This is a genomic window from Segeticoccus rhizosphaerae (assembly GCF_005222685.1).
Classification (GTDB): Bacteria; Actinomycetota; Actinomycetes; order Actinomycetales; family Dermatophilaceae; genus Segeticoccus; species Segeticoccus rhizosphaerae.
Window position 1 is genome coordinate 169,669 of sequence record NZ_SWMA01000005.1, and the last position, 56,005, is coordinate 225,673.

Below are 56,005 nucleotides of genomic sequence, written 5' to 3' on the forward strand. Positions count from 1 at the left end.
CGGTGGCTCCGGCGTGGTCGTCCTGCCCTGCGGGGCGGGCAAGACGCTGGTCGGCGCGGGTGCGATGGCCCGTGCCCGCACCACCACCCTCGTGCTCGTGACCAACACGGTCGCCGCCCGGCAGTGGCGCGACGAGCTGTTGCGGCGCACCTCCCTGACCGAGGACGAGATCGGCGAGTACTCCGGCGCCCGCAAGGAGATCCGGCCGGTGACCATCGCGACCTACCAGGTGCTCACGACGCGCCGCAAGGGCACCTACACCCATCTCGACCTGCTCGACGCCCGCGACTGGGGACTGGTCATCTACGACGAGGTGCACCTGCTGCCTGCTCCGATCTTCCGGATGACCGCCGACCTGCAGGCCCGCCGACGCCTCGGCCTGACCGCGACGCTCGTGCGCGAGGACGGCCGCGAGTCCGATGTGTTCAGCCTGATCGGACCGAAACGGTTCGATGCGCCCTGGAAGGACATCGAGTCCCAGGGCTACATCGCCCCCGCCGACTGCGTCGAGATCCGGGTGACGCCTCCCAACGCCGAGCGGATGGCCTACGCGACCGCGGAGCCGGAGGACCGCTACCGGCTGGCCTCGTGCAGCCCGACCAAGGACCACGTCGTGGAGGCGCTCGTGGCCCGGCACCGCGGTGAGCCGACCCTGGTCATCGGCCAGTACCTCGACCAGCTCGAGACGCTCGCCGGCCGGTTGGACGTCCCGCTCATCACGGGCGCGACGACGGTCACCGAGCGGCAGAAGCTCTTCGCCGCCTTCCGCTCCGGCGAGGTCGGCCTGCTCGTCGTGAGCAAGGTCGCCAACTTCTCCATCGACCTGCCGGAGGCCAGTGTCGCCATCCAGGTGTCGGGCACCTTCGGGTCCAGGCAGGAGGAGGCGCAGCGACTCGGCCGGGTGCTGCGGCCCAAGGGCGACGGCCGCACCGCGCACTTCTACACGGTGGTCGCCCGCGACACCGTCGACGCCGAGTTCGCGGCTCACCGGCAGCGGTTCCTCGCCGAGCAGGGCTACGCCTACCGCATCGTGGACGCCGACGACCTCCAGGCCGGCCTGCCCGACTGACACGGAGTTGCTCTCGCTGCCCCGCTGGCTCACCCCGCGTTCCCGCTGCCTCCCGCTGCCCGGCAGGTGGCGGCGTGAGCAGCCTCGCGGCGCCCAGACGGCATACAGGAAACTCCCAGACTCCGGCGGGACACTGGACGGCGTGACTACGCAGACACCAGAAGCACGGCTGCTCGTCGTCGAGGACGAACCCAACATCCGCGAGCTGCTCGCCACGAGCCTGCGGTTCGCCGGTTTCGAGGTCGAGGTGGCGGCCGACGGCAACAGCGCGCTGACGCGCGCCGCCGAGCTGCAGCCAGACCTGGTCGTGCTGGACGTGATGCTGCCCGACATGGACGGTTTCACCGTGACCCGCCGGCTGCGCGAGCGTGGACGCGCGCTCCCCATCGTGTTCGTCACCGCCCGGGACAGCATCGACGACAAGATCAAGGGACTCACGGTCGGCGGCGACGACTACGTCACCAAGCCGTTCAGTCTCGAAGAGGTCGTCGCCCGGATCCGGGCGGTGCTGCGCCGCACCCGCCAGGAGGAGCCGGAAGGCGGCGACGCGACCCTCCGATTCGCCGACCTCGAGCTCGACGAGGACTCCCACGAGGTGCGGCGCGGCGGCCGGGTCGTCGAGATGTCGCCGACCGAGTTCAAGTTGTTGCGCTACCTGATGCTCAACCCCAACCGGGTCCTGTCCAAGACCCAGATCCTGGACCACGTCTGGGACTACGACTTCCGCGGCGAGTCGGGCATCGTCGAGTCCTACATCTCCTACCTGCGGCGCAAGCTCGACGTCGACGGACCGTCGCTGATCCAGACCCGGCGCGGGGTCGGCTACGTGCTGCGGCTGCCGCCGGAAGCGCCCTGAGCGGCCGATGAACCTTCCCCCGGCGCCCCAGGCGCACGAGCGCCTGCGGGCGATGCCCCTGCGCTGGCGGCTCATCGCGGTGGTCGTCGTGCTCATGCTCGCCGCCATCGTCCTCACCAGCGGCGCCACGACCGCCCTGCTGCGTGGCTACCTGATGGACCGCACCGACAAGGAGCTGCGGCAGGCCGCGGTCCCCGTCGCCTCGGCCGCCTTCGCGCAGGTCCTCAACCAGCGCTCCGACCTGGACCCGTTCGCCCCTCCCAATACCTACGCCGTGCGGATCATGCCGACCGGGTCGGGCAAGCCGATCGACCTGACCACGCCCACCAGCGACCAGGATCACCCCAAGATCCCGGACCTGTCCCTCGCGGACTCGCGGGTGCGCAGCGGTCAGCCGTTCACCGTCGGCTCCGTCGACGGCGACGGACGCTGGCGGGTGGTCGCCGGCGCCACCCGTGACGGGACCGCAACGTTCGCGGTGGCGGTCTCCCTCGCCACGGTGGACAGCACGGTGCACCGACTGCGCGTCCTCACCACCATCATCGGGTTGGTCGTCACGGCGGCCTGCGCCGTGATCGGCTGGTTCGCGGTGCGCCGCGCCTTCCGGCCGCTGCGCGAGATCGAGGACACGGCAGCGGCCATCGCCGGTGGTGACCTCACCCGCCGCATCCCCCAGCGCACCGCGCCCGACGAGGTCACCAGCCTGGCCGACTCGCTCAACGCGATGCTCGCGCAGATCGAGCAGTCCTTCGCCGTGCGGGAGGCATCCGAGGACCGGATGCGCCGGTTCGTCGGTGATGCGTCACACGAGCTGCGCACTCCACTCGCCACGGTGAGGGGGTATGCCGAGCTGTTCCGTCAGGGGGCAGTGCGCGAGCCGGAGGAGGTCGCCGGGGCGATGCGCCGGATCGAGGACGAGGCGAGCCGGATGGGTGGGCTCGTCGAGGACCTGCTGCTCCTCACCCGGCTGGACACGCCCAGGTCGGTCGAGCTCGGCACGGTGGACCTCACCGTGCTCGCGGCGGATGCCGCGCAGGACGCCAAGGCGCTCGACCCCGGTCGCTCGATCCGGTTGCTCCCGATCGGCGCCCTGGTCGAGCCGACGCTGGTCGCCGGCGACGAGGAACGGCTGCGGCAGGTGGTGGCCAACCTCGTGGCCAACGCCATCAACCACACCCCGGCCGGCTCTCCCATCGAGCTGGCTGTGGGGCGCCGCGACTCGCGGGCGGTGCTCGAGGTCCGCGACCACGGCAGCGGGGTCGCCCCCGAGGACGCGGCACGGGTCTTCGAGCGCTTCTACCGTGCCGACCCGGCACGCACCCGCGGGCACGGCGGCGGCAACGGCCTCGGCCTGGCCATCGTCGCGGCGATCGTGGGCAGCCACCACGGCCGCGTCGGTCTGGCCCCCACGCCAGGCGCCGGAGCGACCTTCGTGGTCGAGCTGCCCACAGCCAGTTCACAGGATGCGCCCAGCCCGTCTGGAGATTGACCGGGTTCACTGGGTACAGAACGCATCGAGCGGACAGAGCGGATCCGGGCACCAGGGCGGATCCCGGAGAAGGAGAGCACCATGGGCACCACCAACCAGCCCCAGCAGCCGGGTGAGGGCACCGGCGGCGGTCACCGGCCGACCGAGCCGATCCCCGGGCCGCAGTGGTATGGCGCTCCCCGGCCCGGAGAGCCGCAAGACCCGCGTCGTGGCGCCTTCGGCGCACCGAACGCCGGAGCTGGGAGGCCTCGCCCCTATGACGGGGGGCCGCAAGGACCCTACGGCTTCCCGGGCCAGGGCCAGCCCGGCCCGCAGATCGGGCAGGGCGGGCAGGGCGGGCACGGAGCAGCTCCGGGCGGCACGGCCGGCACGACCACCGGGAAGAAGCCCCGCAGGCGCTACGAGCTCCCGGCAGTGGCGCTGCTCGCGGCCCTGCTGGCGAGCGGAGCGACCTACGGCGTCGGGCAGCTCGGCGACGACGGCGCCACGGCCGCGGGCGCCGGCACGACCAGCAGCGCGGTGAGCGCGCCGGTGATCCAGGCGACCGGGTCGTCCCCCGACTGGACCGCCACGGCCAAGGCGGTCTCGCCCAGTGTCGTGGCCATCAAGGTCACCAACGGTCAGTCCGGGGGTCAAGGCTCCGGTGTCATCATCGACACGAACGGCCACGTGGTGACGAACAACCACGTGGCCACCGCCGGCGGCTCGGACGCCAGGATCACGGTGACCCTCAACGACAACCGCACCTACCGGGCGACCGTGGTCGGCACCGATCCCTCGACCGACCTCGCGGTCCTGCGGATCACGGACCCCCCCAGTGGTCTCTCGCCCATCAGCCTGGGCAACTCGAGCAAGCTGTCGGTCGGTGAGCCCGTCATGGCGGTGGGCAACCCGCTGGGCCTGGCCGGCACCGTCACGACGGGTATCGTCAGCGCTCTCGACCGTCCCGTGACCACCCAGGGTGACTCCTCGCCCCTCGGCCAGAGCAGCCAGCCCGTGGTCACCAACGCCATCCAGACCAGCGCCGCCATCAACCCGGGCAACAGCGGTGGCGCGCTCGTCGACGAGTCAGGTCAGCTGATCGGGATCAACTCCTCGATCGCCACGCTCGGCTCCGGCATCGGCGGCGGCCAGAGCGGCAACATCGGCATCGGCTTCGCCATCCCGGTCAACGAGGTCCGTTCGATCGCCGACCAGCTGATCACCAACGGCAAGGCCGAGCACGCCTACCTCGGCGTGGCTGGTCAGGACACGACGGTGCAACTCGGCTCGGCCAGGCGGAGCGCTTCGGAGATCAGGGTCCTGGCCGACACCCCTGCCGCAAAGGCCGGACTGAAGACCGGCGACGCAGTGATCTCCATCGACGGTGACTCCGTCGACTCCTGGCTCTCCCTCGTCGCCCAGGTCCACGAGCGTGCCCCCGGCGACAAGGCAACGGTCACGGTCGTGCGGGACGGCGAACGCAAGGACGTCTCGGTCACCTTCGGCACCAGCAACAAGTAGGCCCACGAACTCCCCGGGCAACCGCGATCAGGACGCGGTCGCCCGGGGACACGCCTGTCCCCGCCCGTGTAGCATGACGCTCCCCCCACCCGACTCGTCGCCCGCCCGGTTCCCCGGGTGGGCTCGGCCTGCGTGGCGTGGGGCGACCCGCCACGACTCGAGGAAGGCTGGTGCCCGTGTCCGACGAGCCCACCGAGCTTGCCGACGAACGCGTCTACCTGGCAGGCGCCCGTGCCGCGCTGGCAAGGATGCGCCAGCAGACCCTGGCGACCGAGGCGCGGGGCGGTGACGCCATCGCCGCGGAGTACCTGGCCGCGACCCTCCATCGACGCGCCGAGTCGCTGCGCGACGACCCGACCGGGACGCTCTTCTTCGGCCGGATCGACCAGAGCGACCCGCAGGCCGGGGCCGAGCGTTGGTACATCGGCCGTCGCCACGTCGCCGACCAGCACGGTGACCCCCTGGTCGTCGACTGGCGGGCTGACGTGTCGACCGCCTTCTACCGGGCCTCGCGTGCCGAGCCGATGGGGGTCACGCTGCGCCGCCGGTTCGGCGTCGACCGGGGCGAGCTCACGGCATACGAGGACGAGCACCTGAGTGACCCCGCAGAGGTGACCGGCGACAGCCGGATCGTGGCCAGCGAGATCGAGCGTCCCCGGGTCGGGCCGATGCGAGACATCGTCGCGACGATCCAACCGGAGCAGGACGAGATCGTCCGGGCCGACGTCGCGACCACCGTCTGCGTCCAGGGCGCACCCGGCACCGGCAAGACCGCCGTGGGCCTGCACCGCGCCGCGTGGCTGCTCTACGCCTTCCGTGACCGGCTCTCGCGCACCGGCGTGCTGGTCATCGGTCCCAACCGGGCCTTCCTCGACCACATCGGCGCGGTGCTCCCCGCTCTGGGCGAGGTCCGCGTCACCCACACCACGATCGAGGAGCTGCTCGAGTCGGTGCGGGTGCGAGCCGTCGACGACTCCGATGTCGCTGTGCTCAAAGGAGACCCGCGCCTCGCCGAAGTGCTGCGCCGAGCCGTCTGGTCCCGCGTGCGCGAGCCCACCGAGGCACTGGTCGTCCCCCGGGGGTCGCGCAAGTGGCGGGTGCCCGCCCACGAGGTCCGCGACATCGTCGCCGAGCTGCGGACGCGCGGCATCCGGTATGACGCGGCGCGCCAGATGCTCGCCCGCAGGCTCGCGCACGCCGTGCTGCTGCAGATGGAGCGGTCCGGCGACTCACCGGACGACCGGGTGCAGGACGCCGTGGCACGGTCCACTCCCGTCACGAGGTATGCCAAATCCCTGTGGCCCCAGCTCGATCCACGCCACGTGCTCTTCGACCTGCTGAGCGACCCGGTCGAGCTCGCCCGTCACGCCGACGGGCTGCTGGACCCGCGGGAGCGGGAGCTGCTGCTGTGGACCCAGCCGCCGCGGACGCGCGGCGCCGCCCGCTGGACGAGCGCCGACACGGTGCTGCTCGACGAGATCGCCGCGCTGCTCAACCGTCCGACCAGCCTCGGCCACGTGGTCCTGGACGAAGCCCAGGACCTCTCCCCCATGCAGCTGCGGGCCGTCGGCCGCCGGTGCGCGACGGGCTCCGCCACCGTCCTCGGAGACATCGGGCAGGGGACCACTCCGTGGGCCACCGACTCGTGGGCCGAGTCCATGACCCACCTGGGCAAGCCGGAAGGTCACCTGGAGGTGCTCGACCGCGGGTTCCGAGTGCCCGCAGCGGTGATCGAGTACGCCGCGCGCCTGCTGCCGCGGATGGCGCCCGGTCTCGGCGCCCCCGTCTCGGTGCGGGAGAACCCCGGCAGGCTCGAGGTGCGCGCCGTGGGCGAGGAGCGCCTCCTCGAGAGCCTCGTCGAGGTCGTCCGGAAGGCGTGTGGGGAACCCGGATCGGTCGGTGTCATCCTGGCCGACGACCAGGTGCCGAAGGCCTCGACCGCCTTGACCGCGGCCGGCCTGGCTCACCTGGTGCTCGGGCTCGACCACGGCGACACGTCAGAGCATCCCCACCAGGTGCTGGTCGTCCCCGCGCGCGTGGCCAAGGGTCTCGAGTTCGACCGGGTGGTGGTCCTGGAGCCGGCCGCGATCGCCGAGGCGGAGCCGGACGAGCGCACCGGCCTGCGCCGCCTCTACGTCATCCTCACCCGCGCCGTGACCGAGCTGACCGTCCTGCACACCCGCGAGCTGCCCGCCGAGCTCGCGGACTCTCCCGACGCCAGCACCGCCCCGACCCACGCGACTGCGTGAATCGGGGCGGTGGGCTGGTGCAACTGGTCAGCTCAGCTGCTCACCGGTCATGGCGCGTCGGGAGCGACGAACTCGGGAAGCATCTTCTCGAACTTCGCCGCCAGCGTGAGGGACGGCATGATCTGTCCCTGCTTCTGCTGTGACGCCGCCACGTCGGCGCCCCAGGTCGACGCCTTGAGGCGCTGGTTGGGCGTGCCGTGGTGCCCGGGGCTGGTGAAGGAGCAGTCGCCGACGGTGTAGAAGCTCCGCTCGGCATCGAGCAGTCGCTTGGCGTTGATCGCCTCCCCGCGCTTGTGGACCAGCGAGAAGGTGCCGAACGCGTCGGCCATGAGCTCGGTGCGGCGCGTCGCCTCGGGACCGGACAGCGGGCTGTCGAAGAGGTCGTCCTCGAACTGGACGTGGTGGCCGAACTCGTGGGCGAGGATCGCCTTGGGCGCCGTGCCGCCGATGCCCGCGTAGGCCATCGCCTCCAGGATGCCGTCGCCCATGACGATCTTGTCCGGCACCGCCGCGACCACCGGGTCCGGGTCTCCCTCTGCGGTGAACGCGAACGCGTTGGCGGTGAGCAGGGGGTTGCCGTCGAACCCGGCGTTGTAGACGAGAGCGGTGATCAACTGCGCCAGCTCAGCCGCTTGCTCGTCCGTGACGCCGTACAGCAGCTTGGTGATGCGGGTGACCTTGTCGGGGTGGGAGAAGAAGTCGTCGTGCATCGCGACGAGCTGGATGTCGTCGGTCTTGACGTCCCAGAAACCCTTGAGGACGCGCATCTCGTGCGTGAGCGGGATGGTCTGGCTGCCGTCCGCCCCGAAATACTGTGGCGTGGCGTCGGTCTCGAAGAACAGCGCATCAAGGGTCGGCATATCCAGGGCGCCCACCCGGCTCAGGACGGCAAGGGCGAGCGGGTCAACGCCCTCCAGCTGCTGATCCACCCAGGTGTCGAGGACCGTGGGGCCGCACTGGTAGTCGCCGGGGTTGATCGCCCGATCGCGCAACGCCCACTGGTCGGCGGGCAGCTGAGCGCGAGCCGCGGCGACCCCATCCTCCCAGCCCGCAGGCAGCGCGGCCAGGACCGCATCGATGTCGGTCTGGACCCGCGGATCCGACGACCGTTGTGCGACAGGGCTGCTCGCGGCGGTCTGGGTCTGCGATCCGAACGTCGTCGGCGCAGCAGCAAGCGCCGGAGCGCTCATCGCCACCGAGCACGCGAGTGCCGTGGCCATCCCGGCCGTCCAGACAAGTGACCTCTTCATCCGATCCAAACCTCTCAGCGAACAGGGTCGACCCAGGAATTCCGGCGCAGGAATGCCCGGAGAAGATCGACGATGTGTGCCTGAGTATGTCGCGCGACGCCGCGGCGCGGCCAGTGCACCGATGTCTCGTTATCATCACGAGTCGAGCGCATCCGCCAGCGCCTCGCGCTGCTCGACACCCGTCTTGGTGAAGGCGTTGTAGAGGTGGGAGCGGGCCGAGGCGGTCCGCTTCCCCGCTTCTGCGCGCAGCCGTGCCGCCCCTGCCGCGGACTCCGCTGCGTTGAGCCACAGCCCGAGCTCGTCGAACCGCCCGGTGACGTCCTCGAGACGAGCGCTGTCGGTCTCGGCCAGGGCGCGGACGTGGTCGGCCATGAGGCCCAGCAGGCCACTCTCCGCGCCACCGGCCATTGCCGTGAGGTCGTCAAGCACGCACCTGGGGGATGCCCCGAGGCGCACGGCCAGATGAAGCAACCGGGCGCGTGCGGTCACGATGCCGTCGAGACGCGTCGCGCCCTCGAGCGCCGTGCGGGTCGCACCGGTCACCTTGCCCGCGGCCATCTGCAGCATGTTGCCGACCGGGTCGCGATGGCCATGACGGTCGGCACCCCGAGCTGCTCCGCCGACCGGCGGACCTCCCGCAACAGACGGGTCTTGCCGACGCCGGCCGGGGCGACGACCACTGCTCCTGCGGGTGCTTCGGGGGCGGCCATGCCTGCCTCGACGATCCGGACCAGCTCCGCCAGCTCCTCGGCGCGTCCCACCAGCGGCCAGTCCCCTTGCAGGTTGAACGACCCCATGCGCGTGGCACCCGAGTCAGCGGCGATACCCCTGAACTGCAGTATGTCAGCCGCGCAGCGAACCACTCGGTTGCTCGCGTCGCCCTGAGACACTGGCGGCATGCCCGCCCTCATCACCTGGTGGACGCTCGACGTGCGAGCGCTGCACCGGGAGGCCCACGACGACACGGTCGCTGCCGTGGGCGCGGGTCTGCTGCGACGGTGGTCTGAGTCGCACCGCCACTACCACACCACCACCCACCTGGTGGAGATGTTCTGGGCGCTCGATGAACTGCTGGAGGCCGGCGAGCTCACCGAGCGCGAGGGTGCGGTGGCCCGAGTTGCCGCATGGTTCCACGACGCTCGCTACGAGCCTCGCGCCAGGAGCGGGAGCAACGAGGCCGAGAGCGCCGACCTGGCCGTGCGAGGGCTCACCTCGCTCGGCGTCCCGGCCGAGGTCCGGGATGACGTGGAGCGGTTGGTTCGCCTCACCGACGGGCACGACCGGCCGTCGGACGACGGGCTCGCCGCGTGCTTCCACGACGCCGACCTGTGGATCCTGTCGGCGCCGTCGGACCGGTTCGACAGGTACTGCGAGCAGGTCCGGCAGGAGTACGACTTCGTCGACGACACGGCATACGCGAAGGGGCGCAGTGAGGTCCTGCTGCCCTTCGAGCGGCGCGATCGGCTCTACCGCACCGCCCACGCCCGGCAGCAATGGGAGGACGCCGCCCGCCTGAACCTCGGGCGCGAGCTGACCCGGCTGCGCGGCGACGGCAACCACACGGGGGGATGAGCCCGCTTCTCCTTCGACCAGACCGATATCAACTCGTCACCTGCAAAACTCCTACCAATGGGTAACACTGGTGGGTAGGCGAGTGGAAGGTGATCGGCATGGCGATCGACACGACCGGAACCCAGACCCCGACCGGCGCTCCGGCACCGGGCGGCGCGCACGTCGACGAGCGCGAGGCGCGGCAGGTCGCCGAGGCGGCGCGTGAGTCACGGTGGACGCGACCCAGCTTTGCCAAGGAGCTCTACCTCGGGCGGTTCGACTTCGACCAGATCCACCCCTACCCGCGACCGGCGCCCGACGTCGCCGCCACGGGCGAGGAGTTCCTGGCGCGCCTCGGGGAGGCGTGCGAGCAGATGGACGGCAGCCGCATCGAGCGGGACGCCGAGATCCCGGCCGACTACGTCCGCACCCTGATCGCCCTGGGCGCCCTCGGCATGAAGATCCCGGTCGAGTATGGCGGGCTGGGCCTCTCCATGGCCGACTACGCCCGGGCGCTGATGCTCGCCGGGTCGATCCACCCCAGCATCGGCGCGCTGCTGTCGGCGCACCAGTCGATCGGTGTGCCCGAGCCGGTGAAGATGTTCGGCACCGAGGCGCAGAAGCACGAATACCTGCCGCGCTGCGCCGCGGGTGCGGTCAGCGCCTTCCTGCTCACCGAGCCCGACGTGGGCTCCGACCCGGCCCGGCTGGCCTCCAGCGCGGTGCCGACCGATGACGGCGACGCCTACCTGCTGGACGGCGTGAAGCTCTGGACCACCAACGGCGTGGTTGCCGAGCTGCTCGTGGTGATGGCTCGGGTGCCCGCGCGCGCCGACAGCAAGGGTGGCATCACCGCGTTCGTGGTCGAGGCCGACTCCGAGGGCATCACGGTCGAGCACCGCAACGCCTTCATGGGGCTGCGCGGCATCGAGAACGGCGTGACCCGGTTCCACCAGGTTCGGGTGCCGGCAGCCAACCGGCTCGGCCGGGAGGGCGAGGGCCTGAAGATCGCACTGACCACACTCAACACCGGTCGGTTGTCGATCCCGGCGATGAGTGCCGGCGCCGGGAAGTACGCGCTCAAGATCTCCCGCGAGTGGTCCAACGAACGGGTGCAGTGGGGCCGCCCGGTCGGCAAGCACGGGGCCGTCGCCGAGAAGATCTCCTTCATCGCGGCGACCACTTTTGCGCTCGAGGCCGTCGTCGACCTCTCCTCGCAGATGGCCGACGCCGGCGAGCACGACATCCGGCTCGAGGCGGCGCTTGCCAAGCTGTGGGCCAGCGAGATGGGGTGTCGGATCACCGACGAGCTGGTGCAGATTCGGGGCGGCCGTGGCTACGAGACCGCCGAATCACTGCGGGCCAGGGGTGAGCGTGCGGTCCCCGCCGAGCAGCTCCAGCGTGACCTGCGGATCAACCGGATCTTCGAGGGATCCACCGAGATCATGCGCTTGTTCATCGCCCGTGAGGCCGTCGACGCCCACCTCGCGGCAGCCGGCGACCTCGCCTCCCCCGACGCCGACCTGCAGGCCAAGGCCAAGGCGGCCGTCGGGGCCAGCGGCTTCTACGCCAAGTGGCTGCCCCAGCTCGTGGCCGGCAAGGGGCTCAACCCCCGCTCCTACCAGGAGCTCGGCGAGCTGGCGCACCACCTGCGGTTCGTCGAGCGGGCGTCACGCAAGCTGGCGCGGCAGACGTTCTACGGCATGGGCCGGTGGCAGGCCAAGCTGGAGCACCGGCAAGGGTTCCTCGGCCGGATCGTCGACATCGGGGCGGAGTTGTTTGCGATGGCCGCGACCTGCTCCCGGGCCGAGATGATCCGGCAGGAGCAACCGGACCGGGCCGACGCGGCGTACGCCCTGGCCAATGCCTTCTGCGAGCAGTCGAGGCTGCGCGTCGACACCCTCTTCGAGCGGCTGTGGCACAACACCGACGATGTCGACTACCGGCTGGCGCGCAGCGTGCTCGACGGCAACCTCACCTGGCTGGAGGAGGGTGTCATCGACCAGTCCGAGGGCACCGGGCCGTGGATCGCGCACTGGTCACCCGGGCCCTCCCAGCTGGAGAACCAGGCCCGCCGCTTCCGCTGAGAGGCGGCGTGCACGTGGAGCGCATGATCAGCGCACGCCGTCTCCCGAAGCGACTACCGAGGTCAGGCTGATCTGGGGAGACCTCAAGGCTCGTGGCCCTCAGAGCGAACGGCAGCGCGGCCGAGCAGTTCGGCGAGAGGGGTGCTTGGGAGGCCGGGCACCCGGGTGCGCGTGTCGTCGTGGACTGGCGACGGCTGGTCCATGGCCAACGCGGCCTCGGCCTGGCGGCCGGAACGACCCGGCAGGCGGGCGGTGACGTGGAGGGCCGCGACCGGCAGGTGGCGTGGGGAGCCGGGCCAGCCGCGAGATGCCATGAGACGCCGGGCGAGTTCGGTGACACTGATCCGCTCTGGCCCGGACAGGGTGTAGGTGGTCCCGCGTAGCGATGCCTGCTCGACGACCCGAGTCACCAGGGCCGCGACGTCGCCCACCGCGACCCAGCCCGTCGGGGTGTCTCCGCGCCCGAACACCAGTGGCCGGCGCGAGCGTCGCGCCGTCGTGGCGAGCAGGTCGATCCACAGGTCGGCGAACGCTTCGGGGCGGATGATCGTGCCCCGCACGCTGGATCGGCCGAGGGCCTGCTCGGCCTCGAACTTGGCGCGAAACAGTCCCATCGCGCTGTCGGGCGCGGCCCCTGCCACCGAGACCAGGACCACTTCGGCGCCGACTCCTTCCGCGGCCTGCACCAACAGCTCGTTGCCGGCGGCGTCGACTCGAGCCGGGTCCGTCCGCGGAAACCCGGTGACGGCGGAGACGACCAGATCGACGCCCTCCACCGCCTTCTCGAGAGCCGCCGGATCGGTCACCGACCCGGCCATGACCTCGCTGGGAGCAACCTCCTGCGGCACCGGCCCGGTTCCCCGGCTGAGCACCCGCACCCGGTTGCCCCGGGCCAGGAGGTCAGCGACCACCAGTGAGCCGAGTCGACCGGTGCCCCCCGCCACCAGGATCACGAAGCACCTCCGCCGGAGGCCAGCGAGGCCACGAACCGGTCGGCAGTCGTCTCGTCGGCCACCACCGGCTCCAGGTAGAACCGGCAGGACGTGGCCCGGTCGCCCTCGACGCGGAAGATCATCACTCCCCGCATCAGGTGGCGGCTCCCGTCGCGGCGGGTGCCGCTCATCTCCCACTCGCTCCAGACCTGGTCACCGACCCGGACCTGATCGACCACGGAGGTGACCAGGTCCGGCACTGCGGCCAGGATCCCCGTCCAGTTGCGGCCTACCTGTTCGGCGCCGACGAACCCACGCGCGGGGTGGCACGGTGTCTCGTTGACGTAGCCGGGGGAGAAGCAGCCGACGATCCGCTCCACATCATGCGCGTTGGCGGCCTCCATGACCCGGGTCAGGAACGGTGATCCATCCATGACGACTCCAGCCGTCGACCTTTGGATACAGTGAAGTGCATCCAATAGGAGTGTGAGGCTGTTGCCGCAACCCGTCAAGCCCCGGTCGTATGACGCGAGCGGGCGTCGAGCCGCCGCCCGACAGCGGCGCGAGGACATCCTGACCGCGGCCCGCGACCTGATGCTGCGGCGCGGGTACGCCGCCACCACGGTCGACGCGATCGCGACGGCCGCCGGAGTCTCGTCGGAGACCGTCTACAAGGCCTTCGGCGGAAAACCGGGGATCGCCCGGGCGCTCTACCGCCGGGGCCTCGAAGGGTCTGGCACAGTGCCCGCAGAAGAACGGTCCAACCGCCTGCGTGGTGTCTCCACGGGCCACGAGCTCGTTGCCGGCTGGGCGCAACTGGCGAGCGAGGTCGCGCCCCGAGTGGCACCCCTTGCGGTGCTCCTGCGAGACGCGGCAGCCAGTGACCCCAAGGCGCTTCCGGTCCTGGAGGAGATGGACCAGACCCGGATGGTCCGCATGCGCGACAACGCACGCGCCCTCAGAGCGACCGGAGACGTGCGCCACGGACTCACCTTGCGCGACGTCACCGACGTGCTCTTCACCATCTCCTCAGCCGAGATGTTCGAGCTGCTCGTCATGCGGCGTGGCTGGAACTCCAGCAGGTTCGCCCGTTTCCAACGCGAGACCATGGCGGGCGCGCTCCTCGTCCCTCCGCCGACATCCAGCCCGTCCCGCCACCGGTGAACGGGAAAACCTGATGGCGTCAGTGGCCGTGCCGGGGCACTCTTGAACATGCTCATCATCCGGGCAGGAGTCGTCTTCGACGGCGATGCCCTGCACTCGGACAGCGAGGTCCTGGTCGGCCAGGACGGTCGGGTCCTCGAGGTGCGCCGGGTGCAACCACCGCCGGAGCGGGCCCGGGTCATCGACCACGGTGGTGGCACCACGCTCCTGCCCGGCCTGGTCGACGGCCACCAGCACCTTTCGTGGGGCTGCACGGCCAACCCTGAGGAGGGCCTGCCACGCGAGCCGGGCGGGCAGCGGGAGCTGGCGGTCGCGAACGCGCGACGTGCCCTGGCCGCGGGAGTCACCACCATCCAGGACCTCGGGGACAGTGGTTACGCCGTTGTCGACCTCCGGAACAGCGTGCAGGACGCCTTGAGCCTTCCCCGCCTGCGGGCAAGCGGCCCGCCGATCACCACGCCCGGGGGGCACTGTCACTTCCTGGCCGGCGCACAGACCGAGCCCGGTGAGGTGGCGGCCGCGGTGCGCAGGCGTGCCGAGCGGGGCGTCGATGTGATCAAGGTGATGGTTTCCGGCGGGAACATCACCGCGGGGTCGCTGCCCTGGGAGTCACAGTTCGACGAGGACTCCCTGCGGGCTCTCGTCGACGAGGCGCACGCGGTCGGGCTCCCGGTCGCGGCACACGCCCACGCAGCGTCTGCGCTGCGCGACTGCATCCACGTGGGCGTGGACGCTGTGGAGCACTGCACCTTCATGACGGCCGACGGGGTCGACCACGATCCGGGCCTGGTGGGAGCCCTGGCGACGTCGAGGATCTTCGTGCGGACCACTCCGGGGGCGACCCCTGGCGCTCCAGCGCCGTCGCCGGCGTTGGCGGCCCGGATGCAGCAGATCGTGCAGGGGCTCGGCATGCTTCGTGACCGCGGCGCACGGGTTGTGGTGGCGACCGATGCCGGGGTCAGCCCGGGCAAACCCCACGACGTGATGGCGCACGCCCTGCTCGTGTTCGGTCATGTCACCGGAGACCCCGTCGACACACTCCGGGCTGCGACGTCACGAGCCGCCGATGCCCTGGGGCTGGCCGGTACCTGCGGCTTGTTGGTGCCGGGGCTCGCGGCGGACCTCCTCGTGGTCCGCGGTGAAGCCGCCGTGGACCTGCGCGCGCTGCTGGAGGTCGAAGCCGTCTACCGCGAGGGCAAACTCGTCGCCGGACCCTCCGTCGCGACGCCATGACGAGGAGACGCTGATGTCACGCACACGGATCCACAACCTGTCCATCTCGCTCGACGGTTTCGCCACCGGTGAGCCGCAGTCCGCCGATGCACCCTTCGGGCACGCCGGCCAGAAGCTCCACACCTGGATGTTCGCGACCCGGTTCTGGGACCCGGGCGGAACCGCCGGGGTCGATGACGCCTTCGCTGAGCGCCACGGACCCGGTATCGGCGCCGAGATCATGGGCGCCAACAAGTTCGGCCCACCCGGCTGGTGGGACGACCCCGACTGGAAGGGCTGGTGGGGCCCCAACCCGCCGTTCCACACGCCGACCTTCGTGCTGACTCACCACGTGCGGTCCTCGATCGAGCTGGAGGGCGGCACGACCTTCCACTTCCTGGACGCCGCCCCAGCCGAGGCGCTCGAGACCGCCCGCGCGGCAGCCGACGGCCAGGACGTCCGGATCGGCGGTGGCCCGACCGTTGTCCGCCAGTTCCTCTCCGCCGGGCTCGTCGACCACATGCATCTCGTCCAGGTCCCGATCGTGCTCGGCCGTGGCGTCCGCCTCTGGGACGGCCTGGAAGCACTCGAGAACACGTACCACGTGGAGGCCGTCTCCGCGCCCAGTGGCGTCACCCACCTCACCTTCACCCGGAAGGCCGCGGCCTGAGTAGGGCCGCGTCATCTTCGCGGCTCCGGCCGCCGTGGCAGGGGGGCTGGCCCAGCGCCCCACCGCCTTCAGCATGGCGAGGTTGCCGTCGCCCCGGGGCCCGGTGTCCTACTGTGCGAGGTATGGAGCAACGCGAACACGTGCAGCCGGAAACCTGGGCCGTGATGGCGGGTCGCGGGGTACCGACCGTGGGCGAACCGCTCAACGTCCCTCCGGTGCTGGCCTCCAACTTCACGCTCGGATCCGACCGGTCCTACAGCCGGGACGACGCCACTGCGACGTGGGAAGCCCTTGAGGAGGTGCTGGGCGGGCTGGAGGGCGGTCGCACCGTCGCCTTCGCCTCCGGCATGGCAGCGGCCGCGGCGGTCTTCGACCTCCTCCCCGTAGGAGCGACCGTCGCACTCGGCGACGACTGCTACCAGGGCGTGACCGGCCTGGCCGACGCGGGCGCCGCCCAAGGGCGGTGGCGGGTCGTCCGGGTCGGCGTCGAGGACACCGCGAGGTGGGTCGCGCTCGCCGGCGAGGCGGACCTGCTCTGGGTGGAGTCTCCGTCGAATCCCCTTCTGGCCGTGGCCGATCTGCCTGCGATCTGCGCCGCGGCTCGTTCGACGAAGACGCTCGTCGCGGTCGACAGCACCTTCGCCACTCCCCTACTCCAGCGGCCGCTCGAGCTGGGGGCGGACCTTGTCATGCACTCGGCCACGAAATACCTCGGCGGCCACTCCGACCTGCTGCTCGGGGCCGTGGTCGCGGCCACCGACGAGCACGCCGAGCAGCTGCGGACGCGACGGGAGCTGGCCGGAGCGACCCCCGGTGCCCTCGAGTCCTATCTCGCCGTCCGAGGGGTGCGCACCCTGCCGGTGCGACTTCGCCAGGCCTGCGCGACGGCCGCCGACCTGGCCGACCGCCTCGCCGGCCACCCCGGCGTGGAGGTCGTGCGTTACCCCGGGCGGCCGGATCATCCGACGCACGAGACGGCCCGCAGCTTCATGGACGGGTTCGGTGCAGTCGTGACCTTCGACGTGCGCGGAGGAGCCCAACGTGCCGACGACGTATGCCGATCGGTCCGGGTCATCCACCACGCCACCAGCCTGGGCGGGGTCGAGTCGACCATGGAACGCCGAGCCGCCATCCCCGGCCAGACCCATCTGCCGCCGGGGCTGCTGCGCCTGTCGGTCGGGTGCGAGCACCCGACCGATCTCTGGCGCGACCTCGACCGGGCTCTCACCACCTGACGAGGCTGTCGACGGGAGGGCGCGTCCCGGTCGCGCACTGCCACCAGTCGACCCGGCGTCAGCGCCTCAGCTCGGCACCACTCGCTGGGCTTGGCGCCAGCGCTCCGGAGTGGTGCCGTGGTGCTGGCGGAAGCGCCGCACCAGATAGGTGGCGTCTCGCAAGCCCGTCCGGGAGGCGATGACGCCGAGCGGCAGCTCGGTCTCGCGGAGCAACCGACGGGCCTCGGCCATCCGCCGCTCGGTGATCCACTCCAGCAGGGTGCGCCCGGTGCGCTGCCGGACGACGGTCGTGAGGTGTCCTGGTGTGTATCCGAGGGCGGCGGCGACATCGCGGGCCGAGACGGGCTGCGCATAGGTCGCCTCGATCTGGTCGAAGACCCGCTCCACCAACGGATCCGGCGTGGTCCGCGCCGACGGCACCAACCGCGCGGCCGCAACCAGCAGCCGGCTGAGCAGTGCGGCGACCGCCTCCCCTGCACCCAGACGTTGCGGGTCGGCGAGCTCGCCGGAGAGATCGGTCAGCCATCCCGACCAGGTCGGCCGGTCGGCTTCGGCGACCACGGCCCTCCCGGCGCCGGCCCCGAACAGCGCGAGCAGCGGATGGTGGGAGCGGGCGAGCGGGGACACCGAGGCCAGGGCGGGCACGGCCTCGGGCGCGAACGCGACCGACCAGGCGGTGCAGCCGACGGGCGGGGAGGCGTCGAGATGGCCGATCACCTGGCCCGGAGACAGCGCGTGCACCACCCCGGCACGCAGCTGCCGCGTGACGCCGTCGACCCTGACCTCGGCGCTGCCCTCCTCGACATACACCAGGACCAGGAAGTCGTGGGCGTGCGGCCGGCTGCGCAGCAGGGCGTCACGGTGCCGCCCCACATCGACGTGCACGACAGTCACCGGTGGCCGCCCATCGCCGTGCTCCTGGCCGTAGACCGGCGTCCCGTCCGGCCGCACCCTGCGCAACCGCGAGCGCGAGCCGATGCCCTCGGTGCCCGAAGAACGTGCCATGGCTTTCAACTTTCGTGCCGCCAAAGAACCGCAGGATGTCCAAGACTAGACGCAATCGACCATCGGTCCGAAGGACCGCCTCACCCCTCAGGGAGCACCCATGCCAGCAGAAAACGACGTCCGCATCCTCGACGAGCGCACCCCGAACGACCGGGACCGGTCGTTCCTGCCCGGTATGAGCAGGACCTGGCTGCTCCCGCTGTATGACGTCTTCACTCGCCTGGCCGGGGTGGGAGCACTGCACCGGCGGGTCAGTGACCTCGCCGCGATCGGGCCCGGTGAGGTGGTCGTCGACATCGGCTGCGGCACGGGCAACCTCTCGTTCGCCGTGCTGGCGGCGCAGCCCCGGGCACGGGTCACCGGTCTGGACCCCGACGATGCCGCTCTTCGCCGTGCCGCCCGCAAGGCCCGCCGTCGTCGGGTTGCGCTCACGCTCGTGCGGGGCTACGCCGATCGCGTGCCGGCCGAGGACGGCACGGTCGACCATGTCGTGTCCTCGCTCGCACTCCACCACGTCGACGCCGACGATCGAGCAGCGTTCGCGGGTGACGCCTTCCGCGCCCTGCGTCCCGGCGGCACGATCACCATCGCCGACTTCGGCGGTCCCGCCCCGGCCGCTGGGGGCACCCCTCACGGCGGCCACGGGCAGCACGAGCACGGGCCGGCCCACGCGTTGCGCCACCTGCCCCGCCTGCTCCGCTCGCGCGGTGCGCGACCCGCAGCCATCCAACGCGACCTGGGGGACGGCATACGTCCCCTGCTCGCGGACGCAGGCTTCACGGACGTGCGCGAGGTCGACCACGTCGACCACCGCCTCGGTCGCGTCGCCTTCGTGCAGGCCACGCGACCCTGACCCTGCGTGCCTCAGCGGCGGACCCGATAACGCAGGTGCAGGACCCGCTCACCACGGATGACCACGTCGGGATCCTCGAGCAGGTGTTGGCCGTCCACCGGCCCGAAGTAGCGCTTGCCGCTGCCGAAAACCACCGGCACGACGTCCATCGCCACCTCGTCCACGAGGCCGAGCGCCAGCGCCTGCCCGCCGACGTCGCCCGCGGCCACCGCCACCGCGCCGTCCCCGGCGAGCTCCTTCGCGCGCGCCACCGCCTGCGTCACATCGCCGATGAAGTCGTATGACGCCGCCGCGCCCGGGTGCGGGCCGCCGGTCGCGTGGCGTGGCTTCCAGCCGTCGGGCTCGGGCCGGTGGGTCACCACGACCACGTGCTCGCCGGCCGGCGGGGAGCCGTCCCAACCGTTGGTCAGGTCGAACAGGTGCAGCCCGATCACCGTCGACCGGATGTCCTCCCACAGTGGTCGGACGTAGTCGGCCGAGGTGCGCGTGACCTTGAAGGCGCCGCCGTCAACCAGGTCAGTGTCCCCGCCGAAGTACCAGTCGAACAGCGGCCCGACCTCATCGTGTTCGTCGGCGACGAACCCGTCCACCGACACCACGCCGTGCATCACCACAGTGGCCATCTCGTCACGCCCTGGCTACCGCGGCGACCACGCGCTCGAGCAACGGCCACCAGTACTCGTTCCGGCAGCGACGCTCCACCTCGTCGTAACCGAACCAGTCGGCGGCGTCGACGTCGTCGAGCACTGGCTCAACCCGGGGCCGCACGACGTCGAGCCGCCGAACGAAGCAGGCGACGTAGTTGCGGACGTGTGGCCAGCGCCCGACCGGCACGCCGTCGTCGAAGATGAGCCGCTCGTAGCCGCACGGCACCAGGTCGTCGGGCAGCAGGCGCAGCCCCGACTCCTCCCAGACCTCGCGCACCGCGCCCTCCCGGACCTGTTCGCCCGGTTCGCGGCCGCCGGCCGGAGCACCCCAGGCGTCGCGCACCACCGAGTGCACGAGCAGCAGCGACCCGGCGGCGTCCACGACGAACACGGCGGCCGCCGCGGTCTGGCCCTCCGGCGTCGGCAAGGGCGAGGCGATCAGGTCCATCCGGTGGCCGACGCTCAGGCCCGGAACGATGTCACGGACACTGGCGAGCGGCTTCTCCCCACGCCGCTTGGGAAACCGCAGCCCGCTGTCGCGCAACCGGCGCGCCACGTCCTTGCCCGACGTCGGGGCCGCGCCGGCGGACACCAGCGCGTCGTAGCGCTCCTGCGGGACGTCGTAGTGGTCACCCTCGAAGGCACCCCGTGGTATGCCGACCTCTCCCGCGAAGGTGTGCAGCTCGTCATACGACTGGTCGCTGATCAGGTGCGACCACAGGCGCTGGTGCGCCGGCCAGCGCGGCGGGTCGATCCAGATGGTCACAGTCGGCGCTCCTCCTCGGACTCCCAGACCCTATGACATGACACCCCTGCCCCCTGTGGACAACTTCCGCGGTCGCTGCGCCATCCGCCGTAGTTTCGAGGGCACAGACAAACCAGCGCCAACGCACAGACGAGGAGCAACCATGAGCAGCGTCTTCAAGGTCGACACCGAGCAGATCAGCTCGGCCTCCGGTGACATCAACCGTGTCGCCGGCGAGATCGAGGCCGGGGTCAAGGCCATGATGGGCAAGCTGAACGCCCTGCAGGGCACCTGGCAGGGCTCGGCAGCGGCGAACTTCGCGGGGGTGAGCGAGGACTGGCGCCGCACCCAGGACCAGGTGCGTGACTCCCTGCAGCGGATCAGCCTTGCCCTCGGCCAGGCCGCCACGCAGTACGGCGAGGTGGAGAACGCCAACACCCGCATGTTCAGCCAGCGCTGACCAACCCGCGCGCCGGCTGCATCAGGCACGACGAAGGGCGGCCTCCCCTCTCGGGGAGACCGCCCTCTCTGTCACTTCACTCCGACTGCGATGGCACCAGGCGGATCAGAAGGCTGTCCTTTTGGACTTCTTCCTCAACGCTCGCTGCGCTCGCTTGATCGTCAGAAGTCCATACCGCCCATGCCACCGTCGCCACCCGGCATGGCCGGTGCGGCCTTCTCCGGCTTGTCGGCGACGACTGCCTCGGTGGTGAGGAACAGCGCGGCGATCGACGCAGCGTTCTGCAGCGCGGACCGGGTCACCTTGACCGGGTCGTTGATGCCGGCAGCCAGCATGTCGACGTATTCGCCGGTCGCGGCGTTGAGGCCGTGGCCGACCTCGAGCCCGCGCACCTTCTCCGCCACGACGCCACCCTCGAGACCGGCGTTGATCGCGATCTGCTTGAGCGGCGCCTCGATGGCGACCTTGACGATGTTGGCACCCGTGGCCTCGTCGCCGACCAGGTCGAGCTTCTCGAAGGCGGTCTTGCCCGACTGGATCAGAGCCACGCCACCACCGGCGACGATGCCCTCCTCAACCGCAGCCTTGGCGTTGCGCACCGCGTCCTCGATGCGGTGCTTGCGCTCCTTGAGCTCCACCTCGGTGGCCGCACCCGCCTTGATGACGGCGACGCCGCCGGCGAGCTTGGCCAGCCGCTCCTGCAGCTTCTCGCGGTCGTAGTCCGAGTCGGAGTTCTCGATCTCGGTGCGGATCTGGCTGACCCGACCGGCGATCTGGTCGGCGTCGCCAGCGCCCTCGACGATGGTCGTCTCGTCCTTGGTCACGACGACCTTGCGCGCCTTGCCCAGCATGTCCAGCTCGGTCGACTCGAGCTTGAGGCCGACCTCCTCGGAGATGACCTGGCCACCGGTGAGGATGGCGATGTCGGCCAGCATGGCCTTGCGACGGTCACCGAAGCCGGGGGCCTTGACGGCCACGGACTTGAAGGTGCCACGGATCTTGTTGACCACCAGGGTCGACAGGGCCTCGCCCTCGACGTCCTCGGCGATGATCACCAGCGGCTTGCCCGACTGCATGACCTTCTCGAGCACCGGCAGCAGGTCCTTGATGCCGCCGATCTTGGAGTTCACGACGAGGACGTAGGGGTCCTCGAGCACGGTCTCCATGCGCTCGGTGTCGGTGACGAAGTAGTGGCTGATGTAGCCCTTGTCGAAGCGCATGCCCTCGGTCAGCTCGAGCTCCAGACCGAAGGTCTGGCTCTCCTCGACCGTGATGACGCCTTCCTTGCCGACCTTGTCCATCGCCTCGGCGATGAGCTCGCCGATCGCCGGGTCACCGGCGGAGATGCCGGCGGTCTGGGCGATCTGCTCCTTGGTCTCGACCTCACGCGCCGAGGTCAGCAGCTGCTCGGCCACGGCCTCGACGGCCTGCTCGATGCCGCGCTTGAGGGCCATGGGGTTGGCGCCTGCCGCAACGTTGCGCAGACCCTCCTTGACCATGGCCTGGGCGAGCACCGTGGCGGTCGTCGTGCCGTCACCGGCGACGTCGTCCGTCTTCTTGGCAACTTCCTTGACGAGCTCGGCGCCGATCTTCTCGTACGGCTCCTCGAGCTCGATCTCCTTGGCGATGCTCACACCATCGTTCGTGATGGTGGGGGCACCCCACTTCTTCTCCAACACGACGTTGCGGCCCTTGGGGCCGAGGGTCACCTTGACAGCGTCGGCGAGGGTGTTCATGCCCCGCTCGAGACCGCGGCGAGCCTCCTCGTCGAAAGCAATGGTCTTGGCCATGTGCGGTGGTTCCTCCCACACGAATACGGTTTGAGTGACCGCGCGTCGCCCGCGACGGACGAACCGGATCCCGCAGGCTCAGGTCCCCTGCGCTCTCCGGTCCTCGACGAACGGTCGAGTCATTCTGTCACTCTCGGGGTGAGAGTGCTAAAGCAATGATTAGCACTCGACCCCCTCGAGTGCAAATGCCAAGCCCCCGCGAGGAATCTTCGCGAGGTTTGGCGCCCTCCTGGGGGCCGAAACCTCACGAAGATCCCCCCGGGAAGTGGGGCTCGCGCGCTCCGGGCCTCGCTGCGCTCGATCCTCACGCGCTCGTCGTCAGACCTGCTTGATTGGTCTGGCTCCTCGCGCGCTCCGGGCCTCGCTGCGCTCGATCCTCACGCGCTCGTCGTCAGACCTGCATACCGAGGCGGCGGGCCGACCGGGCCCGCTGGCGGCTCGCGCGCAGCCGACGCAGCCGCTTGATCAGCATCGGGTCGGCCTCGAGGGCCGCCTGGCTGTCGATCAGGGAGTTGAGCACCTGGTAGTAGCGGGTGGAGCTCATGTCGAACAGCTCGCGGATCGCCTGCTCCTTGGCGCCGGCATACTTCCACCACTGGCGCTCGAAGGCGATGATCTCGCGATCGCGCTCGCTCAGCTCGTCGGTGGACGTGCTCTCGGCCTGCGCTGCGGTGTTCATGCGACCTCCCTGGGTGACGTGCCCGCCCATCCTAGCGCGCGAATGACAGCCATGTGATTCCCTGTCCGGTTCCGCCGGTATGCCGCCCGCACACGTCAAACTGTTCATCACCTCGAGCGCCTCATGCCATCGAGCCCAGGATGGCCGTGATGTCGTCCTCACGGGTCAGCGGGTTGACGATGGCGAACCGCGCCAGGGTCTCGCCGTCGTGCGAGGTCGGCACCACGAAACCCTCCTGACGGTCGAGCAGGCCGTCACTCCACTCCTGGTAGTCGGCCGGACCCCACCCCAGCCGCCGGAACACCACGACGGTCAGGCCGGCGGGATGGACCTGCTCGACGTAGTCCCGCCGCTCGATCTCCGCCTCGGCGAACCGGGCCACCTCCAGCGTGCGCTCGACCGCGTCGGTGTAGGCACGGGTGCCGTTCGCCGCCAGCGAGAACCAGAGCGGCAGGCCGCGGGCCCGCCGGGTCAGGCCGACCGAGTAGTCCGACGGGTTCCACTCCGGCCGGTCGGTGATCACGTCGAGGTAGCTGGCCTTCTGCGTGTGCGCGGCGCGGGCGAGAGCCGGCTCGCGATAGAGCAGGGCACAGCAGTCGAAGGGGGCGAACAGCCACTTGTGCGGGTCGACGATGAACGAGTCGGCCCGCTCGACCCCGGCATACCGGTCGCGGATCGACGGCGCAGCCAGGCCCGCGCCGCCGTAGGCCCCGTCGACGTGCAGCCACACCCCGAACTCCCCACACACCTCCGCGACCGACGCGAGGTCGTCGATCACCCCGAAGTTGGTCGTGCCGCAGGTCGCGACGACGGCGAAGATCGTCTCCGGGCCCTCCTGCTCGAGGACCGCCCGGAGCGACTCCCCGGTCATCCGCCAGTGCTCGTCGACCGGCACGGGGACCAGCTCGGCGTCCATGACGTGGCAGGCAGAGGCGATGGACGAGTGCGACCCGGCCGTCGCGGCCACCTTCCACGGCCGCGGGCCCTCGCCGGTGCGTCCCTGCTCGGTATGCCGGACGCGCGCCGTCGCGCGCGCGGTCACCAGGGCCGACAGGTTGCCGATCGTCCCGCCCTGCACGAAGGAGCCCCCCGCCGACTCCGGCAGCCCTGCCAGGTCGGCGATCCAGCGCAGCGCCTGGTTCTCGGCGTGCACCGCACCCGCTCCCTCGAGCCAGGAGCCGCCGTAGATCGAGGAGGCACCGACCACGAGGTCGAACATCGCCGCCTCCTCGGTCGGGGCGCACGGGATGAACGACAGGTAGCGGGGATGGTCGATCGACAGGCAGGCCGGCGCGAGCACCTCCTCGAACAGCCGCAGCGCTGCGGCACCGCCCATCCCGCCCGGCGTGATCGTGGCGCCCGCCACCTTGTCGAGTTGCTCAGGAGTCCGAGGACCGTCGAGCGGGACCGGGTCGAGACGCAGCCGGTCGGCGGCGTAGCTGAGGATCGCTTGGCCCAGGGCCTCGGTCTCGTCGGTGAATCCGTGCACCCGGGGAGTCTACGAGCCTCGCGAAGCGGCGACGACGACGATCGCCGAGGCTGGACCGCAGCGGCGACAGTGGCGACATGCGGACATACCGGCACGGCATACGCTGGCCGGGTGCCGGACCCGCGACCACTGACTGAGCTGATCCACCCCACCTGGGCCGAGGCCCTCGAGCCGGTGTCCGGTGCCGTGGCCCACCTGGGCGCCTTCCTGCGCGAGGAGGTGGCGGCCGGCCGGGGTTACCTGCCGGCGGGCGAGCACGTCCTGCGTGCGTTCAGCCACCCGCTCGACCGGGTGCGGGTGCTCATCGTGGGCCAGGACCCCTATCCGACTCCCGGCCACGCCGTGGGTCTGTCCTTCTCGGTCGCCCCGGACGTCCGGCCGTTCCCGCGCAGCCTGGCCAACATCCACACCGAGCTGGCCGCGGACCTCGGCGCGCCGACGCCGACCACTGGCGACCTGTCACCGTGGGCCGACCGGGGCGTGATGCTGCTCAACCGGGTGCTCACCGTGTCGCCCGGCAAACCGGCCAGCCACCGTGGCAAGGGCTGGGAAACCGTGACCGCACAGGCCATCTCGGCTCTCGTGGCGCGCGGCGGGCCGCTGGTGGCGATCCTGTGGGGCCGCGACGCCCGCAACCTGCGTCCGCACCTCGGCGCGGTGCCGTGCGTCGAGAGCGCCCATCCGTCACCGCTGTCCGCCCATGGCGGCTTCTTCGGGTCACGGCCGTTCAGTCGCGCCAACCACCTCCTGCAGGAGCAGGGAGCCGACCCCATCGACTGGAGCCTTCCGTGACCGAGCCCGCGCCCCGCACCTGGCACCGCTACGTCGCGATCGGGGACTCGTTCACCGAGGGCATGAGTGATCCGCACCCCGACCGGCCGGACACCTATGTGGGGTGGGCCGACCGCCTCGCATCGCACCTGTCCGCCCGGGCGGTCGGGGAGGGTGGTGACTTCGGCTACGCCAACCTGGCCATCCGCGGCCGGCTGCTGGCCGACATCGCCGGACCGCAGGTGGAAGCCGCCCTCGCGCTGGAGCCCGACCTGGTGAGCATCGTCGGCGGCGGCAACGACATCCTGCGGCCGCGGGCAGACATCGACGCCCTTGCCGGTGAGCTGGAGCGAGCTGTCGCACGGCTGCGCGCGAGCGGCGCCGACGTCCTGATGGCGACCCCTGCCGACCCGAGCGAGGCTCCGCTGCTGCGGCACACGCGTGGTCGGGTGGCTATCTACACCGCCCACCTCTGGTCCATCGCTCGTCGGCACGGCGCCCACGTGCTCGACCAGTGGAGCATGATCCCGCTCAAGGACTGGCGGATGTGGGCGGACGACCGGATCCACATGACGCCCGAGGGCCACCGCCGGGTCGCGCTCCGGGCGCTGGCCGCCCTCGGGCACGAGGTGGACGAAGACGACTGGGCCCGGCCGCTGCCCCCGGTGATGCCGGTGGGCCGATTGGCGCTGGCGCGCGGCAACGCCCGCTGGGCGCGCGAATACCTCCGCCCGTGGGTCGGTCGCCGACTGCGCGGTCGGTCCTCCGGTGACGGGATCAGCGCGAAGCGCCCGACGATCGCCCCGCTCGAGGAACCGTCCGGGCCCGACTCCGCTCCCTGAGCCCACCAGGACGGGCGGTCAGGTCGGCCGCGCCGACGCGGGCTCCAAACAGGCCAACCGACGACGCGGTGGCCGCCCCGTCGGGCGCCCACGGTGGGTCCTGGTTCAGTTGCCGCTGGACAGCTCGGCGCGCACGGCCGCGGCGAAGCCGTCGACGTCCTGCTCGGTCGTGTCGTATGACGTGACCCACCGGACCGTCCCCCGCGCCTCGTCCACGACGTAGAAGGGATAGAGCTTCTGCAGCCGGGTGGTCGACTCGGGTGGCAGGACGGCGAAGACCATGTTGGCCTCGACCCGCTGGGTCACCTGCACCCCCTCGACCTCACGCACGGCCTCGTGCAGCCGCCGAGCCATCGCGTTGGCATGCGTCGCGTTGCGCAGCCACAGGTCGCCCGACAGCAGCGCATCGAACTGCGCGGAGACGAACCGCATCTTCGACGCAAGCTGCATGCTCGCCTTGCGCACGAAGTCGACACCGCGCACCGCGTCCGGGCTGAGCACGAGCACGCACTCGCCGAACATCAGCCCGTTCTTGGTGCCGCCGAACGACACGATGTCGACACCCACGTCCGTCGTGATCGCGCGCAGCGGCACACCGAGGGCCGCAGCCGCGTTGGCGATTCGCGCACCGTCCATGTGCACGACGAGCCCGAGGCCGTGGGCGTGCTCGACGAGCGCCGACAGCTCGTCCACGGAGTAGACGGTGCCGACCTCGGTGCTCTGGGTGATCGAGACGACCTTGGGCTGGGCATGGTGCTCGTCGCCGAAACCCCAGGCCTGGCGGTCGATCAGCTCCGGCGTGAGCTTGGCGTCCGGCGCCGACACGGTGAGCAGCTTGACGCCGCCGACGCGCTCGGGGGCGCCGCACTCGTCGATGTTGATGTGCGCGAGGTCGCTGCAGATCGCGGCGTCCCACCGCTCGGTCACCGCCATCAGCGAGATGACATTGGCACCGGTGCCGTTGAAGACGGGGTATGCCGTGGCTCGTTCGCCGAAGTGCCCGCGAAAGACCTCCTGCAGCCGCGCGGTGTAGGCGTCGGCGCCGTAGGCGACCTGGTGTCCTCCGTTGGCGCGGGTGATGGCGTCGAGGATCTCCGGGTGCACGCCGGCGCTGTTGTCGCTGGCGAAGCCTCGGGCCTGGGCGTCGTGCAGGGGTGGGGCGGTCTCGGTCGCCGGTTCGGTCACAGTCGTCGTCCGTTCAGGTCGTCGGCGGGCGTCAGCCACAGGTCGTGGATGGTGCGGGCCAGGTCGGCGACCGGGGTGTAACCGCTGAACTTCGCGTCGGGCTTGGCCTCGCGCATCGCGGGCGTCAGCAACGCCTTGATCGGCAGCACCACGGCAGCCGCTCCGCTGCCCGAGAACGAGTCTGCCACGGCGAGGGTCCACGTCTCCGCGGCGGCCTTCGCCGCGGCATACGACGCGTTCTTGGCGCTGGGCGCCTCGACCTGGTGGGTGGAGATGATGACCAGCCGGCCGCGCACGCTGGCCCGCAGTGCGTCATGGAACGCGCGGGAGACGTGCTGCAGGGTGCGCACCAGGTGGTCGTGCAGCCACTCGTAGTCGGCCAGGTCGGTCTCGACGATGCCCTTGCCACCGCGCCAGCCGCCGACCAGGTGCACCAGGCCGTCGACGCGTCCGTTCCGGTCCGAGACCGCGGCGGCGAACGCCGTGGTGGCAGCCTCGTCCAGCAGGTCGACGACTGCGGTCTGCACCTCTCCCGCGGTCTCCCCAGCGGCCTGCAGCACGGCGTCGAGCCGACCCTGGTCGCGCCCGGCCGCCACGACGGTGGCGCCGGACGCCGCGAGCCGCTGCACCACGGCCGGACCGGCGGCACCGGTCGCACCGGTCACGACGATGACCAGCCCCGTGAGGTCCTGCTGCACCGATGTAGTCATACCGCGGCTCCCCTGTCAGTCGGCTTCGCCTCCGCGTCCGAGTCTGACGTGATGCCGGAGGTCGACGCCACCACGTCGCCGAGCTTCTTACGTAGCGCCTCGAAGAAGACGTTGAGGGGGAACTCGTCGGGCAGCACCGCGTCTGTCAGCCCCTTGGGCGGACCGTCCAGCGGGAGCGCCTCCGGCCCCTTGGCCCAGGTCGAGCTCGGGTGGGCAGGCACGTAGGACGACATCAGCTCATAGGACGCGATCCAGTGGCCGACCTTGGACCGGTCGATGCCGCTTCGGTAGAGCTTCTCGACCTCTTCGCACAGGTCGACGACGCATCCCGGCAGCCGGTCCCAGTCGAAGGTCAGCGTGTTGTCCGTCCAACGGACGACGTCGTTCCGGTGCAGGTAGGCGAACAGCAGCTGCCCGCCGAGTCCGTCGTAGTTGCGCACCCGCTCGCCGGTGATGGTGAACCGGAAGATCCGGTCGAAGACGATCGCGTACTGCACCGACCGCGCATACGGGTGCCCGTCCTGCTCGAGCGCGACCGCCTGCCGGAACGTGTTGAGGTCGCAGCGCAGCTCCTCGAGGGCATACATCCAGTAGGGCATCCGCTGCTTGATCATGAACGGGTCGAAGGGCAGGTCGCCGTGGCTGTGGGTGCGGTCGTGGATCAGGTCCCACATCGCGAAGGTGCTCTGCGCCAGGCTCTGGCTGCCGACGAGCCGCTCGGCGTCCGGCGGGAGCGCCACCTTGAGCAGCTGCGCGGCCGCTGCTGTCACGCGCCGGAAGCGGGCCGCCTCGCGGTCACAGAAGATCGCACCCCAGTGAAAGACCGGAACCTCGCGGACCGCGACCGTCTCGGGGAAGAGCACCGCGGAGTTGGAGTCATACCCCTGCGTGAAGTCGATGAAGTTGACCGGCAGGAACATCCGGTTGTCGTAGACCGCCTCGACCTTCGCCAGCCAGTCCGGCCAGGTCACGCGGATCAGCAGCGCCTCGAACTGGCGGTTCGGGTTGCCGTTCTGGGTGTACATCGGGAAGAGCACCAGGTGCTCGACGCCGTCGGCGCGGTGCTGGTCGGGACGGAACAGCACCAGCGAGTCGAGGAAGTCCGGCTTGCCGAATCCCTCGTCGGCCCACCGCAGCAGGTCACCCTGGAGGGCTTCGAGGTATGCCGCGTCGTGCGGGAAGCGCGGGGCCAGGGCGACCACGCCTTCGACCATCCGGGAGACCAGCGTGCGTGCCTTGTCGTGGTCGTGCTCGGCCTCGTCGATCGAGCCGTCCCTCCCCTGCAGTGCGCGCAGGCTCGACACGGCCTGCTTCAGCTCGAGCCACTGGGGATCGAGCGCGAGGTCCACGTTCGCCGACGCTGCGCCGAGAGCACTCTCGCGGGCCGCCGGCTCGCCACTTCCGGCAGCCCACGTGACCAGGTTGGTCCACAGGGTGCGGTGGTCGAACTCGTCGATGGAGTCGTCGCCGAACAGGTCGGAGTCGGCAAGCACGACGAGGCGTCCGCGATCGACCTCGAGGGCGGCGGCCAATGGCGCGCCGGCCGGGTCCGCGGTGTCGCTGGTGCGGGCGAGCACCCGCGCGCCGGCCGCCCGGGACAGGTCGAGCACCCCAGCGCGGTAGAAGCAGGCGTCCCGCACCCCGGCCAGCAGGCCCTTGCCGGCCGAGGTGCCGAGGTCGGCCATCACCCACGACGCCACGTTGTTGTGCCGGCGCACGCCCTCCTGCACCGTGGTGCTGTGCACGCCCACGCCGAAGCGCGACAGCAGGTCGGTGAGGTTGGAGCCGTAGTGCTCCTGGTCGCACTCGGCGAGCACGACGAGACCGCCTCCACCGCGGACCCACTGCTCCACCCCGTCGATCTCCTCCCGGGCGAGGCGCGGCGAGCCGGTGCCGCTGGCGCGCTCGCGGCCCGGCTCGGCGGGATGGGCGATGACCAGGACGTCGGTGCCGGCCAGCTCGCCCTCGAACGCGTCGGCGGTGAGCAGTCCGTCCCGCCGCGAGCTGACCTCGAACCCGGAGCGGGTCAGAGCCCGCGCCGCCTCGGAATAGCTCACGTCGGCGGGGTTGACGCGGTTCAGCTGTGCGGCCGTGGCGGCGTCGAGGGTCCAGGCCTCGCTGTGTGCCTCGTCGAACACCACCCGGGGAAAGTCACTCATCACGCCTCCATACAGGAAAAACACTTGTCGAAAAGATAGTGAACCATAATATTTCCCGCTCGCCATCATCGCCTCAGAAACATTGGCCCGCGCAGGCACCGGACGTCTCAGCATGCGGATGCGCCCCGGTATCGTTCGCTGCATGGCAGTCGAACGCCTCGTGCCGAGCGAGGAGGCAGGTGACCTCATCGCGCTCACGCGGGAGATCTGCCGCGACGTGCTCGCCCCGCGGGTCGACGCGGCCGAGGCGGCCGGCGAGTTCCCCCGCGACGTGTTCGGGGTGCTCGGACGGGCCGGCCTGCTCTCGCTCGCCTACCCCGAAGAGTTCGGCGGAGGCGGCCAGCCCTACGAGGTCTACCTGCAGGTCGTCGAGGAGATCGCGTCCGCGTGGATGAGCGTGGCCGTGGGGACGTCGGTCCACTCGCTCACCTGCTTCCCGGTGGCCAGTTTCGGCAGCAAGGAGCAGCGCCAGCGGCTGCTCCCGGACATGCTTGGAGGCGAGGAGCTCGGCGCCTACTGCCTGTCCGAGCCACAGGCCGGGTCCGACGTGTCGGCGATCAGGACTCGCGCGACGCTGACCGACGACGGAGGGCACTACCGCCTGTCCGGCGGCAAGGCGTGGATCTCGCACGCCGGCCACGCCGACTTCTACACCACCTTCGTGCGCACGGACGACCATCCGACCAGGGGGCTGTCGTGCATCGTCATCCCCGCCGGCACCGAGGGTATGACGTTCGCGCCACCCGAGCGCAAGATGGGCCTCGCCTGCGACACCGTGCGCGAGGTGCTCTTCGACGGGGCCCTCGTGGCGGCCGACCGCCTGGTCGGCGAGCCGGGCATGGGCATGCCGATCGCGCTGGCCGCACTCGATGCCGGTCGCCTCGGGATCGCCGCCGCCGCGACGGGACTGGCGCAGTCCGCGCTCGACCTCGCCACGTCATACAGCACTGATCGCGAGCAGTTCGGCCAGTCGATCAACCGCTTCCAGGGGCTGGCGTTCATGCTCGCCGACATGGAGGCTGCGGTGACCTCGGCCCGAGCGACCTACCTGCATGCCGCCCGCCTCAAGGACGCGGGACGCTCCTTCAGCAAGCAGGCCGCCGTGGCCAAGCTCGTCTGCACGGATGCCGCGATGAAGGTGACGACCGATGCCGTCCAGGTGCTCGGCGGCTACGGCTACACCCAGGACTTCCCGGCCGAGCGCTTCATGCGCGAGGCCAAGGTGACCCAGATCTTCGAGGGCACCAACCAGATCCAGCGCCTGGTCATCTCGCGGCAACTGCTGCGCGGCTGACCAGGCCACCGCAATGAGAGGAATCCCCTTGCAGATCAACGACTCCACCGTCGCCCTCGTCACCGGAGGTGCCTCCGGGCTTGGCGAGGCGACCGCGCGCCGACTGCACCGGGCCGGGGCCGCCGTCGTGCTGGTCGACCTGCCGACGTCGAAGGGTGCGGAACTTGCTGCCGAGCTGGGCGAACGAGTGCGCTTCTCCCCCGCCGACGTTCGTGACGAGGCGCAGGTCCAGGCGGCGATCTCAGCGGCGCAAGAACTCGGAGACCTGCGAATCGTGGTGACCTGCGCGGGAGTCGGCACGCCTGGGCGCGTGGTCGGCAAGCGCGGCCCCCACGACCTCGAGCAGTTTAGGCAGGTCGTCGACATCAACCTCGTCGGCAGCTTCAACGTGCTCCGGCTGGCGGCCGCCGCAATGATGGGCAACGAGCCGCTGGACGGTGACCGGGGGGTCGTCGTCATGACCGCGTCGATCGCGGCCTACGACGGGCAGATCGGGCAGGCGGCCTACTCAGCGTCCAAGGGAGGGATCGTCGGCCTCACCCTCAGTGCGGCGCGCGACCTGGCGGACAAGGCGATCCGGGTCACCACCATCGCGCCGGGCACCTTCGAGACACCGATGATGGCGGGGCTGCCGGGCGAGACCAAGGAGATCCTGGAGAAGCTGGTGCCGCACCCGTCCCGGCTCGGCCAGCCCGCGGAGTACGCCTCGCTGGTGGCCCACATCATCGACAACCCGATGCTCAACGGCGAGGTCATCCGCCTCGACGGAGCCCTGCGGATGCCGCCTCGCTGACGCGGCACGCCCATCCGGGATGCATTGACCCCGCCGGCTCATACCTGGCGGGGTCACCTCTTTTGTATCGCGCCGCCGGAGCTGTTCCGTGCAGCGACACGCCTCGCCAGCACGACTGGGTGAGCGATGTCACCCCGCACGGACACCTGAGGTGCTGTCGATCCCCAGCAGCCGGGCCCCGTTGTGCCAGCAGACCGCCCGCAGCCAGTCGTCGTCCAGTCCGGTCCGGGTGAGTGCCTCGAGCTGGTGGGCGTAGGGGTAGGGGATGTTGGGGTAGTCGGTGCCGAGCAGGACCTTGTCCTGCAGCGCCTGAAGGCGCGGCGCCAGCCGACGCGCCAGTGTTGTCTGGGCCTGCGCTCCACCGAAGAAGTCGACGAAGACCATCGTCGTGTCGAGGTGGACGTGCTGGTAGCGCTCGGCGAGCCCGATGAACTCGTCGTAGTCGGGCATCCCGAGATGGGCGATCACGGCCGTCAGGCTGGGGTGCCGCCTCAGCACCTCGGCGAAGATGCCCGCGCCGGTGAAGTTACCGCGACGAGGCCCGTTGCCGGTGTGCACGACCGCCGGGGTGCGGGCGTCGGCCAGCAGAGCCCAGACCGGGTCGAGCAACGCGTCTCGGGGGTCGAACCCACCGACCTGGACGTGGATCTTCACCACGCGCGCACCGTCTCGTAGCGCCCGCTCGAGGTACCGCGCCGCGCCCTCCTCGGGAAAGACCGTGGCGCTGTGCACGACGTCGTCGTGTCCGCCCGCCCGCTGCTGGTGGACGAAGGCGCCCGCCCAGTCGTTCAGGCCCTCGGCCATCCCGGGCTTGTGCGCGTAGAAGAGGGTCGGGAAGGCGCGAACTCCCATGGCGCGCAGGTGCGCCAAGCGCTCTTCCACCGGCCAGCGGTAGGTGATCGGCCACTCCCGGCCCACGAGCGGCCCAGCGCCGTCGAAGTACCGCCACACCGCGTCGAGCAGCCGCTGCGGCATGCCGTGGACGTGGACATCGACCAGCCCCGGCAGCCCAAGCCGGTGCCAGAACGCCGGCACCTCCAGATCCTGCGGCGGCACACCGGCGGGTCGGAGGTCACGGCTCATGGTCACAGTCTGGCATCGGCCAGTGGCCCGCCCCGGCAGCCGCTTGTGAGTGAACGGGACACCATCGGGTAGGACAGCACACGAGCGTGGACCGCGTGTGCATCGTCGCCGGGAGGCTAGGCCAATGTTCGAGCAGCGCAGGACCCACAGCCCCTTGAGGATATGGAACGGCCTCGGTGCCGGGCTGGCAGCCGGGGCGGCAGGCACGACCGCCCTCAACGCGCTCACCCACCTGGACATGGCCGCGCGGGGACGGCCCAGCAGCAGCACTCCGCAGGAGACCGTGGAGAAGCTGGCCGAGAGGACCGGGATCGCTGTCCCGGGCGATCAGGAAACTCGCCAGAATCGCTTGGCGGGCCTCGGCCCGCTGAGCGGTCTGGCCGCAGGCCTCGGCGTCGGGGCTGCACTCGGATTGGCCAGGGCACTCGGCCTGCGGCCCGGTCTCCTGGTCGCAGGCATGGCCGCGGGGGTCGGTGCCATGGCTGCCAGCGACGCCCCGATGACCGCGCTCGGGGTGACCGACCCGCGGAGCTGGGCCGCCAGGGACTGGGTGAGTGACGCCGTCCCTCACGTGGCCTACGGGCTGGTCACTGCCGCCGTGGTCCGGAGGCTTGACCAGGACTGAGAGCAGGTAGCATCTTGCGGGCCGTGGCCGCCGAGCGGGACGGCGCGCTCGCCGACGTGGCGCAATTGGTAGCGCACCTGTCTTGTAAACAGGTGGTTAGGGGTTCGAGTCCCCTCGTCGGCTCTGAGAGTAGCTCTCATGGACGGCCCGCCCGACGCTCCTCTGGCGGTCCATGCAGGGGAACGCCATCTCCTGACTGAATCCGTGTCACGGTTGCGCAGGCACCTTGATCGACATCACGCAGTTCTTCAACCCCTTGGGCCGGACGTAGGTGAAGCCAAGTCGTTCGTAGAGCCGGCGGGTGCCGTTGTAGAGGAACGATGACGACATCTTCTTCGTCTGGTGCGTCAGGTCGTGCGGATAGGCCTCGACCACACCGCCACCGGCCTGCGCGATGAGGTCGAGCGCCCCCCGGATCGCAATCTCGGTGATGCCCTGGCGACGGTATCTCTTGTCAACGAAGACACACGTGATCCGGTAGTCGGGGTCGCCGTCCTTCTCGGCGTCGTACTGCTTGCGATGGTGGATGGTGGGCAGCTCGGTCGGCGTGCCGTACTCCGCCCACGCGACGACCTCTTCCCCATCCATCACCAGCGCCGCGTGGGCGGCGCCGGCCTCGACGTACCGCTTCTTCAGCTCCCGGTTGGCCTCGGCCCCCTGCCCGCGCTCGGGACCGTCGGGATGGAACCAGATGCACCAGCAGCCGCCAAAGATTCCGTTGTGTCGCTGCACGAGGGCGTCGAACCCCGGCCAGGTCTCGGTAGTCAGGGGGCTGACCTCGAACGTCGTGTCGGTGCTCATGGCACCCGCCGTAGAACGGCTACCGGACGATGCACCTCCGGATCAGCGACCCCGTCATCGGTCCACGTCGAGCGCCGCCTCGAGCTGCTCGGCGATGGGACCCGTGCTCGCTCTATCCCTCGCGACGCCAAGGCCGGGCGCGAAACCGTTCAGCAAGACGCGACGTCCGAGGTCGAAGGCGTCACGAGCTGCAGTATTTAACGAAAAACGTTGCGAATTCCCACCTGGCCAGGTTTAATGAAGTTCGTTAAGTCGTCGGCCTCGCAGGAGGGTTGTTGAGATGTCTGGCCGGGTGAGCGCTCTGGTCGTGGCGCGCGTCGTACTGCACAGTCTGGGGCTCATGTCGGCGGTCACTGCCACGTACGGGTTCATGTCGCAGTTCAGTTGGCTCGGCGGCCCCCTGCCCTTCAGCCAATTGCCGGACTGGCTGCAGGATCGACTCAGGGTCTTCCACCTGGTGCCCTCCACGCCGGTTCTCGTGCATGAGGACCACTGGCAGGACACCCCTGCCCAGCTCAGCGGCTTCGGTGGCGGTGGGGTCGCGCCCCAGGGCTGGGGCGAGTACTCCGGTGGCACTCGCGCGGGCGTCGTGACGTTCTGGGACCCGGGTTTCCTGCCCCTGCTGGCCTGGGCGCTGCTGTTGACCTTACCTGTCATCGCGGTGGGAGTGCTGTGGTTCATCCTGGGGCGCATGGTCTCCACCGCTGTAGACGGTGACCCGTTCACGGGAGCCAACGCCTCGCGCCTGGCGCTGATCGGCGTCGTGCTGCTCGTGGGGCCCTACCTGTTCATCGTGACGAGCCACCTCGTGCGGGTGTGGATGTTGTCGTCTTCGACAGTCGCGGGCAAGGTCGATGCAGCGATGCCGTGGTCCACGGTGCCCTTGTGGCCGCTGGGTGCCGGGATCGCCGTCCTGGCGCTGGCTGCCACGTGGCGCGTCGGTGTCCGACTGCGCGACGATGTCGCGGGACTGGTCTGAGTGCCGCCGGCAGACCTCGACGAGGACAACCGCGTCGTCTGTCATCTCGATGACCTGCTCGCCGAGCGCGAGATGACGCTGACCGAGCTCGCAGACCGGGTCGGGGTCTCCATCGTCAATCTGTCCATCATGAAGAACAACAAGGCCAAGGCCGTCCGGTTCACCACACTCGTCGCAGTCTGCACCGCCCTTCGATGCCAGGTGGGCGACCTGTTCAGCATCGCAGCGCATGACCAAAGCGCATGACCAGTGAGCCGAGTCGGTCGGAGCGGGAGTGTCACGGCTGACCGGTCAGTGCCACAGGACGTCGCCTCAGCGTTCGCCTCCGCGAAACCACCCTGATGAGACGTTGCGAATCCTCCTGCGGCGGGTGCCGCCGTCCGGGCGCCGTCATGGTTGCCCACGGTCACGCTCTACTGATGCGCGGCGGCCGGTCCGCCCGGAGTCGAGGTCTGGACCGGCACGCCGTTGCGTGGGTCGCGCAGTGCGACGATCGGGATGTCGAGCGAGCGGCCCAGCGCCTCCCAATGGGCGCTGGAATCGCCGGCGAATCGGGTGGTGAGCTCCTCGCGGGTCGCCCCCACGCCGCGCGCGAGACGCCCTGCGAAGTGCGGCTCTATCGCGGCGACCGCGACGTATCCGTCCGCAGAGGGGTAGATGCCGTAGGTCGGCGACGCCCCGCCGAGGGCGTTCCCGGGGCCGGTGAGGCCGTGGCGGACCGTGGCGGAGGCCTGGCCGGCCACTTCGTCGAGCACCACGCGAAGGTGCGGTGCCGCCTCGCCCAGGTCACGTCGGCGTAGCCCCGCGAGCACCGCAGACACCGCATGCTCGGCGCCGAGCAGATCGACGACCGGCACGAGAGGCATCGCCGGCGGCAGGACCATGCCCCGCGCAGCCTGGTAGGTCAGGTCGTGGCCGGCCTCCTCGGCCCGTTCGCCTTCATAGCCGACGATCTCGACAAGCACGAGGCCGTGGCGCGCCACCGCGTCGACGAGGCCCAGCCGTGCCGACGCAGAGGGGCGCATCGAGGTCAGCAGCACGTCGGCCGAGGCCAGCTCGGTCTCGAGGGTAGAACGGCCGCCCGGGTCCTTCAGGTCGAGGGTGATCACCTCCTGGCCGGCGATGAGCTCGTCGTACCAGCTCGGCACCACCATCCCGAGCGGGTCCCCGGCAGGCGGCTCGACCTTCACGACCGACGCGCCCAGCGAGACCAACCGCGCCGCCGCAACCGGGCCGGGGAGGTTGGTCGCCAAGGAGACCACCGTGACAGCCGCGAGCGGCGCACCCGGCTCCGTCGACATCAGATCTCCTCGCGTCCTACGCACTGCTGGCCCCAGCTCCACCGATCACACCGTCGGTGACCTGCTCAGCACACCCGCGGTGCACCAGCTCGGGCGCTCGTTCCTCCAGCGCTGCTCGTCGACCGCTCGATCGGAACCGCGCTCAGAGGTGCCTGTTGAGGTAGGACTGCAGGACCCGCACGGTGGCGCGGTCGAGGTAGCGGCTGCCGTTGTGCCGGGCGCCGATCTTGGACTGCAGGGCTCGAACCGTCTTGGGCCCGATGATGCCGTCGGGGTAGGCGCCCACCTTGCGCTGGAGCGCTCGCTTGGTGATGGGTCCGATGATGCCGTCCTGCGTGACGCCGACCCAGCGCTGGATGGCCTTCTTGGTCTTGGGCCCCAGGATGCCGTCGACCACCAGCTGTTGGTAGGGCGAGGTGCGCGTCTCGCTGCGTGAGGTGTCGCCGGTGGCACCACCGTTGGCGCGGGTCAGCCCGGCCCGCTGCGAGCACACCGGCCACGCGTCTGGACCCTGCCGGTCAAGCACCCTGCGGGCGATGGCGATCTGCTCGGACTTGGTGGCCAGGTCGGCGCGTGAGGCGTATGCCGTGCCGCCGAAGGCACGCCAGGTGGTGTAGGAGAACTGCAGGCCACCGTAGTAGCCGTTGCCGGTGTTGATCGACCAGTTGCCGCCGCTCTCGCAGGCGGCAACCCGGTCCCAGACCGTGCCGGAGGCGTGGGCGGCAGGCGCGCCGATTCCGACGCTCGCGGCCGCGGTCGCCGCCCCGGCCAGGGCGACGCCGGCCAGCCGCCGGCGGGTCGCGCCTGGTCTGGATGGGCGCAGGGGTGTGGTGGGACGCATGAGGCGTGGTTCCTTCCGTCGGCGCCTGTGGGGTCAGCTGTCGGGTTCGGGCTGGAAGGTGCCCGGCCGGCATACCGGCTTCACCCCGAGGCGCGACCGGCTGCCGCGTCGAAGATGGGTCCCCCACCCTCGTCTGTGCCCGGATTTCCGGTGAGGTGGCCGCCGACGAGGTTCGGTGCTGCGGGCCACGCACGCGCTGTGGGTCATGGGAGCTGCTATGGAGTTGAGGGTCCTGCGCCTGCACTCCGGCCCCGACCGGGCGCCCGCACTCCTGCGACGGAGGGCGTGCGACGCCGCACATTACGGGAAGGTCACGCTGCTTGACAAGCCCCTCCTATATCTCAGGTCCCTTAAAACCCATGGACGACACGCCGACACATGCGTCACTTCTGACACATCTGCGCGCAGATCCCGCCGTCGGATCCGGCCCTCCGGGGCCGGTCAGGTGTGCCGTGCCGGGCCATGCTCGGGCACGCAAAAACCCCGCGGCGCGCCGTGCGCCGCGGGGCTCTTGCAGGGAGGTCTCACCCAAGGGTGATCACTTGGGCAGGTTGATCTCCTGGCCCACGAAGATCAGGTTCGGGTCGTCGATGTCACCCTTGTTGAGCTTGAAGATGGCCTTCCAGCCACCCTTGACGTCGTGCTTCTCGGCGATCTCGCCGAGGGTGTCACCCTTGCGGACGGTGATCTCCTTGACGTCGTTCTTGTTGACCTTGGGAGACTCCGCCTTCGGGGCCGGGGCGGCCTCGGGGGCCGGCGCAGCCGCGCGGGTCACGGCGACGGACACGTAGTGACCGCTGGAGGTCTTGATCCACGCGCCGTTGGAGACACCGCTCACGGTGGTGCCGGACGGCGCGTAGTCCACCACACGGTAGGCCGTGCTCGGGCCGGAGCGCACGTTGGCACCGGCGGAGAAACGCGACACCTGCTCGGTGCCGTTGAAGGCCTCGAGCGGGGTGGTGCGGTCGTAGCTGCGTGACGAGCTGCTCGAGTCACTCCGCGAGGAGGTGTCCGTGGACGGCGCCGGGGCGCTGTAGCCACCGTTGGAGCCGGACAGACCCGCCTGGACCGAGCAGACCGGCCAGGCCCCGGGGCCCTGGCTGGCGAGGACCTTCTGGGCCACGGCGATCTGCGCGGACTTGGACGCCAGGTCGGCGCGAGACGCGTAGGCGCCGCCGCCGTAGCCCAGCCACGTGCTGCTGGTGAACTGAAGGCCGCCGTAGAAGCCGTTGCCGGTGTTGATCGACCAGTTGCCACCGCTCTCGCAGGCAGCGACACGGTCCCAGACGCCGGAGGCGTGGGCCGCGCCGGCGCCGAAGCCCATGCCGGCGACGGTGGTGGCGGCGCCGACGAGGGCAACGCCCGCGACGCGACGAGTGGTGCTGCCGCTCTTGGGCGCAGCGTGCTTAGGGGTGTAGCGCATGAGGGGGAGGTTTTCCTTCCTGACGGGCGCCGGTGAGGTGAGCTGTCGGGTTCGGGCTGTCAGGTGCCCGGCCGGCTCCGCCGGCTTCACCCCTAGGCGCAGCAGTGCTGCGCCACTGGTGGGTCCCCCACCCTCGTCTGTGCCCGGACGTCCCGGAAGGTGTCCGCCGACGAGGTTTGGCGCTGCGGACACACACGTGATGTGAGTTTGGTCGGTATGGAGTTGGAACTGCTGCTCCGGCCCCGACCGGAACGCCCTTAACATCGAAGGGCGTGACCAAAACGTTACGTGATGATGCCCCGATCGCCAAACGTGGGGCGTGTCGTGCTCATCACGTCGCGGCGCCTCCCCATCTCATCACCGTTCCGCGGCCCACCGACGCGAGGGCCGCGTCACCGACGCCGTGCACGCCGGCGCCTCACGATACGGCGATCGAACGGGGCCGCCACCACGTCGCCGAAGACGAGCCCCGTCACGATGGCCAGCGCGGTCGCCGAGGCCCCGAGCAGGGTCGTGACACCGGTGGTCGCGAGCGCCTCGCCGTGGCCGACCACCGACCCCGAGACGAGTTCGTACATGCCACGGAAGATGCGCAGACCAGGCAACAGCGGCGAGATGGCCGGGATCACCAGCACGAGCGCCGGCGCACCCATCCGCAGGGCCACCAGGCGGCCCACGAAACCCATGGCGGCACAGGCGAGCCCGAGCGCCGTCATCGAGCCGATGCCCCCGGTGGCGTGCAGCAGGTCCGCCACGAGCAGGCCGCCGGCCCCCATCGCGGCGGTCGGCAGGACGAGCCGGCGCCGGGTGCGCATGCTCACGGCCGAGGCCGCCGCGCCGATGCCCCCTGCGAGCAACCTGATCCAGAGCCCGGCCTCGTGCTCGCCGAAGGACAGCTTGGTCGGTGAGACCAGCCCGAGATCGAGCCCGTGGTCGACCCGGAGGGTGAGCGACAGGCCTGCCGCCACCCCCACGATGATCCCGGCGCTGGTCAGCCCCACCCCGAACAACCGTCCGGCCCCGGTGACGGGATAACCGGTCACGGCGTCCTCGACGGCCGAGGCCATCGCCCTCCCCGGCAGGAGCACGACGATGCCGCCCGCGACGCTGTAGGCGAAGTCCTGCGTGGTCATCGTGTAGGCGCCGGTGGTGCCGAGCGCGAAGGCACCCCACACGAACACCGTGGCGATCGCTCCCCCGGCGGCCGAGACGTAGAAGGCGGGCAGGTCGTGCCGCGACAGGATGATGCCGACCCGGTCGACCAGCACGCTGGAGACCAGTGCTGCCACGATCGCCGGGAGGCCCGCGCCGAGCAGTGTCGCGACAGCGGCGGCCAGCACGCCATACGCCACCGACACGGTCCACCGCGGCCAGAACCGCGGCGCGCGCCGGATGAGCCGCAGCTCCTTCTTCGCCTGGGCACGATCGAACCCGCCGGCGACCAGGCGCTCGACGAACTCGTGCACCGCCACGAGGCGAGCCAGATCCTTCGAGGAGGAGCGCACCACTCGCAGCACCGTGATGGGTCGCCCGGACTCGCGCACGCACTGCACCAGGAGCGATTGGTTGGTGATGTCGATCTCCAGCCGTTCGATGCCGCTCGCGGCGGCCACCGCGGCGACGCTGGACTCCACGTCACGGGTGCCTGCGCCGCATCGCAGCATCAGCTCGCCCACGCGCACCGCGAGGTCGAGCGAGTCGTGCACCTCCTGCTCCTCGTCCATCGACATGCGCCGTGGATCGCGGTATGGCGTCCGGCGCAGTGAGTCGACCAGGGGCATCGGCTCCGTGGGCAGCTCGGCCCGGAAGATGCGCTGCCGAGCGCGCGTCGAGAACGGATGGCGCAGCCGCGAGGAGATCGGCCCCTCGTCCTCTTCGTCACGGGAGCCGGAGCCGTCGTGAGGCGGTCGCGGCGTCCGGTCCGAGGTCATGGACCCACGCTAACCACTGAAGCCGGGTGCCGGCTGAGCGCTGCGCCGCGCACCACCGGCTGCGACACCGTTACCGGGTGAACGGGTTGGTGTCGAGCAGCGAGGCGAACGGCAGCTGTTGGCGTTGCAGGGGCCACCAGTCGAGCACCCCGGATCGCTGCCAGGCCCACAGCGCCAGCGCGGCGGCCGCGACCCCCAACGCTGCCACGACCCAGGTCGAGACGATGGGTCGGCGCAGCGAGCCCCGCACCAGGCTGCGTGAACCGCGCCGCAGCGAGGCCCCGCCTGGCCCCCACCACATCATCAGCAGCCCGAGCAGCAGGCCCGCCGCGACGGGCAGAGCGCGCTCGGGGTCCGGATCGCCCCCCCGTGCCACCGCAAGCCCGAGCGCGGTGCTCAACGCGGTGGCCAGCGCGACGAACGCCGGCAGCAGCAGGGCCAGCACGGTCGCCAGCGCGGCACGCAGCAGGTGCCAGGGGCTGGCGGCCACGGCGAGCGGGACGTCGCTGCGCCGGTGGCCGGCGGTGTGGCGGCGCAGCACCAGCGAGGTCACCGAACGGTCTGCGAACCGGGCTGCGAGCGACCACAGCACCACGAGGGCGGCGGCCACCAGCGGGAGCACCGCACCCAGCGCGACGACCAGGGCGAGGACCACCGCCAGCGTGCCGCTGCGCATGGGCTGGCCGATCCGGGGATCGGGCTGGCCGGGACTGGTCTCCCAGGCCGCCTGCCAGTCGGACTCCGGCGGGCTGTCCTCCCAACGCGCTGCCGATTCGCTTTGGGGTCCCCATCCCTGCTGGGCGGGCGACGCGCCCGGCGCGCCATACGGGTCGGCACCCTCTGGGAAGGAGTCCTGCCCCCCTTGCACCACGGTGTCGTCGTGGCCGGATCCGCGCGGCACCCACTCCGGGTGGGTGGGCAGGACCATGGTCGAGGGGGCTCCGTTCGCATACCGCTCGATCGCGGCCATCACCTCGTCCGCGCCCGGTCGCTCGGCCGGGTCGGGCGAGAGGGCCGCGTCCAGCAGCGGGGCGAGTCGTGGGTCCACCCGGGACAGGTCGGCCTGGCCCCGGCCCACCCGGTCGAGCACCGCAGGCATCGGGCCACGGCCGAAGGGTGCGTCACCGGATGCGGCGTAGGCCAGCGTCGCCGCCCAGCCCCACCAGTCGGTCGCTTCGGTGACCGATCCCCCCTCGACCACCTCCGGCGAGAGATAACCCGGCGTCCCCATCACGAGACCGGTGCTGGTCAGCCGCACGTCGTCGGCGACGTGGGCGATGCCGAAGTCGATCACGACCGGTTCGCCGTCGACCATCAGGACGTTGCCGGGCTTGAGGTCGCGGTGGACCACGCCGGCCGCATGGATGGCGCGCAGCGCCGAGAGCAGTCCGCGGGCGAGCTGGACCAAGGCTTCGCCCTGCACCGGCCCGTCGGTCTCGACCACGACGTCGAGGGGTGGGCCGGGCACGTACTCGGTCACCACGTAGGGCCGCGGACCGTCGACGTCCGCGTCCAGGACCGCGGCCACGCGCGGGTCGCGCACCCGCGACAGGGTCTCGACCTCGCGGGCGAGCCGGCGCCTGGCCTGCTCGTCGTGTGCGATGTGGGGACGCAGCACCTTGATCGCCACGGCCCGACCCGAGGGGTCCAGGGCCAGGTGGACGACTCCCATGCCACCCTCGCCCAGGCGTTGGAGCAGTCGATAGGGGCCCAGGCGCTCGTAGTCGGCTGGGTCGGTCATCTGCTCGCTCTCGGGCGCGGCCCCCATGGTCATGGACTCCACGGTATGCCGTGTGGGCCGCAACCTGCACCCGACCTGCCGCAGCGCCGCGGCACCGGCTCGGCCCGCTGCGGCCGACGCCCGACCCCGCGCGCCGCGCGGGTCACCGCTGGTGGATGTACCCGACCAGCTGGTCCCGCTCGTCCTGCAGCTCGTCGATGCGGTTCTTGACGATGTCGCCGATGCTGACGATCGAGTGGAGCCGGCCGTCTCGCAGCACGGGGACGTGCCGGACGCGGTGCTCGGTCATCTGCCGCGCCAGCGTGTCGAGGTCGTCCTCGGGGGTGCAGGTCTGCAGCGCGCTGGTCATGATGGAGCTCACGGTGGCGTCGAGGAGCGCGGCGCCGTCGGAGTGTAGGTGCCGGACGATGTCACGTTCACTGACGATGCCGGCAGGTGTGGTCCCGTCGTCGGTCACGACGACGGCACCGATGCGGTGCTCCTCGAGCAGGGCGAGGAGGGCCGAGACGGTCTCACCGGGACCGATGGTCACGATCCCGGGGTCCTGCTTGCGTCGGATCACGTCGGAGATGCGCATATTCGACGGTAGCCCGAAAGCCGCCGCGCCGCCAGAGCCGCCGCGCCGGCTCGAGGATTCCGGGGCTCTCGAGGATTCCGGGGCTGTCGCGCGACACCGGGCGACCTCGGCGTCGCCCGACTAGACTGGCCCTGCGTCCACCGTCCCCCCTCCCAGACACCAGAGGTGACCGTCTTGGCCCGTCCCCGCGTGAGGACCTTCGATCTCGTGGTGGTGGCCAACCGCCTCCCCGTCGACCGGGTCGTCGACCCGGACGGGACGGAGCAGTGGCGCACCAGCCCCGGTGGCCTGGTCACCGCCATGGAGTCCGTGATGCCGGGCCGTGACGGCGCCTGGGTGGGCTGGGCCGGTGAGGCCGGTGAGGCGCCGGAGCCGTTCGTCGAGAACGACATGTACCTCCAGCCGGTGGCCTTGTCCGCCGAAGAGGTCGAGCAATACTACGAGGGCTTCTCCAACGAGACCTTGTGGCCGATCTACCACGACGTGATCGTGAGCGCGACGTTCCACCGCTTCTGGTGGAACGCCTACCGCGCGGTCAACCAGCGGTTCGCGGAGGCGGCCGCCCGGGTGGCGGCACCGGGAGCGACCGTCTGGGTGCACGACTACCAGCTGCAGCTCGTGCCGGCCATGCTGCGCGAGCTGCGGCCGGACGTGCGGATCGGCTGGTTCAACCACATCCCCTTCCCCCCGGTGGAGCTGTTCGCCCAGCTGCCGTGGCGTCAGAGCCTGGTCGAGGGCCTGCTCGGCGCCGACTTCCTGGGGTTCCAGCGCACCGCCGACGCGGAGAACTTCCTGCGGGCCTGTCGGCGGCTCGTCGGCCTCCCCACCAAGGGAGACACCGTCACCCACCATCCCCACGGTGATGACGGCGAGGCACACACGGTCCGGGCGAGCGCCATCCCGATCTCCATCGACTTCAACGGACTCGACGAGCTGGCCCGCACCCCGGAGGTCAAGGCCCGGGCCGCCGAGATCCGCTCGTCCCTCGGTGACCCCGAGATCCTCATGCTCGGCGTCGACAGACTCGACTACACCAAGGGCATCCGGCACCGGTTGAAGGCCTACGAGGAGCTGCTGCGCGACGGCGAGGTGGCCCCGCCGGAGACGGCGCTGCTCCAGGTCGCGACGCCGAGCCGTGAGCGCGTCGCGGCCTACCGCAACCTGCGCACGCAGGTCGAGGGCACCGTCGGCCGGATCAACGGCGAGCACTCGCCGATCGGGGCCCAGGCGGTCCAGTACCTGCACCACTCCTACCCGCGCAGCGAGATGGCGGCGCTGTTCCTCGCGGCCGACGTCATGCTGGTGACACCGCTGCGGGACGGGATGAACCTCGTGGCCAAGGAATACGTCTCGTGCCGGCACGACCTCGGCGGAGCGCTCGTGCTCAGCGAGTTCACCGGCGCGGCCCGCGAGCTGCACCAGGCCTTCGTCTGCAATCCCCACGACATCGAGGGGCTCAAGCAGACCATCATGCGGGCGGTCCGGGCACCGGAAGCCGACCGACGCCGCCGGATGCGCGCCCTGCGCAAGCGAGTCGCCGACCACGACGTCCAACGCTGGGCCCAGCGTTACCTGGAGGCCCTGGCCAGCGCCCCCGAGCGACCGGAACGGCAGGGTCGTCACGGGAAGTCGGCGTGACCCTCCTGCCGGATGAGCTGTATGCCGCGCTCGTCACGTTCGCGGCCCGGCCCGCGGTCCTGCTGGGCGTCGACTTCGACGGCACCCTCGCACCGTTCGTCACCGACCCGATGCAGGCACGCGCCACCCCGGGGGCGATCGAGGCGCTGCGTGCTGCCGCCGCCCTGCCCGGCGTCACCACCGCGGTCGTGTCGGGTAGGGACCTGGCAACGCTCTCCAGGCTCACGGGGGTCGCCCCTGACGAACCGATCGCGTTGATCGGCAGCCACGGTGCTGAGTCGAGCGACCCCGTTCTCGCGGGATCCGTTGGCACTGAGCCAGATTCCTCGGCAGATGGCTCGGTGACCGAGCGCCTCGCCGCCGTGACGGCCGACCTGGAGGCCGTGGCGCGAGCCCATCCTCCCGTGCGCATCGAGCACAAGGCCACGGCGGTCGCGCTGCACACCCGGGACGTGGACGGGGAGGTCGCGGCACACGCGGCGACCGCCGCGCGCGAGGTGGCCACGCGGCATACCGGCGTGCACGTCCTGCCGGGCAAGGACGTGGTGGAGCTCTCGGTCGTGGAGACCAGCAAGGGCGCCGCGGTGCGCGCGCTCGCCGCGGCACGCGGGGTTCGGGCCACCGCCTACATCGGCGACGACGTCACCGACGAGCGGGCCTTCGAGGTGCTGTCACCGGACGACGGAGATCTGACGATCAAGGTGGGTGAGGGCGAGACCGGCGCCAGCCACCGCGTCCCGGACGTCGCGACGGTCCTCGAGGTACTGCAGACCTTCCTGCGTCTGCGCACTGCGGGCCAAGGCCGCTGAGCCCGGCTCAGGCCCGACGGGAGTGGCTCTCTCCGGCCGGTGACTGGGTCGACCCTCGCACGATCAGCTCGGGGAGGAACAGGTACTCCGAGCGAGCCGATTGGGTAACGATGACGGAAACCGCCCCGAGGCACCCGTGGTCACCGAAGGAGCCAGCGGGAAAGGGTGTGGTCGCCAGCGAGGATCAGGGCAGGTCGGAGGAGATCTGCCGGGCCGCAGCCGTCAGACTGTGCTGAGGGTCCTTGCCTGCCACGATGTCGGCGAAGGCCTGCCCCAACGGTCCCCACACCGCCTGCATCGCCGGCACCGAGGGCACCGGGTCACCGTCGCGCCCGGCGTCGAACCACGCGGCGTAGTGGTGGTCCCGGGCAGCGACGTCGCGGTAGGCGGCCGTCAGCGCCGGCGGGAGACCCGTCGCCCTGGCCAACCGCACCTGCACGTCCCGACGCGTCGCACAGTCGCGGACGAACTCCTGCGCGAGCTTGGGGCTCTGCGCCGTCGCGGAGACGTAGAACAGGTCCACGTCGAGCAGGGGGACGGGCTTGCCACCGCGGGGCAGGGCCGGCAGCGGGGAGATCGCGTAGGGAACCCCAGACGCCTGGATCACCGGTACCGACCAGGCGCCGGTGACGAGGTAGGCCCCGTGGCGGTCGCCGAAGAGGGGCACCGCATTCGTGTTGTCGACGTCCGGCTGGATGACGCCCTCGCGGCCGAGCTCGGCGAGCCGACGGGCGCCCTCCAGGGACGCGGGGCTGTCGAGGACGAGCCGGCCGGGTGAGTACTGGCCGTTCGGGGTCTTGGCGAAGATGCCACCGCCGTAGGCGCGCAGATAGGGATAGCCCGAGTAGACGTCCCCGGTGCTGCCGGTGCTCTGCAACAGGATCCGGTTGACCTTGCCCTCGGCCTTGAGCCGGCGCCCGTTCGCGATCAGCTGCTCGTAGGTCTGGGGCGCCTGCGGAGCCAGATCGGTGTTGCGCACCAGGGCCAGGTTGGCGATCGCGTAGGGCACCCCCCAGAGCTGGCCGTCGTAGCGGGCCCCCGCCAACGCCTTCGGCGCGAGCCGACGTTGCTGGTTGCGGGACAGCGTGACCCGGCTGATGACGCGCTGCTGCTCCATCTCGCCCAGCCAGGTGTGTGGCCCCAGGAAGACGTCCGGCCCACTCTCGGGTGCCGTCACGTCCTGCAGCGCAGAGCGGACGTCCGAGACCGACTCGACGGTGACGCTGACCCCGCGCGTCCTGCCGAAGTCCTCTGCACGGGGGCGCAGCGCTGCCGCGACGTCGGGCGGCGCCCAGATGACCAGGTCGGCCCGCGGAGCCGCGGTCACGAGCGGTTGCGGCGAGCGGGGCCGGTCGACGCCGACCCCCGGCGCCGCCGCGAGGTCGGTGGCTGCCGTCGACGCGGTCGAGCCGTGCGAGGGCGTGCAACCGACCAGCAGCAGGAGCAGACCCGCGACGACGGGTCCACACGGACCTGGACGTCGCGACATCGGGTTCTCCTCGTGCCGTGCGGAAAGCGTGGGGAAGGCCTGCGGAAGCGCCCCGGAGGGCGCCCGTCAATCCTCCCTGTCCTCGGGCCCGTTCCTGTGCACAGGGAGCAACTATTGGATAACGCCTCTGTGACAGCCGGGTCACGGAGGAAGCTGGCGGACCGGGGCAACCCGGCCGGACACGGACCAGGTGACCTCTGGCGCACGGAGCCGTCATGAGCAAAGATGCAAGGCACCGGCCCACGCGCCCGCGTGCGGTCACCGCCTTTACAACGGATCGTCCGGCACGTTCCTGCCGGTGAAGGAAGGTTTGATCTGCCATGGCTACCGTCACGTTCGACGAAGCGACCCGCGTCTACCCCGGTTCCGACACCCCGGCCGTCGACAAGCTCAACATCGACATCGAGGACGGCGAGTTCCTCGTCCTCGTCGGCCCCTCCGGCTGTGGCAAGTCCACCAGCCTGCGCATGCTCGCCGGCCTCGAGGAGGTCAACGACGGCCGCATCCTGATCGGGGAGCGCGACGTCACCGACCTGTCCCCGAAGGACCGCGACGTGGCCATGGTCTTCCAGAACTACGCGCTCTACCCGCACATGAGCGTGGCCGACAACATGGGCTTCGCACTCAAGATCGCGGGCAAGCCGAAGGACGAGATCCGCAAGCGCGTCCAGGAGGCCGCCAAGATCCTCGACCTCGAGGCCTACCTCGACCGCAAGCCGAAGGCGCTCTCGGGTGGCCAGCGGCAGCGTGTCGCGATGGGGCGCGCGATCGTGCGGCAGCCCCAGGTCTTCCTCATGGACGAGCCACTGTCCAACCTCGACGCCAAGCTGCGCGTGCAGACCCGCACCCAGATCGCCTCACTGCAGCGGCGACTCGGGGTCACCACCGTCTACGTCACGCACGACCAGGTCGAGGCGATGACGATGGGCGACCGGGTCGCGGTGCTCAAGGACGGCATCCTGCAGCAGTGCGCCTCCCCGCGCGAGATGTACGACCACCCCAACAACGTGTTCGTCGCCGGATTCATCGGCTCCCCCGCCATGAACCTGCTCGACGTGCCCGTCGTCGACGGCGGGGTGAAGTTCGGCAACACGGCGCTGCCCATCCCGCGCGACCACCTCGCCGAAGCGGGGTCCCGGGCGATCGTGGGGGCCCGGCCCGAGGACCTCACCCTCAGCGACGACGGCACCGGCCTCGCGGTCACGGTCGACGTGGTCGAGGAGCTCGGCGCCGACGCCTACATCTACGGCACCTCCAAGACGGAGTCGGGCGAGGACGCCCAGATCATCGCGCGCGTCGACGGCCGCACGCCGCCCGAGAAGGGCGCCCAGATCCACCTGACTCCCAAGCCCGCACACCTGCACCTGTTCAACGCCGGTTCGGGCGAACGCATCTCGGTCTGACGCGCTTCCGCGTTTGTGCTCGGTCCGGGCCGCCTCCGAAGGTTCTGGAGGCGGCTGGGGCCGAGCACGGCCACGTTGGTATGCCGTCCGCTCACCTCCCGCGGTGCCGCAGCTGGCCGGTGACCCGCCGCAGCCACGAGGTCGGCTGGGACGTGGTGCCGCCGGCAGGGGCCGCCCCCGTGGCTCGCTCGGCCCGATCCGGTCGGTCTTCACCGTCCGGTTCCTCGACGTCGTCGGAAACGTCGGCTTCCTCCGTCTCTCCCGCCGCGTCACCCGGGCCGAACGACGGCAGGGCGGCGGGCCCGACCGCCTCCGGCGCACCGGCTGGTGATCCGGCGGGAGCCGGTGGGGCGGCGGGACCTGGTTCGCGACGAGCCGCCGCCTGTGCCGCGGCGGCGAGCTCGTCCGACCTCAGCCGCTCGACCACGGAGTCGAGGAGGGCATCGACCTCCTGCTCGGTATAACCCTGCCGCAACGCCACGGACCCGAACACCTGGTCCGCGACCGACTGTGCCGTGAGGGTCCGACGCTCCACCGGGCGGTCGAGCTCGTCGGCCACCTCCTCGAGGAACGCGTCCACCTCGGTCTGGTCATAGCCACCGCGACGGGTCGTCAGGACTGCCTTGCGCACCTCGTTCGAGCCGAGCCTTGACGGGCTGTTGCCATCGGTCATCTCGTCCTCCTTCGGAGGTCGCCTCTGGTTGGGCCATCGACAATCGTGCCACGATAGGGCCCGTGGCCCCGCAGATCACGGCAGCACGACCCGACCAGGCGTTGTTCGACCTGCCTTGGTCGGTCCCCCTCCAGGACTGGCCGGAGGAGCGCCTCGCCGCGCTGCCCCGCGGCATCTCGCGCCACGTCGTGCGGTTCGTCCAGCTGTCCGGCCGCGTGATCGCGGTCAAGGAGATCAAGGCCGACCTGGCCCGGCGGGAGTACCAGATGCTCCGCTCCCTGCGCCGCCTCGACCAGCCCTGTGTCAAGCCGATCGGCGTGATCAGCGACCGGGTCGATGCCGACGGGCATCCGCTCGACGCGTGCCTGCTGACCCGTCACCTGCGGTTCTCCCTCCCCTACCGGGCGCTGTTCAGCCAGACCCTGCGTCCCGACACCGTCGGACGGCTGATCGACGCCCTGGCCGCGCTCCTGGTGCGGTTGCACCTCGCCGGCTTCTGGTGGGGCGATGTGTCGCTGTCCAACACGCTGTTCCGTCGCGACGCGGGCGCCTTCGCGGCATACCTCGTCGACGCCGAGACGGGAGAGCTCCAGAGTCGCCTCTCGGACGGTCAGCGCGACCACGACCTGGAGATCGCGCGGGTCAACATCGCCGGTGAGCTGATGGACCTGTCCGCGGGCGGTCTGCTCGAGGCCTCCGTCGACCCGGTCGACACCTCCGCGCTGATCGTCTCCCGCTACGAGAAGCTGTGGCGGGAGCTGACCGAGCTGGAGCGCTTCGAGCTGGGCGACCGGTGGCGGGTCGACGAGCGCATCCGGCGGCTCAACGAGCTCGGGTTCGACGTCGACGAGCTGGCCATGTCGACCGACATCGACGGCACCCACATCCAGATCCAGCCCAAGGTGGTCGACGCCGGCCACCACTCGCGTCGGCTGCTGCGGCTCACCGGCCTCGACGTCGAGGAGAACCAGGCCCGCCGTCTACTCAACGACCTCGACTCCTACCGCGCCGCGACCGACCGGCAGGGCGACGACGAGGAGTTCGTCGCCCACGACTGGTTGTCCAAGGTCTACGAGCCGGTCACCCGCAAGGTGCCTGCCGAACTGACCGGGAAGCTCGAGCCGGCCGAGGTCTTCCACGAGGTGCTGGAGCACCGGTGGTTCATGTCCGAGCGCCAGGGCCACGACGTCCCGATCATGGAGGCTCTGCAGGACTATCTCGACAGCGTCCTGCCGACCAAACCCGACGAGGTTTCCGTCGTCGGAGTCGACACGCAGGCGATGCCGGTGCGCGCCCGGCCGATCGAGCGCTGACCAACACGCCGCTCCTCCCCGCGTGGGAAGGTCGATCAGGCGCGAGCGCGCTGCCGGGCGACCTCGTAGAGCGCAACCCCCGTCGCGATGCCCGCGTTGAGGGACTCCACCGACGACGACATCGGGATCGAGACGATCTGGTCACAGGTCTCGCTCACCAGGCGCGAGAGCCCCTTGCCCTCGGAACCGACGACCACCACCAGGGGTTCGGTGGCCAGCTCGAGTCCGGGCAGCTCGACGTCGCCGTCCATGTCCAGGCCGAGCACGAAGAAGCCGTCCTTGCGGTAGGCCTCGAGCGTCCGGGTCAGGTTGCTGGCCAACGCCACCGGCACCCGGGCCGCGGCCCCGGCCGACGTCTTCCACGCACTGGCCGTCATCCCCGCCGAGCGGCGCTCCGGCACGACGACGCCGTGGCCGCCGAAGGCCGCGACGGAGCGGATGATCGCGCCGAGGTTGCGCGGGTCGGTGATGCCGTCCAGCGCGACGAGCAGCGGCGCTCCCGGGGCCTCCGGGTTCACCAGGTCACGCGGATCGGCATACACGTAGGGCGGCACCTGCAGCGCCAGTCCTTGGTGCACGGATCCGTCTGACAACCGGTCGAGTTCGCCGCGCGGTGTCTCCAGGATCGGGATGCCGCGCTGCGTCGCGATCTTCACGGCCTCACGGACCCGGTCGTCCGACTCGACCCGGCCCGCGACGTACATCGTCGTGGCCGGGACCTCCGCGCGAAGGGCCTCGAGCACCGAGTTGCGGCCCGCCACCACTTCGCTCGAGCCCTTGCCGCGGCGGGACCCGCGGGATCCTCCGCGCGCTCCCGACGCGTCGGAGCGTTTCTGCGCCCGGACAGCGTTCTTGTGCGCCTGGTGCTTCGGGCGGTCGACGGCCTTCGGAGTCGGACCGCGGCCCTGCAGTCCCTTGCGCCGCGCCCCGCCGCTGCCGGCGGACGGCCCCTTCTTGGAGGAGCCCTTGCGGACCGCGCCGCGACGCGAGGAGTTCCCGGGCATGTTCTGTCCGCCTTTCAGGCGTCGGTCCGTCGGGGCAGCGACCAGCGCGCTCCCGAGGCGGTGTCCTCGACGGCGATCCCCGCCGCCGTGAGCTGGTCCCTGACCAAGTCAGCAGTTTCGAAATCCCTTGCTGCTCTAGCAGATTCCCGCTCCGCGAGCCGTGTGGTGACGAGCGCGTCCAGGGCCGACATGGCGTCGTCGGCGGTGCGGCTCGACGTGCCGTTCCACCGCGGGTCGAGAGGGTTCACCCCGAGCACCTCGGTCATGCCGACCACCAACCACGCGAGACGTGCGGCTTCGTCGTCGTCGCCCTCGTCGAGCGCGGTGTTGCCCGCCCGCACGGTCTCGTGGACGACCGCCAGCGCGCCGGACACGTTCAGGTCGTCGTCCATCGCGGCCGCGAAGTCGTCGGGCAACGGCGTTGCCTGCACTTCCTGTTCGTCGTCCAGGGCACGCCGCAGGAAGCCCTCGATCCGCTCGACGGCGGCCTCCGCCTCGGTGAGGGAACCCTCGTGGTACTCGATGGTGGAGCGGTAGTTGACGGCGCTGAGGTAGTAGCGCAGCGCGATGGGCCGCACGGTCTTGGTGATCTCGCTGACCATCAGGGAGTTGCCGAGCGACTTGCTCATCTTCTCCCCGCCGATCGTCACCCAGGCATTGTGCAGCCAGTAGCGGGCGAACCCGAGCCCTGCGGCGTGCGACTGAGCCTGCTCGTTCTCGTGGTGCGGGAAGCGCAGGTCGACTCCACCGCCGTGGATGTCGAAGGTGTCGCCGAGGTACTTGCGCGCCATCGCCGAGCACTCCAGGTGCCAACCCGGACGTCCGCGGCCGTAGGGCGTCGGCCAGCTCGCCGACTCCGGCTCGCCCTCCTTGTGCCCCTTCCACAGGGCGAAGTCCCTCGGGTCACGCTTGCCCCGCGGGTCGGCGTCCTGGGCCGGCTCCATGTCGTCGAGGCGTTGGTGAGTCAGCTCGCCATACGCCGCGTAGCTCTTCACGTCGAAGTAGACGTCGCCGCTGCCGTCCTCGGCGACGTAGGCGTGCCCGGCGGCGATGAGTGCCTCGATGAGTTCGACCATCTCGGGGATGTGACCTGTCGCACGCGGCTCGTAGGTGGCCGGCAGGACTCCCAACAGTTCGAGCGCCTCGCTCGTCTCGCGCTCGAACTGGTAGCTCCAGGCCCACCACTCTCGCCCCGCGCCGGCCGACTTCGCGAGGATCTTGTCGTCGATGTCGGTGACGTTGCGCACCAGCGTCACGTCGTAGCCATGGCCCGTGGCCAGCCACCGCCGCAGGATGTCGAAGGCCACCGCAAAGCGGATGTGGCCGATGTGCGGAGCGCCCTGGGTCGTGAGCCCGCAGATGTAGAGCCCCACTCTGTCGTCGTGGAGGGGCTCGAAGTCGCGCAGCTCTCGCGCGGCGGTGTCATACAGTCGAAGGCTCACCCGGCTAGGTTACAAGCCGCCGGAGCACCCACTGCCCACCCGGCGGCGCCGAGCATCCCATCCCCTCTCATGCGGTTCTCAGGACACTGCGGGACGATGTCTCATCGTGGACTCCCTCATTGCCGTCGTCGCACAGGACGCGATCTATCTCGTCGCCGCGCTGGCGATGGTCGCCTGGTTGCTCTCGCCCCGTCACCACAAGGTGGGGTTCGCGGTGCAGGGGGTGCTGGCGCTGGCTGTTGCCTTCGCGCTCATCAAGGCCGCCAGTGCGGTGTATGTCGATCCGCGTCCGTTCGTGGTCGACCCGGCGCTGCACCCACTCTTTGCCCACCCCGCCGACAACGGCTTTCCTTCGGACCACACTGCGGTCGCCTCGGCTGTCTCGTTCGTGGTGCTCGCGCACCGTCGCAGCATCGGCGTGGTGATGCTTGCGCTGAGTGTCCTGATCGGTGCGGCACGGGTGGCTGCGCACGTCCACCACTGGCTCGACATCGGGGCCGGGCTGCTCGTCGGTGTGGTCGCTGCGGCGGTCGCAGTCGGCGTCGTGCGAGCCCTCCAGACGCTCCGTACGAGGTAACAAGTCGACCACGAGGTGAGCGTCCGACTTTGACCCGTCAACGTAGCCTGTGGTTGGTTGGAGGGACTGTCCGCGCCTGGAAAGGGTCGATGTCGGGCTGTATTCGAACTCATAGCTGACCGCAGAAGGTGATTTTTTCGTGCCTGCCATCGAGGCGGAACACCTCTACAAGGTGTTTGGACGCAAAGCGAGGGAAGGCGTCTCCCGACTGCAAGAAGGTGCCACCCGAGAGCAGCTGAGCAAGGACGATGGCCTGACGGCTGCGGTCATCGACGCCAGCTTCACCGTCAACGAAGGCGAAATCTTCGTCGTGATGGGCCTGTCCGGCTCCGGGAAGTCCACCCTGATCCGGATGGTCAACGGGCTGTTCGAGCCCACGGCCGGCAAGGTGAAGATCTACGGCCAGGACGTCACGGACGCGAGTACCAAGCAGCTGCGGGCGATCCGCCGCGAGCGGGTCAGCATGGTCTTCCAGCACTTCGCGCTCTTCCCACACCGCACCGTGACCGAAAACGCCGCCTACGGCCTGGAGACACAGGGAGTCGGCAAGGCCGAGCGGCACCAGCGCGCGGTCGAGGCGCTGGAGCTGTGCGGGCTGAAGGGCTGGGAGGACCGCCTCCCCGGCCAGCTGTCCGGTGGGATGCAGCAACGTGTCGGCCTGGCGCGAGCTCTGGCCGCTGACACCGACATCCTGCTCATGGACGAGGCGTTCAGCGCACTGGACCCGTTGATCCGGCGGGGCATGCAGGACCAGCTGATCGAGCTGCAGCACCGGTTGCAGAAGACCATCCTGTTCATCACCCACGACCTCAACGAAGCGATGCGGCTCGGCGACCGGATCGCGATGATGCGCGACGGCCGGATCGTCCAGATCGGCACCGCCGAGCAGATCCTCAACGACCCGGCCAACGACTACGTGGCCCGGTTCATACAGGACGTGGACCGCAGCAGGGTCCTCACCGCGTCGTCGGTGATGGAGCCTCCGGTCGCCCTGCTGGGCGCAGAGGGGGGTCCGCGCGCGGCGCACAAGCTGATGCGGGAGAACCAGATCGACACGCTCTTCGTGGTGGACCGCGACAGGCGGTTCCGTGGTGTCCTGCGCGAGCCGTCCGTGGTGCGGTCGCTCGAGAGCGGTCGGGACACGATCGACGACATCCTGCAGACCGACGTGCCCACGGTCACCTCCGACACCGTGGTCGCCGACCTGTTCCACGACTCGGCCGACACCGAGGTGCCGCTGGCGGTGATCGACGGGGACGGACGGCTGACCGGCGTCATCCCCAGGGTCACGCTGCTGGCTGCCCTCGGTGACATCAGCGCCAAGAGCAACGGCCACGGGGACGCCGAGGACGGTTCGCTCACGTCCGACGGTCCAGGCGTGAAGCCGAAGGGCAAGGAGGTGACGGCATGATTCCCACCGCCGTCAACATCCCGAGACTGCACATCGGCGATTGGTTCGAGACCGCTGTCGAGTGGATCAAGGACAACCTCGGCCCCCTGCTCGATGTGATCAGCTATGTGGGGAACTTCCTCAACGACAATCTCGCGGCCGGCCTGCACTGGGTCCCGCCGCTCATCCTCGCGATCATCCTCGGGCTGCTCGCCTGGGCCGCTGGCACCTGGAAGCTGGGCCTCGGCTCGCTGATCGGCATGCTCATCATCCAGA

At 70.6% G+C, this 56,005-nt stretch carries 53 protein-coding genes, 1 tRNA gene and 2 riboswitches (2 of these 56 running past the window's edge); of the genes, 28 read left to right on the forward strand and 26 right to left on the reverse strand.

From position 1 onward, the window contains the following. The 5 genes from FCN22_RS06220 to FCN22_RS06240 all read left to right on the forward strand — a co-directional run. Positions 1 to 1,069, forward strand: the 3' portion of a protein-coding gene (locus FCN22_RS06220; protein ID WP_137120669.1) for a DNA repair helicase XPB. 584 nt of this gene lie to the left of the window's left edge; 1,069 of the gene's 1,653 nt are visible here — the last part of the coding sequence; its start codon lies beyond the left edge, outside the window; it ends in the stop codon at positions 1,067 to 1,069. A 142-nt stretch (positions 1,070 to 1,211) separates the two neighbouring features. Next, positions 1,212 to 1,925: a response regulator transcription factor gene (locus FCN22_RS06225; protein WP_137120670.1), complete on the forward strand. Its 714-nt coding sequence runs from the start codon at positions 1,212 to 1,214 to the stop codon at positions 1,923 to 1,925. Between the two features lie 7 nt (positions 1,926 to 1,932). Then, positions 1,933 to 3,414: a sensor histidine kinase gene (locus tag FCN22_RS06230; RefSeq protein ID WP_137120671.1), complete on the forward strand. Its 1,482-nt coding sequence runs from the start codon at positions 1,933 to 1,935 to the stop codon at positions 3,412 to 3,414. Positions 3,415 to 3,495: 81 nt separating this feature from the next. Further along, positions 3,496 to 4,917: a S1C family serine protease gene (locus FCN22_RS06235; protein WP_137120672.1), complete on the forward strand. Its 1,422-nt coding sequence runs from the start codon at positions 3,496 to 3,498 to the stop codon at positions 4,915 to 4,917. Positions 4,918 to 5,093: 176 nt separating this feature from the next. Then, on the forward strand, positions 5,094 to 7,166 hold the full coding sequence (locus FCN22_RS06240) for a HelD family protein (RefSeq protein WP_238384551.1): 2,073 nt from the start codon (positions 5,094 to 5,096) through the stop codon (positions 7,164 to 7,166). Positions 7,167 to 7,213: 47 nt separating this feature from the next. On the opposite strand, the gene FCN22_RS06245 is transcribed toward FCN22_RS06240, so the two are convergent. The 3 genes from FCN22_RS06245 to FCN22_RS06255 all read right to left on the reverse strand — a co-directional run bounded on the left by FCN22_RS06245 (position 7,214) and on the right by FCN22_RS06255 (position 9,213). After that, entirely contained in the window at positions 7,214 to 8,416 is a 1,203-nt protein-coding gene (locus tag FCN22_RS06245; protein ID WP_137120673.1) for a hypothetical protein, read from the reverse strand. Positions 8,417 to 8,551: 135 nt separating this feature from the next. Beyond that, positions 8,552 to 8,983, reverse strand: coding sequence for a hypothetical protein (locus tag FCN22_RS06250; protein WP_162308143.1), 432 nt, complete (start codon positions 8,981 to 8,983; stop codon positions 8,552 to 8,554). Then, positions 8,956 to 9,213 (reverse strand): ATP-binding protein, encoded by a 258-nt coding sequence (locus tag FCN22_RS06255; RefSeq protein WP_162308144.1) that lies wholly within the window; start codon positions 9,211 to 9,213, stop codon positions 8,956 to 8,958. Before FCN22_RS06255 ends, FCN22_RS06250 begins: the two co-directional genes overlap by 28 nt. A 100-nt stretch (positions 9,214 to 9,313) precedes the next feature. Between FCN22_RS06255 and FCN22_RS06260 the strand changes: the two genes are divergently transcribed. Both FCN22_RS06260 and FCN22_RS06265 read left to right on the forward strand, forming a co-directional pair. After that, positions 9,314 to 9,988, forward strand: coding sequence for an HD domain-containing protein (locus FCN22_RS06260; RefSeq protein ID WP_137120675.1), 675 nt, complete (start codon positions 9,314 to 9,316; stop codon positions 9,986 to 9,988). A 98-nt stretch (positions 9,989 to 10,086) separates the two neighbouring features. Beyond that, entirely contained in the window at positions 10,087 to 12,054 is a 1,968-nt protein-coding gene (locus tag FCN22_RS06265) for an acyl-CoA dehydrogenase family protein (protein ID WP_137120676.1), read from the forward strand. An 83-nt stretch (positions 12,055 to 12,137) separates the two neighbouring features. On the opposite strand, the gene FCN22_RS06270 is transcribed toward FCN22_RS06265, so the two are convergent. Both FCN22_RS06270 and FCN22_RS06275 read right to left on the reverse strand, forming a co-directional pair. Beyond that, entirely contained in the window at positions 12,138 to 13,007 is an 870-nt protein-coding gene (locus tag FCN22_RS06270) for an SDR family oxidoreductase (protein ID WP_162308145.1), read from the reverse strand. Continuing rightward, positions 13,004 to 13,420 carry a nuclear transport factor 2 family protein gene (locus FCN22_RS06275; protein WP_137120678.1) on the reverse strand — a complete coding sequence of 139 codons (417 nt, stop codon included), beginning with the start codon at positions 13,418 to 13,420 and terminating at the stop codon, positions 13,004 to 13,006. Before FCN22_RS06275 ends, FCN22_RS06270 begins: the two co-directional genes overlap by 4 nt. 52 nt (positions 13,421 to 13,472) lie before the next feature. Here FCN22_RS06275 and FCN22_RS06280 point away from each other — a divergent pair, with 52 nt between their 5' ends. The 4 genes from FCN22_RS06280 (at position 13,473) to FCN22_RS06295 (ending at position 17,267) form a co-directional block, all read left to right on the forward strand. Then, positions 13,473 to 14,150, forward strand: coding sequence for a TetR/AcrR family transcriptional regulator (locus FCN22_RS06280; RefSeq protein WP_137120679.1), 678 nt, complete (start codon positions 13,473 to 13,475; stop codon positions 14,148 to 14,150). A 48-nt stretch (positions 14,151 to 14,198) separates the two neighbouring features. Next, a complete protein-coding gene (locus tag FCN22_RS06285) occupies positions 14,199 to 15,383 on the forward strand; it encodes an amidohydrolase family protein (protein ID WP_137120680.1) in 1,185 nt (394 codons plus the stop codon). A 13-nt stretch (positions 15,384 to 15,396) separates the two neighbouring features. After that, a complete protein-coding gene (locus tag FCN22_RS06290; protein WP_137120681.1) occupies positions 15,397 to 16,032 on the forward strand; it encodes a dihydrofolate reductase family protein in 636 nt (211 codons plus the stop codon). Positions 16,033 to 16,154: 122 nt separating this feature from the next. Continuing rightward, a complete protein-coding gene (locus tag FCN22_RS06295) occupies positions 16,155 to 17,267 on the forward strand; it encodes a trans-sulfuration enzyme family protein (RefSeq protein WP_137120682.1) in 1,113 nt (370 codons plus the stop codon). Positions 17,268 to 17,333: 66 nt separating this feature from the next. Here the strand turns inward: FCN22_RS06295 and FCN22_RS06300 are convergent, their stop codons facing one another. Further along, positions 17,334 to 18,272 carry an AraC family transcriptional regulator gene (locus tag FCN22_RS06300; protein ID WP_137120683.1) on the reverse strand — a complete coding sequence of 313 codons (939 nt, stop codon included), beginning with the start codon at positions 18,270 to 18,272 and terminating at the stop codon, positions 17,334 to 17,336. 100 nt (positions 18,273 to 18,372) lie between these two features. Here FCN22_RS06300 and FCN22_RS06305 point away from each other — a divergent pair, with 100 nt between their 5' ends. Continuing rightward, positions 18,373 to 19,125 (forward strand): class I SAM-dependent methyltransferase, encoded by a 753-nt coding sequence (locus FCN22_RS06305; protein ID WP_137120684.1) that lies wholly within the window; start codon positions 18,373 to 18,375, stop codon positions 19,123 to 19,125. A gap of 11 nt (positions 19,126 to 19,136) precedes the next feature. On the opposite strand, the gene FCN22_RS06310 is transcribed toward FCN22_RS06305, so the two are convergent. Together FCN22_RS06310 and FCN22_RS06315 are read right to left on the reverse strand one after the other, a co-directional pair. Then, positions 19,137 to 19,748, reverse strand: coding sequence for a dihydrofolate reductase family protein (locus tag FCN22_RS06310; protein WP_137120685.1), 612 nt, complete (start codon positions 19,746 to 19,748; stop codon positions 19,137 to 19,139). Positions 19,749 to 19,752: 4 nt separating this feature from the next. Further along, on the reverse strand, positions 19,753 to 20,538 hold the full coding sequence (locus tag FCN22_RS06315) for a DUF4031 domain-containing protein (RefSeq protein WP_137120686.1): 786 nt from the start codon (positions 20,536 to 20,538) through the stop codon (positions 19,753 to 19,755). Positions 20,539 to 20,680: 142 nt separating this feature from the next. Between FCN22_RS06315 and FCN22_RS06320 the strand changes: the two genes are divergently transcribed. Beyond that, on the forward strand, positions 20,681 to 20,977 hold the full coding sequence (locus FCN22_RS06320; protein WP_137120687.1) for a WXG100 family type VII secretion target: 297 nt from the start codon (positions 20,681 to 20,683) through the stop codon (positions 20,975 to 20,977). 161 nt (positions 20,978 to 21,138) lie between these two features. On the opposite strand, the gene groL is transcribed toward FCN22_RS06320, so the two are convergent. The 3 genes from groL to FCN22_RS06335 all read right to left on the reverse strand — a co-directional run bounded on the left by groL (position 21,139) and on the right by FCN22_RS06335 (position 24,935). Continuing rightward, the gene (groL, locus tag FCN22_RS06325) at positions 21,139 to 22,767 is read right to left on the reverse strand and encodes a chaperonin GroEL (protein ID WP_137120688.1); all 1,629 of its coding nucleotides are present in this window, start codon (positions 22,765 to 22,767) and stop codon (positions 21,139 to 21,141) included. Between the two features lie 391 nt (positions 22,768 to 23,158). Then, complete coding sequence (napA, locus tag FCN22_RS06330) at positions 23,159 to 23,446, reverse strand: nucleoid-associated protein NapA (RefSeq protein WP_202911431.1); 288 nt, start codon at positions 23,444 to 23,446, stop codon at positions 23,159 to 23,161. A 121-nt stretch (positions 23,447 to 23,567) separates the two neighbouring features. After that, on the reverse strand, positions 23,568 to 24,935 hold the full coding sequence (locus FCN22_RS06335) for a pyridoxal phosphate-dependent decarboxylase family protein (RefSeq protein ID WP_137120690.1): 1,368 nt from the start codon (positions 24,933 to 24,935) through the stop codon (positions 23,568 to 23,570). 111 nt (positions 24,936 to 25,046) lie between these two features. Here FCN22_RS06335 and FCN22_RS06340 point away from each other — a divergent pair, with 111 nt between their 5' ends. Both FCN22_RS06340 and FCN22_RS06345 read left to right on the forward strand, forming a co-directional pair. After that, the gene (locus tag FCN22_RS06340) at positions 25,047 to 25,727 is read left to right on the forward strand and encodes a uracil-DNA glycosylase (RefSeq protein WP_137120691.1); all 681 of its coding nucleotides are present in this window, start codon (positions 25,047 to 25,049) and stop codon (positions 25,725 to 25,727) included. Continuing rightward, the gene (locus tag FCN22_RS06345; protein WP_152186116.1) at positions 25,724 to 26,548 is read left to right on the forward strand and encodes an SGNH/GDSL hydrolase family protein; all 825 of its coding nucleotides are present in this window, start codon (positions 25,724 to 25,726) and stop codon (positions 26,546 to 26,548) included. Before FCN22_RS06340 ends, FCN22_RS06345 begins: the two co-directional genes overlap by 4 nt. A 105-nt stretch (positions 26,549 to 26,653) precedes the next feature. Here FCN22_RS06345 and FCN22_RS06350 read toward each other — a convergent pair whose 3' ends face one another. Genes FCN22_RS06350 through FCN22_RS22660 form a run of 3 tightly spaced genes read right to left on the reverse strand, consistent with a single transcriptional unit; the run spans position 26,654 to position 30,602 of the window. Next, positions 26,654 to 27,733: a threonine aldolase family protein gene (locus FCN22_RS06350; RefSeq protein WP_137120692.1), complete on the reverse strand. Its 1,080-nt coding sequence runs from the start codon at positions 27,731 to 27,733 to the stop codon at positions 26,654 to 26,656. After that, positions 27,730 to 28,443 (reverse strand): SDR family NAD(P)-dependent oxidoreductase, encoded by a 714-nt coding sequence (locus FCN22_RS06355; protein WP_202911432.1) that lies wholly within the window; start codon positions 28,441 to 28,443, stop codon positions 27,730 to 27,732. The genes FCN22_RS06350 and FCN22_RS06355 overlap by 4 nt, the downstream gene beginning before the upstream one ends. Further along, positions 28,440 to 30,602, reverse strand: a complete 2,163-nt coding sequence (locus tag FCN22_RS22660; protein ID WP_137120693.1) for a DUF6421 family protein — start codon at positions 30,600 to 30,602, stop codon at positions 28,440 to 28,442. Before FCN22_RS22660 ends, FCN22_RS06355 begins: the two co-directional genes overlap by 4 nt. 142 nt (positions 30,603 to 30,744) lie before the next feature. Between FCN22_RS22660 and FCN22_RS06365 the strand changes: the two genes are divergently transcribed. Both FCN22_RS06365 and FCN22_RS06370 read left to right on the forward strand, forming a co-directional pair. Beyond that, entirely contained in the window at positions 30,745 to 31,896 is a 1,152-nt protein-coding gene (locus tag FCN22_RS06365; RefSeq protein WP_137120694.1) for an acyl-CoA dehydrogenase family protein, read from the forward strand. Between the two features lie 28 nt (positions 31,897 to 31,924). After that, entirely contained in the window at positions 31,925 to 32,689 is a 765-nt protein-coding gene (locus FCN22_RS06370; RefSeq protein ID WP_137120747.1) for a 3-hydroxyacyl-CoA dehydrogenase, read from the forward strand. Positions 32,690 to 32,818: 129 nt separating this feature from the next. Here the strand turns inward: FCN22_RS06370 and FCN22_RS06375 are convergent, their stop codons facing one another. After that, positions 32,819 to 33,772, reverse strand: coding sequence for an amidohydrolase family protein (locus FCN22_RS06375; RefSeq protein WP_137120695.1), 954 nt, complete (start codon positions 33,770 to 33,772; stop codon positions 32,819 to 32,821). 154 nt (positions 33,773 to 33,926) lie between these two features. Between FCN22_RS06375 and FCN22_RS06380 the strand changes: the two genes are divergently transcribed. Next, entirely contained in the window at positions 33,927 to 34,397 is a 471-nt protein-coding gene (locus FCN22_RS06380; protein ID WP_202911433.1) for a hypothetical protein, read from the forward strand. Positions 34,398 to 34,447: 50 nt separating this feature from the next. Then, a tRNA-Thr gene (locus FCN22_RS06385) sits at positions 34,448 to 34,520 on the forward strand. Positions 34,521 to 34,604: 84 nt separating this feature from the next. Here FCN22_RS06385 and FCN22_RS06390 read toward each other — a convergent pair. After that, complete coding sequence (locus FCN22_RS06390; protein WP_137120697.1) at positions 34,605 to 35,198, reverse strand: GNAT family N-acetyltransferase; 594 nt, start codon at positions 35,196 to 35,198, stop codon at positions 34,605 to 34,607. 280 nt (positions 35,199 to 35,478) lie between these two features. Here FCN22_RS06390 and FCN22_RS06395 point away from each other — a divergent pair, with 280 nt between their 5' ends. Beyond that, positions 35,479 to 36,177, forward strand: a complete 699-nt coding sequence (locus tag FCN22_RS06395) for a DUF2975 domain-containing protein (RefSeq protein ID WP_137120698.1) — start codon at positions 35,479 to 35,481, stop codon at positions 36,175 to 36,177. Beyond that, a complete protein-coding gene (locus FCN22_RS06400) occupies positions 36,178 to 36,423 on the forward strand; it encodes a helix-turn-helix domain-containing protein (protein ID WP_137120699.1) in 246 nt (81 codons plus the stop codon). It begins immediately after the preceding gene. 167 nt (positions 36,424 to 36,590) lie between these two features. Here FCN22_RS06400 and FCN22_RS06405 read toward each other — a convergent pair whose 3' ends face one another. The 6 genes from FCN22_RS06405 to FCN22_RS06430 all read right to left on the reverse strand — a co-directional run bounded on the left by FCN22_RS06405 (position 36,591) and on the right by FCN22_RS06430 (position 43,991). Beyond that, positions 36,591 to 37,478, reverse strand: a complete 888-nt coding sequence (locus tag FCN22_RS06405; RefSeq protein WP_137120700.1) for a CoA transferase — start codon at positions 37,476 to 37,478, stop codon at positions 36,591 to 36,593. Between the two features lie 142 nt (positions 37,479 to 37,620). Further along, on the reverse strand, positions 37,621 to 38,319 hold the full coding sequence (locus tag FCN22_RS22510) for a transglycosylase family protein (protein WP_137120701.1): 699 nt from the start codon (positions 38,317 to 38,319) through the stop codon (positions 37,621 to 37,623). Between the two features lie 7 nt (positions 38,320 to 38,326). Next, a riboswitch (cyclic di-AMP (ydaO/yuaA leader) is annotated at positions 38,327 to 38,482 on the reverse strand. 375 nt (positions 38,483 to 38,857) lie between these two features. Beyond that, positions 38,858 to 39,742 (reverse strand): transglycosylase family protein, encoded by an 885-nt coding sequence (locus tag FCN22_RS22665; RefSeq protein ID WP_137120702.1) that lies wholly within the window; start codon positions 39,740 to 39,742, stop codon positions 38,858 to 38,860. Positions 39,743 to 39,774: 32 nt separating this feature from the next. Beyond that, positions 39,775 to 39,873, reverse strand: a riboswitch (cyclic di-AMP (ydaO/yuaA leader). A 261-nt stretch (positions 39,874 to 40,134) separates the two neighbouring features. Then, positions 40,135 to 41,673 (reverse strand): threonine/serine exporter family protein, encoded by a 1,539-nt coding sequence (locus FCN22_RS06420; RefSeq protein ID WP_137120703.1) that lies wholly within the window; start codon positions 41,671 to 41,673, stop codon positions 40,135 to 40,137. Positions 41,674 to 41,743: 70 nt separating this feature from the next. Then, positions 41,744 to 43,447 (reverse strand): serine/threonine-protein kinase, encoded by a 1,704-nt coding sequence (locus FCN22_RS06425; RefSeq protein ID WP_137120704.1) that lies wholly within the window; start codon positions 43,445 to 43,447, stop codon positions 41,744 to 41,746. Positions 43,448 to 43,556: 109 nt separating this feature from the next. Further along, on the reverse strand, positions 43,557 to 43,991 hold the full coding sequence (locus FCN22_RS06430; protein ID WP_137120705.1) for a CBS domain-containing protein: 435 nt from the start codon (positions 43,989 to 43,991) through the stop codon (positions 43,557 to 43,559). Between the two features lie 189 nt (positions 43,992 to 44,180). Between FCN22_RS06430 and FCN22_RS06435 the strand changes: the two genes are divergently transcribed. Together FCN22_RS06435 and otsB are read left to right on the forward strand one after the other, a co-directional pair. Then, positions 44,181 to 45,629: an alpha,alpha-trehalose-phosphate synthase (UDP-forming) gene (locus FCN22_RS06435; protein WP_238384552.1), complete on the forward strand. Its 1,449-nt coding sequence runs from the start codon at positions 44,181 to 44,183 to the stop codon at positions 45,627 to 45,629. After that, on the forward strand, positions 45,626 to 46,438 hold the full coding sequence (otsB, locus tag FCN22_RS06440; protein ID WP_137120707.1) for a trehalose-phosphatase: 813 nt from the start codon (positions 45,626 to 45,628) through the stop codon (positions 46,436 to 46,438). The genes FCN22_RS06435 and otsB overlap by 4 nt, the downstream gene beginning before the upstream one ends. 184 nt (positions 46,439 to 46,622) lie before the next feature. Here the strand turns inward: otsB and FCN22_RS06445 are convergent, their stop codons facing one another. Then, entirely contained in the window at positions 46,623 to 47,927 is a 1,305-nt protein-coding gene (locus FCN22_RS06445; protein ID WP_137120708.1) for a sugar ABC transporter substrate-binding protein, read from the reverse strand. A 320-nt stretch (positions 47,928 to 48,247) separates the two neighbouring features. On the opposite strand from FCN22_RS06445, the gene FCN22_RS06450 reads away from it, so the two are divergent. Beyond that, entirely contained in the window at positions 48,248 to 49,330 is a 1,083-nt protein-coding gene (locus FCN22_RS06450) for an ABC transporter ATP-binding protein (protein WP_137120709.1), read from the forward strand. Positions 49,331 to 49,421: 91 nt separating this feature from the next. Here FCN22_RS06450 and FCN22_RS06455 read toward each other — a convergent pair whose 3' ends face one another. Then, entirely contained in the window at positions 49,422 to 50,003 is a 582-nt protein-coding gene (locus FCN22_RS06455; RefSeq protein ID WP_137120710.1) for a DivIVA domain-containing protein, read from the reverse strand. Between the two features lie 62 nt (positions 50,004 to 50,065). On the opposite strand from FCN22_RS06455, the gene FCN22_RS06460 reads away from it, so the two are divergent. Beyond that, a complete protein-coding gene (locus FCN22_RS06460) occupies positions 50,066 to 51,316 on the forward strand; it encodes a DUF4032 domain-containing protein (RefSeq protein WP_137120711.1) in 1,251 nt (416 codons plus the stop codon). A gap of 35 nt (positions 51,317 to 51,351) precedes the next feature. Here FCN22_RS06460 and rlmB read toward each other — a convergent pair whose 3' ends face one another. Continuing rightward, the gene (rlmB, locus tag FCN22_RS06465; RefSeq protein ID WP_137120712.1) at positions 51,352 to 52,320 is read right to left on the reverse strand and encodes a 23S rRNA (guanosine(2251)-2'-O)-methyltransferase RlmB; all 969 of its coding nucleotides are present in this window, start codon (positions 52,318 to 52,320) and stop codon (positions 51,352 to 51,354) included. A 14-nt stretch (positions 52,321 to 52,334) separates the two neighbouring features. Next, a complete protein-coding gene (gene cysS, locus FCN22_RS06470; RefSeq protein WP_137120713.1) occupies positions 52,335 to 53,762 on the reverse strand; it encodes a cysteine--tRNA ligase in 1,428 nt (475 codons plus the stop codon). A gap of 106 nt (positions 53,763 to 53,868) precedes the next feature. Between cysS and FCN22_RS06475 the strand changes: the two genes are divergently transcribed. The 3 genes from FCN22_RS06475 to FCN22_RS06485 all read left to right on the forward strand — a co-directional run. Continuing rightward, on the forward strand, positions 53,869 to 54,339 hold the full coding sequence (locus FCN22_RS06475) for a phosphatase PAP2 family protein (protein ID WP_137120714.1): 471 nt from the start codon (positions 53,869 to 53,871) through the stop codon (positions 54,337 to 54,339). Positions 54,340 to 54,478: 139 nt separating this feature from the next. Continuing rightward, positions 54,479 to 55,750 (forward strand): quaternary amine ABC transporter ATP-binding protein, encoded by a 1,272-nt coding sequence (locus tag FCN22_RS06480; protein WP_137120715.1) that lies wholly within the window; start codon positions 54,479 to 54,481, stop codon positions 55,748 to 55,750. Next, positions 55,747 to 56,005: the 5' portion of an ABC transporter permease gene (locus FCN22_RS06485; RefSeq protein ID WP_137120716.1), read on the forward strand. 617 nt of this gene lie beyond the right edge of the window; only the first 259 of its 876 coding nucleotides appear in the window; its start codon is at positions 55,747 to 55,749; its stop codon lies off the right edge, out of view. Before FCN22_RS06480 ends, FCN22_RS06485 begins: the two co-directional genes overlap by 4 nt.

Excerpts from the sequence above, each read along its gene's own strand:
- napA (WP_202911431.1), bottom strand. The coding sequence starts at position 23,446 with ATGAACACCGCAGCGCAGGCCGAGAGCACGTCCACCGACGAGCTGAGC.
- FCN22_RS06265 (WP_137120676.1), top strand. The coding sequence starts at position 10,087 with ATGGCGATCGACACGACCGGAACCCAGACCCCGACCGGCGCTCCGGCA.
- FCN22_RS06320 (WP_137120687.1), top strand. The coding sequence starts at position 20,681 with ATGAGCAGCGTCTTCAAGGTCGACACCGAGCAGATCAGCTCGGCCTCC.
- FCN22_RS06420 (WP_137120703.1), bottom strand. The coding sequence starts at position 41,673 with ATGACCTCGGACCGGACGCCGCGACCGCCTCACGACGGCTCCGGCTCC.
- FCN22_RS06300 (WP_137120683.1), bottom strand. The coding sequence starts at position 18,272 with ATGGCACGTTCTTCGGGCACCGAGGGCATCGGCTCGCGCTCGCGGTTG.
- FCN22_RS06250 (WP_162308143.1), bottom strand. The coding sequence starts at position 8,983 with ATGCTGCAGATGGCCGCGGGCAAGGTGACCGGTGCGACCCGCACGGCG.
- FCN22_RS06310 (WP_137120685.1), bottom strand. The coding sequence starts at position 19,748 with ATGGCCACTGTGGTGATGCACGGCGTGGTGTCGGTGGACGGGTTCGTC.
- FCN22_RS06455 (WP_137120710.1), bottom strand. The coding sequence starts at position 50,003 with ATGACCGATGGCAACAGCCCGTCAAGGCTCGGCTCGAACGAGGTGCGC.
- FCN22_RS22510 (WP_137120701.1), bottom strand. The coding sequence starts at position 38,319 with ATGCGTCCCACCACACCCCTGCGCCCATCCAGACCAGGCGCGACCCGC.
- FCN22_RS06245 (WP_137120673.1), bottom strand. The coding sequence starts at position 8,416 with ATGAAGAGGTCACTTGTCTGGACGGCCGGGATGGCCACGGCACTCGCG.
- FCN22_RS06230 (WP_137120671.1), top strand. The coding sequence starts at position 1,933 with ATGAACCTTCCCCCGGCGCCCCAGGCGCACGAGCGCCTGCGGGCGATG.
- FCN22_RS06285 (WP_137120680.1), top strand. The coding sequence starts at position 14,199 with ATGCTCATCATCCGGGCAGGAGTCGTCTTCGACGGCGATGCCCTGCAC.
- FCN22_RS06295 (WP_137120682.1), top strand. The coding sequence starts at position 16,155 with ATGGAGCAACGCGAACACGTGCAGCCGGAAACCTGGGCCGTGATGGCG.
- FCN22_RS06355 (WP_202911432.1), bottom strand. The coding sequence starts at position 28,443 with ATGACTACATCGGTGCAGCAGGACCTCACGGGGCTGGTCATCGTCGTG.
- groL (WP_137120688.1), bottom strand. The coding sequence starts at position 22,767 with ATGGCCAAGACCATTGCTTTCGACGAGGAGGCTCGCCGCGGTCTCGAG.
- FCN22_RS06430 (WP_137120705.1), bottom strand. The coding sequence starts at position 43,991 with ATGCGCATCTCCGACGTGATCCGACGCAAGCAGGACCCCGGGATCGTG.
- FCN22_RS06255 (WP_162308144.1), bottom strand. The coding sequence starts at position 9,213 with ATGGGGTCGTTCAACCTGCAAGGGGACTGGCCGCTGGTGGGACGCGCC.
- FCN22_RS06290 (WP_137120681.1), top strand. The coding sequence starts at position 15,397 with ATGTCACGCACACGGATCCACAACCTGTCCATCTCGCTCGACGGTTTC.
- FCN22_RS06395 (WP_137120698.1), top strand. The coding sequence starts at position 35,479 with ATGTCTGGCCGGGTGAGCGCTCTGGTCGTGGCGCGCGTCGTACTGCAC.
- FCN22_RS22660 (WP_137120693.1), bottom strand. The coding sequence starts at position 30,602 with ATGAGTGACTTTCCCCGGGTGGTGTTCGACGAGGCACACAGCGAGGCC.
- FCN22_RS06445 (WP_137120708.1), bottom strand. The coding sequence starts at position 47,927 with ATGTCGCGACGTCCAGGTCCGTGTGGACCCGTCGTCGCGGGTCTGCTC.
- FCN22_RS22665 (WP_137120702.1), bottom strand. The coding sequence starts at position 39,742 with ATGCGCTACACCCCTAAGCACGCTGCGCCCAAGAGCGGCAGCACCACT.
- FCN22_RS06405 (WP_137120700.1), bottom strand. The coding sequence starts at position 37,478 with ATGTCGACGGAGCCGGGTGCGCCGCTCGCGGCTGTCACGGTGGTCTCC.
- FCN22_RS06450 (WP_137120709.1), top strand. The coding sequence starts at position 48,248 with ATGGCTACCGTCACGTTCGACGAAGCGACCCGCGTCTACCCCGGTTCC.
- FCN22_RS06425 (WP_137120704.1), bottom strand. The coding sequence starts at position 43,447 with ATGACCATGGGGGCCGCGCCCGAGAGCGAGCAGATGACCGACCCAGCC.
- FCN22_RS06390 (WP_137120697.1), bottom strand. The coding sequence starts at position 35,198 with ATGAGCACCGACACGACGTTCGAGGTCAGCCCCCTGACTACCGAGACC.
- FCN22_RS06260 (WP_137120675.1), top strand. The coding sequence starts at position 9,314 with ATGCCCGCCCTCATCACCTGGTGGACGCTCGACGTGCGAGCGCTGCAC.
- FCN22_RS06375 (WP_137120695.1), bottom strand. The coding sequence starts at position 33,772 with ATGAGCCGTGACCTCCGACCCGCCGGTGTGCCGCCGCAGGATCTGGAG.
- FCN22_RS06365 (WP_137120694.1), top strand. The coding sequence starts at position 30,745 with ATGGCAGTCGAACGCCTCGTGCCGAGCGAGGAGGCAGGTGACCTCATC.
- rlmB (WP_137120712.1), bottom strand. The coding sequence starts at position 52,320 with ATGCCCGGGAACTCCTCGCGTCGCGGCGCGGTCCGCAAGGGCTCCTCC.
- FCN22_RS06275 (WP_137120678.1), bottom strand. The coding sequence starts at position 13,420 with ATGGATGGATCACCGTTCCTGACCCGGGTCATGGAGGCCGCCAACGCG.
- FCN22_RS06235 (WP_137120672.1), top strand. The coding sequence starts at position 3,496 with ATGGGCACCACCAACCAGCCCCAGCAGCCGGGTGAGGGCACCGGCGGC.
- FCN22_RS06305 (WP_137120684.1), top strand. The coding sequence starts at position 18,373 with ATGCCAGCAGAAAACGACGTCCGCATCCTCGACGAGCGCACCCCGAAC.